The organism is Micromonospora sp. NPDC047620 (assembly GCF_043205005.1).
Classification (GTDB): Bacteria; Actinomycetota; Actinomycetes; order Mycobacteriales; family Micromonosporaceae; genus Micromonospora.
Genome location: NZ_JBIDDG010000035.1, coordinates 1 through 55,018, shown reverse-complemented (window position 1 = coordinate 55,018; position 55,018 = coordinate 1). Strand labels below are relative to the sequence as shown.

Genomic DNA, 55,018 nt, shown 5'->3' with positions numbered 1-55,018 from the left:
AAGGTGGTTCGCAACGCCGCTATCGGGCGGCAACTCGGCCGGCTCCTCAACGACGTCGGGTTCGAAGTCGCCTCCATCGAGGCCACCGTCGCCATGTTCCACGACTACCAAGCCGCAGACGCCATCCTGCGGATGCCCGCCGTCGCCCAGCGCGCTTGGCAGTCCGGAGCCCTCGACGAGAACGCCGCCCGGACCTGGCTCACCAGCCTGACCAACGGCCCGTTCCTGGCCGCTTTCACGTTCTTCACCGCCATCGGCCGCGTTCCCGCCACGAACAGCTAGACGGAGGGATCCACCGTTCCAGCCAGCCTGGCTGGCGCTCTCTCCATCGCCGCTTCCGGAACTGAAGCACACCCACACGCTCATCACACGTCACCCGCCCTCGGGTTCGTGCTCGAAGTAGCTTCAGTAATCCCGAACCCGAGAGCTCTGCTCCGGTAGCGGTCCAGTGGCGAGGTGAAGCTCGCCGACACCCGCTGGCCGGCGGGCATCCCCGGCAGGACGGACAGGTGCAGGTCCCGGTAGGAGACGGTGCAGGCGATCCGCACGGTGACCGAGGCGTCCTGCCCGGCGGGGCTGCGGAACGCCGCGTCGAGCGTGGTGGGCCTGCCGCGTACCGCGCCGCTGAAGGTCACCTCCGGGCTGCCGGCGCAGTCCAGGCCCCGCCAGTCGAGCTGCCGGCGGGCCGCGTCCCGCGCCTCCGCGCGGGCGGTGCGGGCGTCCCGGGAGATCGACGCGGCGCGGGCGGCGTCGTGGGCGGTGGCGTCGATGGCCTCGGCCGCCACGGCGGTACGCCCCGTGACCCCGGCCAGCACGATCAGCGCGATGAAGGCCGGGGCGAGCACCGCCACCTCGATCGAGACCGAGCCCCGCTCGGCGGTACGGCTCACGGCGCGGTCCACCGTTCCACCGTCCCGTGCGCGGTCTGCCGCACCGGGAAGTCGACCCCGGGGACGACCGACAGGGAGCGACCGCGCACCGTGCAGGTCACCTCGGTCGTGGTGCTCTCGCAGCTCGGGGCGGGCTTGTCCCAGTCGACGAGCCAGCCGCCGGCGGCCCGCAGGAACCGGGTGGCCCGGGCCTCGCCGGCCCCGGGCGGCGCCTGGTGCAGCCGTTGCGCGTTGACCGCGCTCTGCGCGGCGTTCAGCGCGGTGGACCGGGCGACGAACCAGGCCGCGGTCTGGATCGAGGCGAAGAGCAGCAGCAGGATCGCCGGCATCGCCACCGCCAGCTCGACCGGGTTGGCCCCCCGGTCGGTCCCGCCGGCTGCCAGGCGCCGGGCGACGGCCAGGCCGGGGCGGCGGGCGACGGCTGGACCGGGGCGGCGGGCGACGGCCAGGCCGGGGTGGCGGGCGGCGGCCGGACCGGTGCGGGCGGCGGCCGGTGCGGGCGGCCGGGCGGCGGCCAGGGCAGGGCACCGGGCGACGGTGATCGCCCGGCGTCCCGCCGAGGAGTCTGCGCGGCTCACGGATCAGGGCTACTTCGGGTCCTGGTGCTTCGGGATGTTGTCCATCCAGTCGTTGGCCGCGCCGAGGGCGGCGGCGGTGACCGCCATCGCGACGGCGACCAGGCCGAAGATGATCACGGCGGTGGGTACGGGGCTGTCCCCCCGTTCGCCGTCGCGGCGCAGCTCGGCCAGCCGCGCCGCCAGCGCGACGTGCAGGTAGGTGATGACGGACATGACGGGCTCCTTCTCTCGGGGTCGGATCAGAGGCGGGCGATGAACGGGTAGACGGCGAAGCCGAGCAGGACGAAGACGAGCAGCGTCCCGGGGATGTCGAGGCGGCTGGTCACCCCCTCGGCCCGGGCCAGGTTGTCGGTGCGGATCTGGTCGCGCAGTGAGTCCGCGCGGCTGCGCAGGGTCTCGTGCACCTGCGCGCCCTCGCTGCCCGAGGAGCGCATGATCGCCCCGACGTCGCCCAGCTCCGGGATGCCGATGCGCTCGGCGAGGTCGCGCAACTCGTCCCAGGGCGAGTGCATCTGCATCTGGGCGATCCGCAGCGCCTCCGAGATGCGGTCGAAGACCCAGCCGTCGCAGACCGCGGCCGCCCGTTCCAGCGACTGCACCGGCCCGTGGGCGGCGGCGAGCTGCAACGCGACCAGGTCGAGGTAGGTGCAGACGGCCTGGCGGAACTCGTCGCGGGCCCTGTCCGCCCGGTCCAGCACCGCCCGGTGCGCGACCAGGGCGCAGAGCAGCGCCAGCCCGAGGCTGCCGAGCACGGGCACGACCACCGGCAGCCGTACGCCGACGGCGAGGAGGGTGCCCCCGAGCAGCGTCGGGGCGGCGAGCCCGATCAGCGCGGAGAGCAGCATCGACAGGGCGTACTGCTCGGGGGTCCGGTCGATCAGGGCGAGCTGCCGGTGCGGTGGCCTCAGCCAGCGGCTCAGCCCGGTCAGCCACTCCAGCCGCCGGTCGGCGGGGGCGGTGAGCTGCCCGCCGCCGGGCGGCTGGTGCAGCCGGCGCAGCGCGGGCCCGAGCGCCGGGGTGGCCGGCACCAGTTCGCGGACCACCAGGAAGGCGCCCAGCCCGACGGCCGCCCCGCCGCAGACGGCGAGCGCGAGCTGCCAGTTGAGGACCACCACGCTCACGGGGCTGGCCTTTCGTTCGCGACTGTGGGGCCCGCAAGCTCACTCCTCGCGCTCACGGGGCTGGCCTTTCGTTCGCCGCTGCGGGGCTCGCAAGCTCACTCCTCGCGCTCACGCGAGCACCTCCTGCGGGTCGGGGGCGGGCAGGAAGCGCGCCGGCCGGCGCGGCTGGCTCATCGACCGCACCCAGGCCAGCAGGCCGACGAAGGCCGCGCCGAGGGCCGCCATCACGAGCTGCCCGAAGGGCGTGCCGTACGGGCTGACGTACTCGGTGTTGAGCAGCCCGTACGCGACGGTGGCGAGGGTCATCCCGGTGAGGAAGCGGACCGCGAACCGGGGTTGGGTGCGCTTCGCCTCGATCTCCCGGCGGGTGGCCACCTCGGCCGCCGCCGCGTGCGCGATCGAGCCGAGCACGTCGCCGAGGCGCTCGCCCCGGTCGGTCACGTGCAGGATCAGCGCCGCCACCACATGGTCGCAGACCGGGTCCCCGATCTCGTCGGCGAAGGCGAGCAGCGCGGAGCGGGCCAGCCAGCCGGCCTGGAGGCGGGCGGCGAGCAGCCGTACCTCCTCCTGGATCTCCTCGGGCGCGGTGGTGACCGTGCCGATGATCGTCTGCTGGAGGCCCTGGCCGGTGGCCGAGACGTCCTTGAGCCGGCGGGTCCACTCGCCGACCGCCTCGATCCGGGCGATGGCCCGCTGCTCGGCCCTGCCGACCGAGAACAGCCACGGGGTGCCGGGGACCGCCACCACGACCAGCAGGCCGACCACCGGCAGGCCGGTGAACAGGAAGGCCAGCGCGCCGGCGACCAGCGCGCCGACCAGCAGGGCCTGGTGCGCCCGCTGCTCGCGCGGGCTGGTGCCGGAGCCCTTCCACAGGCGCTCCAGCCCCCGGCCCGCGCCGGGCCCGCCGGGCGGCCGGCGGGTGCCGACGAGCGCGACGACCGCCAGCAGCAGCCCGGCGACGCAGGCGGCCCCGGAGACCACCGCGACGAGTTCGACGTTGTCCAGCACCGCGGGTCACCGCCGCCCGAGCCGGGTCTGCCGGGGCCGCCGCCAGGCGCCCGTGCCGGCCTCGATCCACCGGCTGAGCAGCCGGGCGTCGTAGCCGACCCGGAGGAGCTGGGCGCGGATCCGCTCGGGCAGGTGCCGGGGCACCGCCCGCCCGTCCGGCCCGGGACCGAACACCTGCGTGGTGGTGATCCGGTTGCCGTCGCCCACGCCGATGACCTCCTCGACGTGCGAGACGAAGCGGTGCTTGCGCCCGCCGATCGCGGTCTCGTCCTCGACGGTGACGTAGACGATCAGGTCGAGCGCGTTGCCGGCCATCCGGCGGGCCTGGTCGACGGTCATCTCCCGGCCGTGCGCCAGCGCCAGCTCGATGATCCGTTCGCTCACCCCGGCGGGCGTACGCGCGTGGATGGTGCACATCGAGCCGCGGCTGGTCGTCATGGCCTGGAGCATCGGGACGATCTCCCGGGACCGGACCTCGCCGACGATGATCCGCAGCACGCCCATCCGCAGCGAGACGGGGATCAGGTCGGCGATGCTCACCTCACCGGCCGGTCGGCCGTCCGGCCCGCGCTCGCCGTGCCCCTCCCGGGCCTCGAAGCTCATCACCGCCCGGTGCTTGAGCCGGCGGCGGGCCGGCAGCAGCTCCCGGCTCTCCTCCAGCAGCACGTACGGCTCGTCGGCCGGGATCTCGTCCATCAGCGCCCGGATGACCGTGGTCTTCCCGGCCCCGGCGAGCCCGGCCACCATGATGTTCAGCCCGGCCCGCATGGAGGCGCGCAGGAAGTCACGCACCAACGGGTCGATCATCTCGTCCAGGTCGCCCCGGCCGCCGGCGAGGTCGTCCAGGCTGACGTCCAGCGTGTTGTGCTTGCGGATCACCGCGTACGGGCGGTGGCTGACCAGGAACACCGCGGCCAGCCGGCTGCCGTCGGGCAGTTGCAGGTCGAGGGTGGGCTTGGAGGTCGACAGCGACCGCTCGGTGGCCCCGGCGCGGCGGGCCGCCGCCTGGAGGATCTCCACCAGCTCGTCGTCGCTGTCGGCGATCGGCTCGGCCCAGTCGACGCCGCCGCCGTGCCGGGTGACGCGCACCTGGTCGCAGCCGAGGATGTGCACCTCCTCGATGGTGTCGTCGACCAGCAGCGTCTGGAGGCGGCCGAGCCCGGCCAGCTCGGCGGTCACCTGGTCGAGCAGGAGCCGCTCCTCGCCGGCCGCCATCGGGGTGCCCGCGCGGCGTACCGCGTCGGCGTACTCGGCCACCACCGCGACCGCGAGCCGGGCGCGCTCGGTGTCCTCCTCGTCGGCGGTGAACTCCCGGCCGCGCTGCCACCGGGTGAGCCGTTCGCTGAGTTCCCGGCGCAGCTCGCGGACCACGTGGAAGTCGACCCGGGCCCGGGGCGGCGGCTCCGGCGGCGGCCCGGCCAGCGGCACCGGAAGTGGCGCCGGCTGGTGCCGCCCGTTGGGCGGGGGCAGCGGCGGCGCGGTGGAGGTGACGCCGGGCGGTGCGGTGGCAGCGGCACCGGGCGGGGTGGCGGTGCCGGGCGGCTGTCGGCGCGGATCGGCGGAGACCGGCTCAAACCGCATCCGGCACCCCCTGCGACACGGGCCAGGCCAGCCGGGCGCGCCGCCGCTCCAGCAGCGCCCCGACCGGCACCTCGAGGGCCCCGGCCGCGCGCATCAGCGGCCGACCGGCCCGCACGGTGCCGCCCAGGCTGAGCACCTCGGCCGTACGCGGGTCGTCCGGCAACCGGGCGACCACCGGCAGCCGCAGCGCCTTGCTCACCTCGCCGCTGCCGTGGCCGTCGCCGACCAGCAGCAGCCGCAGGCTGCCCGGCGGCACCCGGTGCTCGGCGAAGTCCCGCTCGATCGCCCTGACCATCGCGCGGGTGCCGGACAGGTCGGGCAGCCGGGCGCGGCTGACCAGCAGCACCACCGAGGCCGCGCGCAGGATCGGCCACGGTGGACCGACGACGCGCAGCCGCCCGCAGTCGACGAGCACGTCGTACGGCGGGTCGCCGCGTTCCAGGCTGGCGAAGAAGTCGGCGAACCGCTGCCAGAGCGGGGTGACGCTGCCGGCCTGCGCGGGGTCGACGACGCCGGGCAGCAGCAGCCGTTCCCGCTTCGGCGCGTCCAGGTCGACGAGCTGCGACCAGAACGCGGTCTCCAGGTTGCCGTCGCGCAGCTCGCCGACCGCCAGCTCGCCGATGCCCCGGGGGCCGTCGAGCGCGCCGCCCAGGTAGCCGGCGAGGACGGACCCGCCGGCCGGGTCGCACTCGGCGAGCACCAGCCGCCGGTGCCAGGTCAGGGCACAGGCCAGGGCCGAGGTGGTGACGCCCGGGGAGCCCTTCGCCGACACCAGCGCGATGATCGCCATGCTCAGGCCGCCTCGGTCAGCACGACGGCGATCCGCTCCTGCGCGGAGAGCGCCACCACGGCCGGCACGTCCCGCACGGCGAGCGCCAGGTAGACCACCACCTCGTCGTCGTCGGCGGGCGTCGCGGTGTCGATGACCGTCGCCTCGAACCGGGTGGCGGCGCCCGCCGGGCGGTCGTCGTCGCCGTCGGGCGTGCTGACCAGCAGGACCTTGTCTCCGGGGTGCAGCTCGCGGGCGGGCACCTCGGCGGGCCCGAGGCCCAGCGCGAGCTGCTGCTGCCCGGGGCCGAGCAGCGGGTCGTCGGTGAGCTGGGCCATGGTCAGCAGCGTCCCGGGGGTCAGCGACACGGCGGCGCGCTTGCCGAGCACCTCGTCGAGCCGGCCGGCCGGCACCGGGGACAGGCCCTGGCCGCCGGCCACCTGGACCGGGACCAGGTCGTCGGCGCTGATCTGCCGGCCGACCTCGACCGGCCGGGCCACGGCGAGGTAGCTGCCGGTGGCGCGTACCGAGGTGACGGCGAACGCCGCCCCCAGACCGCCGAGGGCGATCAGCAGCACGGCCAGGCCGAGCAGCCCGGGCCGCATCCGGCGCTGTCGCACCACCTTCGGCGGGGCGACCGGCGCGTCCACCGGTCCGGTCCCGTTCCGGGTCGCCACCCTCACCGGACCACCTCCGTTCGGGACTGCGGGGCTCGCAAGAACGACGCGTTTCTCGCGCTCACTCGGACACCACCTGTAGTTCGTTGATCCGGACCGGGACGGTGCCCGTCGTCCGGGTGAGGGAGATGACGCCGCTCTCGCCGTCGCCGTACCAGGTCACGGTCCAGTGCGTGGTGGCGCGCACGCGGTAGTCGCCGGCCTTCGGGTAGCCGCTGTCGTAGCCGCAGTCGGGGGAGTCCTGGCCGGCGTGCTGGCCGTCGGCCCGGTACGGGGTGCCGGCGCCGTAGCAGGTGACCTCGCCGCCGTTGCCCATGTCCCAGACGATCCGGTCGAACGTCGCCGTGATCTTCACGGTGAGGCCCCGGTCGGTCTCCGACGCCTCCCGGGTCGGCCCGAAGTACTTGGGATCGTCGTTGCTGCCCCACATCCAGACCGGCAGCCCGACCAGGCCGGGACCGTTGCTGCGGCGGGGGGCGACCGCGATCCGGGGCGCCGCGATGGTGATCTTGGCTAGTGCCCGCCGGGCGAGTTCCTCCGGGTCGGGCGGCGCGCCGAAGCCGGGCGGCGGGGCGTCGAGCAGGACGTCGGTCTCGGTGCCGAGGTCACCGCCGTTGCAGGTGCGCGTGTACCACTGCTTGCCCTCGGGGGCCTCCTGCTGCGGCTCGGAGAGCTTGTAGTAGCAGCCGTCGCCGTTGTTGAACCAGCCGAGCACGTCGTCGTAGCACTTGACCGTGCGGCCGTTCCACTGGCACTTCCCGCCGCCGCCCCCGCCGCCACCCGGGTCGCCGCCCCCGCCGGTGTCCCCGCCACCGCCCGGGGTGCCGGGGTCGTCGTCCCAGACGCTGCAGTCGCTCTGCCCGGGCGGGCACTCCGCGCCGGGGTCCGCGCGCCCGGCCGCGGGTGCGGGCACGGCCGCCCCGAGCGCCAGCAGCAGTGCCAGGCCGGCACCGGCGAGCGCCCGGCGGGTCGCCCGGGCCCGGGTGCCGGCGGTACGCGTGCGGGTCGCCCCGGCCTCGCTCGGCGCGAGGGCCGAGGCGACCCTTCCTCCCCAGGTCAGCACGGCAGGTCCTCGTGGGCGGCGCCGGCGCTGATCAGCCAGCGGCCGTCCGGGTAGCGGGTGGCGGTCGCGGTGGCCAGGTGCCGGGTCCCCCCGGTGCCGGGGACGACCCGCTTGTCCCTGGCGTAGACCAGGCGGTAGCCGGTCGCGTCCAGGCAGTCCTGGATCTCCACGGTGGGCGGGCTCGAATCCAGGCTCACCGACGTCACGGTGGGGTCGGAGACCAACGTGCCGGTACGCATCGCGCCGTGCTCCTTCGCCTCGCGGATGGACAGCTGGACCCGGGTCAGCAGCGGGTCGGCGAGGAACCGCGACAGGTCCGGGTGGTGGGGGTCGCTGCGCCCGCTCGCCGTGCGGGACGCGGCGAGGTATCCGGCGTACGCGGCCAGGGCCGCCTTCCTGGCCGCCTGCTCGTCGGCGTCCCGGTGGGTCGGGGTCGGGGCGCCGCCGGCGGGAGCAGCCCGGGTGGTCGTCGCCGGGTCGGCGCCGCAGGCCGTGACTGTCGCGATCGCCGCGATGGCGAGCAGGCGGGCCGTCGACCGGCCGAGCTGCCGTCCGCGCACGTCGTGCCTCCTCGGTGGCCGTCCGGAGGCCGGTGCACTGGTCTCCGGGCATGCGGCGGCGCGGCCGAATGGGGCCATCCGGACCTGTCGGAAAGCGTCGTCGCATTCGCCGTTACGGATATCCACAAATGCAAGCCCTGGGTCGTCCTCGTCGTTTCGTCGCGGGGTTGCACCGCACCCAATGGGCGAGCATAGGCTGGCGTCCGCCGATGCAACAGAGGCAATTCAGATGAACACTGTGAGTGATGACAGGTGGTGGCGACGGGTGATTGCGGGCAGTGTGGTCGAATCGTGTCGCGGGGTTGCGCAGGGCGGTCAGGAAAGTCGACGCGCTGGGAGTCCGCCCAGCGGGCGAGTGGACGTCTTGGTCGCCGGGGACTGTCCCGGACGCGGCGTCTGGTCCGATCCGTCCCCCGCCCCGACATATCGACATTCCATTCACATGGGATTCCCGCTCATGTGGTCGCGCCATTTCCGCGTGCATTTCCGCGATTCCGGCGGGAGGGGCGCTGGCCGTCGCGCCCGTTACCGGGCGGCCGGGGCGTCACTACCCTCCGTGTCGTGCCCCGGCGTCCGGCGGGAGGACCGCTCATGGCGCTGACCGAACCGCCGGTGCTGGCGGAGCCCGCCGGGCCGCCGCCGGTCGCCTCCCGTGCCGCGCGGGCGCTGGCCGTCCTCGCCCTCGGCCCGGTGCTCCGCCTCGCCGCGATCCGGTACGCCGTACCGCCGGGGGTGGCCACCAGGACCGGATGCGACGCCTGCGGCGCTCCGATCGGGCTGGCCCGGCCGTGGCCGGCGCTGGGTCCGGCGGCCCGGTGCGGGCGGTGCCGGGGGCGAGTCGGCCCGCCGCCCGGCGCGGTCGAGCTCGCCGTGGCGGCGGCGCTCGGGGTGCTGCTGCTGGTCGGTCCGCCCGCCGCGGTGCTGGCCGCCACCGCCTGGTGGCTGGGCTGGGCGATCCCCCTCGTCTTCGTCGACACGGCCGTGCACCGGCTGCCGGACCGGCTCACCTGGCCCGCCGCGGCCGGCACCTGGCTGCTGCTCGGCGTGGCCGCGCTCGCCGGGGCGGGTCCGGCGCCCTGGCTGCGAGCCACCGTGGCCGGGGCGGGGCTGGCGCTGTTCTTCGCCACCACCACGCTGCTGCTCGGCCGGCGCGGGTTCGGCCTCGGCGACGCCAAACTGGCGCTCGGCGTCGGCGCCCTGCTGGGCTGGTACGGCTGGGCCCTCCCGGTGGCCGGGCTCGTGCTCGCCCTGCTGCTTTCCGGGCTGGTCGGTGTCGCGCTCCTGGCCACCCGCCGCGTCGGCTGGCGCAGCCACCTCCCCTTCGGCCCCTTCCTGGCCCTCGCCACCGCCACCACCCTCCTCCTCCCCTAACCCGCCCGCCCCCCCGCTCCCGCGATCTTGCATTTGCGGCCCGCGATGTGGGCTGATTTGTGCGCTTTGCCAGGGCGGGAAGTGCAAGATCGCGGGGAGGGAGCGGGGGCGGGGGGCTGGGGCGGTGCGGGGTTAGTGGCGGGCGGATGTGGGCCGGGTGGGGATGGGGCGCTCGGCATGGCGGGCGCGGCGTTGGAGCAGGCCGGCGGCGGGGCGGGCGAGCAGCGGCGTGAGCAGTGCGGTGACGAGGGCGCCGAGCAGGACGCCGACGACCACGTCGTGCGGGTAGTGCACGCCGACGAAGGTGCGGGAGAACGCGGCCAGCGCCGCCACCGGCAGCGCGACCAGCCCGACCCGGCGGGACAGCAGCAGCGTCGCCACCGCCAGCCCGCCCGCGATCGTGGAGTGGTTGCTGGGGAAGGACCAGTCGCCCGTCGGCGGGCAGTGCCCCGCGATGATGGCCAGCTCGGTCGCCACCGCCCGGCAGGGGCGCTCCTGGTCCACCACCACCTTCAACGCCTCGCTGCACCCGTACGCGAGCACCACCGCCACCGGCGTCACCAGGGCGTACGCCCGGCCGCGCGGGCCGCCCCCGAGGCGCGACACGGCCGCCACCAGCCACAGTGCCCCGAGCAGCAGGATCGCGGCCTCGGTGAAGTGCCCGGCGAACCACTGCACCGGTTGCGGGGTGTCGGCGGCGAAGTCGACGATGTCCCGGTACCACTCGACGCTGATCTCTGGCACATCCGTCGTGCCTGCATCAACCATGGCTCGCCTCACCAATCGTTCATACCGCGTTTACCTCGCGGACAACCCTGGAACACCTGGAAGTCGGACGCAGTGTGCGTTGGTCGGGCCGGGACCCTGACTTTCGTCTCAGCGATCTCTCAGCCCGGTCTGCCACGGTCGACCCGGTACGTCGGACTCCCTGGAGGCGCTGTGCACGACACCCCGACCGCCGATCGGCCGCCGACCGCGCCCGGGACCGGGACCGGGGACGACGAGGCCTGGCGGATCCGGCGTACGGAGGCGGACCTCGACCGGCTCGCCGAGACGGAGTCGATCTTCGCGCTGGGCCTGCCCGCCAACGAGCGGGTGCCGGAGCGCTCCGACCTCGTGCTCGCCATGCAGCGGTGCCCGGGGGAGTTCACGGCCGACGAGAAGGCGCGCAACGTCGCCTACTACGAGGCCCGGACCGTCCGGGACTCGTCGCTGTCGGCCTCCCCGCAGGCGGTGCTCGCCGCCGAGGTCGGGCACCTCGACCTGGCGTACGACCTGTTCGCCGAGTCGGTGCTCCAGGACCTGGCGGACCTGGGCGACAAGACCGGCGACGGGCTGCACCTGGCGTCGCTGGCCGGGGCGTGGCTGGCGCTGGTGCAGGGCTTCGGCGGGCTGCGCGACGACCGGGACGTGCTCTCCTTCGACCCCCGGCTGCCGGCGCGGATCGACCGGCTCGGCTTCTGCCTGCGCTGGCACGGCCACCGGCTGCGGGTCACCCTGAACCGGGACGAGGCCCGCTACGAGCTGCCCGACGCCGACCCGGAGACCGGCATCGAGGTGTGGCACCACGGCGAGCGGCTCCGGGTCACCGGCGCGGGGGCCGTGGCCCGGCCGATGCCCCCCGTCCCCGACCCCGGCCCCGAGCCGCCCTCCCCGCCCGGCCGCCGCCCCACCCGCCGCTCCGCCGGCGAGCGCTGACGTGTAAGGAAGGGCACCTTCCTAGCGTTTTTTGTAGAGGAAGGGTCCCTTCCTTGCACATGGGTAGGGTGGCACGGTGCCCAACCTCCAGCGGCTCGCCGCCCACCACGCCGCCGCGCTGGTGCGCTTCGAACGCGTGAACCGGGAGTGGTTCGCCCGGTCGGTGCCGGACCGGGGCGACGCGTACTTCGCCGACTTCGACGCGCGGCACGCGGGGCTGCTCGCCGAGCAGGAGACCGGGGCGTGCCACTTCCACGTCCTGGTCGACGCCGACGGGGCGGTGCTGGGCCGGTTCAACCTGGTCGACGTCGCCGACGGCGAGGCCGAGCTGGGCTACCGGGTCGCCGAGCGGGCCGCCGGGCGTGGGGTGGCGACCGACGGCGTCCGCCGCGTCGCCACGTTGGCCCGCGAGGCGTACGGGCTGCGTCGGCTGACCGCCGAGACGACCCTGGACAACGCCGGCTCGCTCGCGGTGCTGCGCCGTACCGGCTTCACGCCGGTCGGCGAGGTGTCACTCGACGGTCGCCCCGGCCTGCGGTTCGTCCGCGAGTTGACGGCCGACGACTGACGCGCCGGTCATCCGCTCCCGGACGGCCTCCAGCGCCTCGAAGGCGTACGCCCAGTTGTGGCACTTGAAGCTGCGCAGCCCCTCGATCGGGGTGCGGCAGTCGGCGCAGCGCACCCCGACGATCGCGTCCGGGACCTCGGTGTTGACGTACTTGCGGTCGCCGAGGATGACCGTCGCGATCATCATCCGGTCGTGCACGCCGGAGAGCGCGGAGGAGACGATGTCGTACCAGTTCACCCGTCGGCCGCACTTCGGGCAGTCCGGCTCGTCGCCGCTCACCCACAGCGGGGCGCCGATGCTGCGCAGCGGCATGCCGAGCAGCTTCTCGATGCGTCGCACGTCCGACTCGGGCGTCGTCCACCGGTGTCGGCCGGGCAGCGAGGCGGGCGAGTCGTAGACGGCACGGAACAGGACCGGGTCGAGTTCCACGGTTTCGCGCTGACGGGTCATCGGCGTGCCTCCTCACGGTGGGTGCCCCCACCGTCGCCGCAGGTGGGGGCAGGCTCAACCGGATCAACGACACGGCGGGGCCGGCGGATCGCCGTCGTGGCCGACGACATCCGCCGGCCGGTTCAGCCCTGCGGTGGCGGCGGCAGTTCGGCGTGCCGCACCTGGTAGCCGCCGTCGGTCACCGGGGCGAAGGGCGCGGGCGCCATGCAGGTGCCCACGCTGCCCTCCCGCCACTGCCCGTCCGGCCCCTGGTCGGCGTTGACCACCGTCCAGGAGAAGCCGACGCGGTCGCGGCCCGGCCCGTCGTACACGCTGAAGCCCAGCCGCCGTCCGACGAGGTCGGCCGCCAGCGCGTCGGCCTCGGTGACCACGGCGGTGAGGGTCGCGGTCCGCGCGGCCGTGACCAGGCAGTCGACCCGGGCCGCGAAGCGGACGGTGGTGCCGTCCGGCGCGACCCGGTGGGCGACCCGGACGGTCCCGGTCGCGTCGGTCGGCAGGCCGTGCGGCGCCCCGGGCATGGGTCGGGTGTACGGGGTGGCGCGCGCGTCGAAGCTGAAGCTGCGCACGTCATGGTCCGGCGCGAACGTCAGCCGGATCTCGCCGCTGCCGGTCACACGTGCGGTCCCGGCAGGCTCCCGGTCTGCCGTCGCCGAGGCGGTGGCGCCGGACGTGCCGGCCAGGGCCACGCCGACCACGATGGCCGCCGCGCCCAGTCCACGCAGTGTCGTCCTCATCGGTCCTCCTGAAAGCGGTGGCGACTCCTCGTCGCCCTCGCGTTCCAGGCTCCCGGCCCGCCGCCGGCGACACCTCCCGCGACGGCGTGAGTCGTCTCCTCCCCACGGGGGACGCCCCGCCGCCGGCCGTGCCGCTGACGCCGTGCCCCGTGGGTGGTGGACGTCATCGCCACGGTGACGCGGCGACGACCGACGCGTCGACCGGGAGAACGGGCGGACGACCGACGGGGCGAGGCGGGGCAGCCCTGCGGTCAGCCGGTGATCTTCGCCAGCGCGCGCAGCCCGGCGACCACGTCGGCGCCGGTGACGGGGTTGGCGGGGTCGGAGAGCAGCTGCATGATCACGCCGGACATCAGCGCGAGCTGGACCATGCCGAGGGTGCGTACGGAACGTTCCGGCACCTCGGCCTCGGGGACGCTCTCCAGGATCGCGGCCATGCCGCTGCGCCCCTGCCGCATGCCCTCGGTGAGCTGCGGCAGCAGGTCGGGCTGCCGCTGGGCCCGCAGGAACAGGTCGATGGAGACGAGCCACATCTTCGGGTGGGCGCGGGCCTGCGCGAGAAGCTCGTCCCACATCCGCTCGTACGCCTCGGCGGGGCTCGTGCCGGGCTCGTCGGCGGGGACGAGCGCGCGCCCGGCCACGTCACCCCACTCGTCGAGGATCGAGAACAGGGCCTGGAACAGCAGGTTCTCCCGCGAGCCGAAGTGGTAGCCGATCGCGGCCATGCTCACGCCCGCCGTGGTGGCGATGTCGCGCACGGTGGTGCGGTCGAAGCCCTTTTCCAGCAGGCACGTCCTGGCCGCGGCGAGGAGCGCTTCCCGGTTTCCCATGGTCGGCAGGGTAGCAACCTCTGGAGCGAATGTCTCAGGCAAACGCCTTAGGCGAACGCCTTGCGCGATCGCCCAAAACTGGCCTACGGTTCTCGGCACGACCACTCCGGTCCCGTCCACCCGACAGGAGAGCCACCATGGACAGCCCTGCCCGATTCCGGAAGCGCGCCCTCGCGGGCCTTGCCGCCGCCGCGCTGGCCGCCGTCGCGATCGGCGCCGCCCCGCCGGCCGCCGCCAAGTCCGGCGACCCCGCCGTCGTCACCACCGACAAGGGCGCCGTCCGAGGCGTCCTCCACGGTGGCCTCCGCTCGTTCCAGGGCATCCCGTACGCCGCGCCGCCCGGCCGCTGGACCTCACCCGAGCCCGCCGCTCCCTGGCCCGGTGTGCGCGACGCCACCCGCCCGGGCCCGCCCTGCGCCCAGCCCGTCGGCCTACCCGTCGGCGTGCCCGGCGAGGCGGAGGACTGCCTGCGCCTGAACGTCACCACGCCCGGCCGCGAGGGCGACGGCCTGCCGGTGATCGTGTGGATCCACGGCGGCAGCATGATGTTCGGCACCGGCGACATGTACGGGCCGAACCGCCTCGCCGCCGACGCCGTCGTGGTGTCGATGAACTACCGCCTCGGCGTCATGGCGTTCCTCACGCACCCCGCGCTCGACGCCGGCTCGGCGTACGGCTCGGGCAGCTTCGCCCTCGAAGACCAGCAGGCCGCGCTGCGCTGGGTGCGGGCCAACATCGACCGGTTCGGCGGCGACGCCGGCAACGTCACGATCATGGGCCAGTCCGGCGGCGGGTACGCCGTCTGCGACCACCTCGCCTCACCGATGTCGGCGGGCCTGTTCGACCGGGCGATCATCCAGAGCGCGCCCTGCGCCACCGGCGGCTCCCGCACCCGCGCCGAGGCGGAGGCCGACAGCGCCGCCGTGATCAGGACCGTCGGCTGCGCCGACGCCGCCGACGTGGCCGCGTGCCTGCGTTCGGAGGAGACCACCGTGGCCGAGCTGCTGGCGGCGTACGGGCCGTGGGGCGAGCCGCGCCCGGTGGCCGGGACGCCGCTGCTGCCGCTGAGCCCGGCGGAGGCGCTCCGCACCGGCCGCTTCCACCGCGTCCCCGTGCTCGTCGGTGTGAACCACGACGAGGAGAACGGCATGTACGCCGGGATGGAGGTCAACCCGGGCGGGAAGCCCATCCCCGCGGAGGCGTACGAGTCGACGGTCCGGGAGCAGTACGGCGCCGACGCCGACGCGATCCTGGCCCGCTATCCCCTGTCCGACCACGACAACTCCGCCGGGCTGGCCCTGTCGACCATCGGGACCGACCGGAACTGGGCGAAGCCGACCTACGACACCGCGAAGCTGCTGTCGAGGTGGACGAAGACGCACATGTTCGAGTTCGCCGAGGAGAAGACGCCGTGGTTCGTGGGCTACGACGAGCCGAGCTTCCCGTGGCGAGCCCAGCACATGGCCGAGCTGGCGTACCAGTTCGACATGGCGCTCTTCCCGGCGCTTACCCCTGAGCAGGACCGGCTCGCCGACCGGCTGATCGGCGCGTGGACGCGGTTCGCCGAGGACGGCAACCCGAACGGCGGGCGGGACGGCGGCTGGCAGCGGTTCACCGACCGTCGCCCGCACGTGCAGTCGCTGACCTCGGGGCGCTGGAAGCCGACCGAGTTCACCCGCGACCACCAGTACGCTTTCTGGTCCAGCCTGAGCTGACAGGTACACCTCACCGAGCGGCCCCGGCGTGCACGCGCCGGGGCCGTCCCGTGTCTCCCGGCGGTCCCCGCCGCTAGCGGTCGTTCAGCATGAGTAGCACCGTCCGGTGCTCGACGTCGAGGAACGCCACCCGCCCGCGCGTGGCGGGCGGCGCCTGGTCGTACGACCGGCTGTGCAGCCAGCGGGGAGCGGCCGGGACGTGCGACCGCAGGTCGGGCCACACGTCGGCGGGCGTGTTCCCGGGATCGACCTGGGCGGGATCGCCGGCCGCGAAGGGCGCGAAGTCGTACTGCTCCGCCAGCCTCCGCGCGTCCTGCGGATGCAGCCTGACGACGGCCTGGTACGCCCAGTCGGTCGGACCCGGGGCCCGGGAACACGGATCGCCCAACGCGCGAGCCTGCCAGTGGATCTCGGGATAGTCGCCGAGACCCGGCAGCTCCTCCGGCGGCTCCCAGCGGTCCACCCGGACCTCGGCCTCCGCCTCGTGCACCGACTCCTGGCACCCCTGCGCCTCGCGCGGCGCCGCGCCGCCGCAGCCGGCCGTCAGCCCGATCGCCGTGACGGTGATGGCGGCTCGTGCGAGCGTCCCTGTCCTCATGGCGAGGACAGTAGAGGGTCGGCGCTCACCCCTCGCCGGGCCGACGTGGCTCGGGACTCACGTCAGGATTGCCGTGGCTGTCAGTCTTCGTAGAGCGGGTGGTCCGTGGTGTTCGGCTCCGTGTCGTCCACACCGATCGCCCGCAGGTCGGCCGTGTTGAACGTCAGGTCCGCGCGGTCGCCGAGCATCACCGCGACGAGTGCGTCGAGCATCTCCAGGTGGTTCTCGCGCGACTCGGCGGTGAGGGCGTCGATGCGCTGGCTGGCCGCCATGACGCGCTCGCCCTCCGCCCCCGCCTCCTCGACCTTCCGGATCAGGAGGCCGGCCTCCAGGAACCCGGACCACGGAGTGCGCAGCGCGAAGAACGAGTCGGCCGTCGAGGAGAACAACATGAACAGCACCCGGTGGGTGAGCGTGTCGACGCCGTCCCGATGCAGCCGCAGGCCGAAGAGTTGCTGGAGCCCGTCGAGCATCGCCACGTAGTGCGCCTTCAGCGTCGCGTTGTACGCCGACGAAGCGGGGTGGTAGCCACCGAACCCCCGCTCCTGCGCGCCGAGGTAGACGCGGACGAGGTCGCGTCGGTCGTACATGCGGCACTCCTGGGGACGAATCGACAACGCCCGTTTCAGGCGTCGACGGCGTCGCCGGCCCGGCCGGTCAGAGCTTTCCAGGCGGTGTCGACGAGTTCGTGGACGTCAGTGTCCGTCAGGGTGCCGTCGACCAGCCAGCGGTATACGAGCGGGCCGGCGAGGAGATCGCGCGCGATGGCCGGCGAGGTGTCGGACGGGAGGTCGCCACGGGCGATGCCGCGCTCGACGACGTCGGTGATGGTGCCGAGGCGGGGACGCAGGTACCGCTCCCGCAGCGGCGCGGCGAGGTCGTCGCGCCCGATGCTGTCGGCGAGTACGCCGAGGATGACCGGCGCCAGGCCGGCGAGTCGGTCGACGAGGCCGCGTGCCAGCTGGTGCAGGTCGGCGCGGGTGTCGCCGGTGTCCGGGGCGGGCGCGACGGGCACCGCCTCGGCCAGGGCGTCGACGACCAGGCTGGCCTTGTCGGGCCAGCGACGGTAGACCGTCGGCCGGGTCACGCCGGCGCGGCTGGCCACCTTCTCGATGGAGAGGGCGCGGTAGCCGCCGTCGCGGAGCAGGTCCAGGGTGGCGCGCAGGATCGCCGCGTCGGTTTCCGGCCGCCGCGGTCGGCCTCGGTCGTTCGCCACGTCACATCCTCTATAATTTACGGTACGTATCGTAAATTATAGGTTCCATGACTTCGCAGAGGGACCGAGCCCTCCCCGCAGCGGCCACCTGGGGGCTGCTGGCGGCCTGGGCGATCCACGACGCCGAGGAACTCGCCACCATGGGCGGCTGGCTCGACCGCGCCCGCCCACGGCTGCGGGCCCGCTTCCCGCAGGTGCCCGAGCGGGTGTGGGACCACCTCCGGGTCAGCCCGGCGCAGGCACGCATCGCCATCGGCGCGATGGGCGTCGTGATGGCCGCCGCGGCGGCCCGGGGCGCTCGCACCGGCGGGCGCAGCGGCTTCTACCAGTCCGCCCTGGTCGGCTTCGGCCTGCACGCGGGCGGGCACGTCGCCCAGGCCGTGGTCACCCGCGGATACACCCCCGGCGTGGTGACCGCGCCGCTGGTCGTCGCCCCGTTCTCGCTGTGGGCCTGGCGGCGCCTGCGTGCGGCCGGCGTACCCCAGGCCGGTGGCGGTGCCGCAGCGGGCGCGACCCTGCTGCTGCCGCTCGTCGCCGGCGCCTGTCACGCCGTGGCCCGCGTCCTGGCACCGGAGCGGCCACGATCTGACGGCCTGAGGCGACGTCATCCGCCAACCGTAGCCGCTGGCTCAGCGAAGCCCGCGTACTTCTGACACGGGATGGGGCCGGCCCCCGGACGGAGACCGGCCCCATCGAAGCCACGGTGCGGGTTACCGGACCACGACGACGTGGCTGGCCCGCGCGTACAGGAACGTCTGGTCGCCGCCCCACTGCACGGTGTACGTGTACTCGCCGGCCGCGCCTGGCGTGTCGGTGAAACGGAAGCTCCCGTCCTCGGCCGGGGTCACCGGGGGGAGGTAGACCGTGGTGATGTCCTCGCCGTTGACGATTCGCCACACGCTCAGCGTGGTGCCCGGGGTGAGTGGCCGCCCGGGGGTCTCCAGCACGCCGCTGAACCGGAGCTGCCGGCCGGTGCTGGCCGTGCTCGGCCCGGTGAGGCTCAGCGTGGACGGCTGCCGGGCCACCTCGACGGTGGCCGCCGCCTGACTCCAGCGGAAGGCCGAGTTGCCGTCCCAGAGCACCTCGTAGTGGAGGGTTCCGCCGACCGGCGGCGTGTCGGTGATGCTGAAGGTGCCGTCCGCGGCGGTCGTCAGCGGGGCGAGCGTCGCACTGGTTCCGTCCGGGTGCCGGCGTGTCACCACCAGCGGCTGCGCGCCGGGCGCCGACCCGTCGGACAGGGTGAGCCGGCCGGTCACGGTGAGCGGGACGAGTGCGGTCCCGGTGGCCGGGGCGGTCGCGGTCACCGAGGACGGCGCCAGGGTGGCACCCCGCAGCCGCCACAGGGTGTAGCGCCCGGTGGACATCTCCAGCAGCACGGTGAAGGCGTCGGTGCCGGAGAAGGTGAGTGCGCCCTCCACCACCTGGCCGGCCGGGTTGTCGGCGGTGTGCTGCTTCGTGGTCGTCGCCGCGTCGTACACCGCGATGCGGGGGCCGGCGAGCTCGATGCGGTCACGGGAGGCGCGTGCCCCGATGACGTGGGCGCCGTCCGGGCTGAGGGCGACGGCGTGCGGGAAGCCGACGAAGGTCGGTTCCTCGCCGTACGCGCCGACGCGGGTGACGCTGGCGGTGTCCCAGATGTCGTACCGGTACGGCGAGTCGAACGCGGTGATCGCCTTCGAGCCGTCCGCCGTGATGGTGATGTCCCGCAGGCGGCCGAGGCTGTGGGTGTGGCCGTCGATCACCCCGCGGAGGGTGGCTGGGGTGGTGCTGACGTCGTACACGTACAGGTCGGCCGGACTGATCCCGTTCTCGCCGGCCACCACGGTGGACCCGGCGGCGGCGACCATCGGCGGGCCGTACAGGCCGCTGGCGATGCGGACCGGCTCGGGCGTCGTCGCGGACAGGTCGAGACCCACGACACCGCCGCTCCAACTGTTGGTCGGACCGTGCCCGACCCAGAGACGGTCGCCTGCCAGCGACAGGTACGTCGGGTAGGGGAAGGCGGCCAGGTCGAACCGCCGGGTGACGGCGAGGGCCGCGGTGTCGATCTCGGCGATCTCGTTCGAGCCGTTGAGCGCCGCGTAGAGGCGGCTGCCGTCCGGCGTGACGGCCAGGCCGTTCGGCTCGACGAGCCCGGTGATGGCGCCGACCGGGGTGCCGCTGTCGTCGGCGACGACGATCCGGTCACTGGCGGAGATGAAGAGCCGGCCGTTCCCGGCGGCGATGTCCTTGACGAACTTCACCCCCTGCAGAGCCGTGCTGGTGTCCGCGGCCTGGGCGGGTGCGACGGCGGCGACGAGCCCGGCCGCCGCGACCAGTGTCGACGCCAGGGCCGAGCGGGCCACTGTGCGGAACCGCATGCGCGGTCTCCCTTCGGTTGATACCCCGTGATGCCCGGCGGGCCGGCGGCCTGTGATCGGAGGCCGGCGCCGGGGCGGGCGGCAAGATCGCCGCTCCATTGGTATAGGGCGATGTCGTCGCCGGAGGCGTTACGCGGGGCACGCTTCGAATCCGGGAAGCCCTCGGCCTGCGCGGGGGCACGATGATGCTCAGCGAGGCCGCCGACAAACGGCCCCGGCACTCGCACAAGCCAAGATCAGCGCTAACGATCTGGCAGGAACTGCGCTGCCCACATCGCCTTCGCCCGTACCTTCGGATCCGCCCTGAGCTGGGTGAGGATGTGCCGGGCTCGCACAGGGGCACCCTCGACGAGGTCCAGGATTTCGGCGGACAACCCGTCCTGGTCGTCCCCCAGGTCCCGAGCTGCCGTGTGAAGCAGGACCGGCAACGACTCCACTCCGGCGATGCGGGCCAACGCGGTAGCGATGGCGTCGCGAGCGAAAAAGTTGCCCTCGCCGAGGTAACGGTCGAGGTGGGCTTCCAGGGCAGGCAGCAGCGCCGCGTCGCGGCTGGCCACGAGGTCGTCGACGATGTCGTAGACCTCGGTGCCGTCGTCGTCCTCTTCCGGCTCATCGATGCGCTGGACGAGTCCATCCACGCTTGCCATGCAGGAAGCCTATGGCCCCTGGCGAACGCGTCCAGCCGAGGAACCGGTAGTGCAGGCCGGCGGGAACGCACCCGGCCAGCCGTTTCCGGCCAAGACCTTGGGGTCATTCGATGCCTCGCGCCCACCTACGATCTGACCCATGCGTCGCGTCGCGCCGGTACTGGCCTTGTTGCTCCTGGTCGCTCTGTCCGCTTGCACCTCCGAGCCGAAGGACGCCGGGCACACGACGTTGACCGTCCTGTTGGACCGCGATGTGACGGCTGCGCAGAAAAGTTTGGTGGAGCAGCGGCTACGCGCGATGCCGAGCGTGGAGGGCGTCGCCTTCGAGACCCGCGAGCAGGCCTACGAAAAACTGCGGAAGGACTCGCCGGACCTGGTGGCGGACCTGGATCCGGAGAACCTGCCGGAGTCCCTTCACGCGACTGTCACGGACGCATCGGTCGCCGAGGCAGTCGATCTGGTGATGGGTACGGTCGACGGCGTCGAGTGGGTTGGGCTCAAGATCGCCGATGCTGATCCCCTGCCGTCGCGGATCGGGGCGATCGTCCGGCTGGAACCGACGGCTACGGAAAAGCAGCGAGCCGCCGTAGAGGAAGCCGTCCGGGCGCTACCCCGCGCGGAGTCGATCGAGTTCGAGGAGCGCGACGCCGCCTACGAGCGCCTGCGTAAGCAGTGCCAGGGCAAGGGCGATCTGGCCGCGCAACTCGACTCGCAGGTGGCGCGCGCTTCGCTGCGGCTCCAGCTTCCCTTGAACGGGAAGGGTGGGACCGGGCTACCCGAGATCGAACGCCTTGACGGCGTCGAGGCGATGCGCCTGGTGCCGGTGGCGATGCTCTGAGTGGCGCCGCCCGAGCGGCCAACGGGGGGAGCGGCGCCGCCCGGACCGCGACGCATTCCGGCGGGTCAGTGAGTCGAGTTCGCCGTCGCCCCTACGTCGTCCTTCTTTTCAGCTCGCAGCGACCGTCGGTGCAGGAGCGCTGCAGGCGCCCCCTCGAAAGCGTCTGTACGAGGCCGACAGCCCAGCACATTGGACATCCGCGGAGTGCGAGCAGGCCAACGGGGAACAGCAGCAGGCTCACCGGGCCAACGACTGGCAGGAGTGCGATCGAGCCGATCAGCCCGCCGAACCCGACCAGGCCACGGGCGAGGTGCCGCGCCAGCGATTGGCTGGCAAACGAGGGACCGTCAACCATCGATCATTCCTCCCTGCAGGGCGCGGTGCACCGAGGCACGGGCGCGGTGCAGCCGGGACTTCATCGCGGCCGTGCTGAGGCCGAGCGCGTCGGCGACGGCCCGGCCCGGGAAGCCCTGGATGTCCCGCATGATCAGCACATGACGCTGGTCGGCGGGCAACGCGGCGATCGCCTCGGCGACGCGGCCGGCTTCGAGGCGTTGCAGCACCTCGTCCTCGGCCGACGCCGTGGCGATGTCGGCCAGTGGCGCAGGGCGTTGGCCGACGAGCCGCAGCTGGCGCAGGCATTCGTTGCGTACGATCCGAAACATCCACGATGCCAGCGCCCCAGAGGCACGCAGCGTGCCAATCTTGCGGTAGAGGATGATCAACGCCTCCTGCGCCGCATCCTCGGCATCTTCGGGCGTGGCGCACAGCGTGTGCGCGAACCGCCGCACGCCCGGGTACGAGCCGCAGACCAGTGCGGTGATCGACGCGATGTCCCCGCGCTGGGCGGCGAGAACCAACTGCTCGCTCGGCCATGCCGTCTCAGCCACGGGAACGTCCCCTCCGCCGCCGCAGGAATACGGCGCACATGCAGACCACGAGGGCTCCGACGGCGATGGCAACCCACCATACGAGCTCCATGTCATCCTCCAGTTCTCCGCCGGCGTGTCTCGCCGGCACAGGTAAGAGGCGATGAGCCCGTCAGAGGATTCGGGTCCTGGCCGACCAGTTGCAACGGCCGAAGGCTGCTCGTCCGCATTCGACGAGAAGGCAGCCACCTGTACGAAGATCGTCCGGAATTCAGCGGAGCCGATCTTCTGCGGACGCGGGCTACCCCAGGGCCTGCCGGGCGGCCTCGCCCATGGGGTCGTCGCGGGTGGGCAGCTGCTGGATGGTCGGCAGCACCTCCTCCTGGAAGACGCCGTGCATCCGGCGCAGTTCCCGCGCCGGATGCTCGGCGTCGTCGACCCGCACGTCCCAGAGCGGGAAACAGTCTTGTTCTTTCCCGGGCGGCTGGTGAAGATCGAGGAAAGGGAGCTTGGACCTGCGCCTGTTCACCGACGTCCGGAGCGGAGCCTCGGCAGCCCACGGTCTACGCCACCTCCATCGAGTTGCCGAGCGCTTGAGGACCAGGAGCAGGCGGACGACACCGAACCGCCTGGTTGCACTGCCCACGGACGTCGGTCGAGGTCGTGTGACCGGCTTGCCGTTGGCGTGCGGTGTGGCGAGGACAGCAGGGCCCAGGTAGGGCCATGACAGGTGGCTTGCCGGCGGTGCAGAGTCGAGGTAGCTGGTTAGGCTCGGACCATGCCCCTTACCGCGGACGATGCCGACCGGTTCGAGGCATTCAGGCCGCGCCTGGAAGCCATCGCCTACCGCCTCCTCGGATCTGCGGGGGAGGCCGAGGACGCCGTGCAGGAGGCGTTCCTGCGCTGGCATGCCGCCGACGTCGACCGCATCGAGGTCCCCGAGGCGTGGCTGACGAAGGTCCTCACCAACCTGTGCCTCAACCAGCTCACCTCCGCACGGGCGCGCCGCGAGACCTATGTGGGTCAATGGCTCCCCGAGCCGCTGCTCGCCGGGGACCCCATGCTCGGCCCGGCCGACACCGCCGAGCAGCGCGAGTCGGTCTCGTACGCGGTCCTCACCCTTCTGGAGCGCCTCCTACCGAAGGAGCGGGCGGTGTACGTGCTGCGGGAGGCCTTCGACTACCCGCACCGAGAGATCGCGGAGATCCTCGACATCACCGAGGCTGCCAGTCAGCAGATCTTCCACCGCGCCAAGAAGCACCTCGCGGACGGCAAGGCCCGCACCGAGATCGACGAGGCAGCCGCCCGGCGGATCGTCGAGGAGTTCCTGGCGGCCGCCACCAGCGGCCAGACCGAGCCGCTCGTGCGCCTGCTCACCGCGGACGCCATCGCGATCGGCGACGGCGGCGGGAAGGTTCCGGCCCGGGCCAAGGCGTTCGAGGGCACCGTGGCGGTCGCGAAGTTCCTGCGGGGCCTGTTCAAACCCGGCGAGGCCAAGCGCGCCCTGGCCGGCGGTGCACCCGAGGTCTACGCCTGGACCGCCAACGGTGACCCCGCCGTCGTGGCGGTCGTGGACGGCAGGGTCATCGGCGTCATGTGCCTGGAGGTCACGGCCGAGGGCATCGCCGCGTTCCGCAGCCAGGTCAACCCCGACAAGCTCGAACGCGCGACCGCGCACTGGACGGCCAGCAACCACGGGAAGCCCCTGTTCAACGCCTTCTAGCCGTCGTGTGAGGTGCTTCACATGGCGCTCCTGTCAGGAAACGGCGGGCCGTCCGGTTCAAGTGGCGAACCCGCGGAAGACAGGAGCAGGGAAATGCAGCACCGCATCATCGTCCTCGGAGCCGGGTACACCGGAGCCGTCGCCGCCGGCCGGCTCGCCAAGCGGCTCCGCCGCGAGAACGTCGCCGTCACCCTTGTCAACGCCGAGCCCGACTTCGTCGAACGCGTCCGGATGCACCAGTTGGCGGTGGGCCAGCACCTCAAGCCCCGGCCATTCAGCGAGATGTTCGCGGGCACCGGCGTCGAACTGAGGCTCGCGAGGGTCACCGGCGTCGACGTCGACCGCAAGACCGTCGCCGTCACCGACGCGAACGGCTCCGAGGAACTCGCCTATGACACGCTCGTCTACGCCCTCGGAAGCGGCTGGAGCGCCCAGGGAGTCCCCGGGGCTGCCGAGCACACCCATGAGATCGCCAGCCGTTCCGGAGCACTCCGACTGCGCGAGCGCCTGGCCCGCCTCGACGCCAGGCAGACCGTGGTCGTCGTCGGCGGCGGCCTCACCGGTTTGGAGGCCGCGACCGAGATCGCCGAGGCCCGCCCCGACCTCGACGTCGCCCTCGCCGTCCGCGGCGGTCTCGGCGACTGGCTCTCGCCAAAGGGCCGCGCGCACCTGCGGAAGGTCTTCGGCAAGCTCGGGATCACCGTGCACGAGCACGCCGCCGTCACCGGCGTCGAAGCCGACGGCGTCGCCACGGCCGACGGCAAGACCATCCCGGCCGCAGTCACCGTCTGGACCACCGGCTTCGTGGTGCATCCGATCGCGAAGGCGACCGCCCTGGAGGTCACCGGCACCGGCCAGATCGTGGTCGACGCAACCATGCGCTCGGTCTCGCACCCCGACGTGTACGCCGTCGGCGACGCGGCCCACGCGATGGGACCGGGCAACAAGCCGTTGCGGATGTCGTGCGCCTCGGGCATCCCCACGGCGTGGCAGGCCGCCGACGCGATCGCGGCACGCCTGACCGGCGGGAAGCTCCCGGACACGCCGCTGCGCTACTTCAACCAGTGCATCTCCCTGGGCCGCAAGGAGGGCTTGATCCAGTACGTCACCGCCGACGACCGTGCCGTGCAGGCGGTCCTGACCGGACGACTCGCCGCCGTCTACAAGGAGCTGGTCTGCAAGGGGGCCGCCTGGGGCGTCGCCAACCCGACGCTCGGGCTGCCGACCCGGCGCCGCATCACGCGGGAGCGGGCCGCGGCGGGCCCGGCCGTCAAGGCGCTGGGGTAGGGCTCGACGCGGGGCGGGCGGCCGCCGGAGCGTGTGCGCCAGCTTGGCTGTTTTGGCGGCGCCGCGTCCGCAGCAGGGACCGCGCGGCGCGCTAGTTGTTGGGCGAATACGCCCCGCGTCCTCGTATGTCGCCGTGGGTGCGCGCGAGCCGGCTTGCGAGGTAGTCGCTGAGCGACGTGGCTTCTGGCACCTCGGGGTCGCCGGTGCGGCCTGCGGGGGCGTAGCGAGTGTGCCGTAGTTCCGCCACGAACTCGGACACGGGCGCCCCGGCGTGTAGCCCGACGGTGATCGCGGTCGACAGGGCGTCGGTCAGGCCGGCCAGGGTGGAGCCGTGCTTGTCGACGTGCAGCGAGACGTGGGCGGACCGGTCAGCGGCGGCGGTAATGACGAGGCGACCGGGCGTGCCGTCCAGGACGAACTCGGCCGTGGTGCCTGCCATCCGGCGAGGTGCCGGTATCCAAGTTCGCCCAAGGTCCGCCATCGTCGGGTGCCCCTTCACGGTCACGCCTCACCCGGTGCCGGCGAGGACCTCGACACGGTAGGCAGCCGGGCGGGCCGGCGCCAGCGCGACACGGCATCCCTGGTGAAGCTGCCACCGGTACGGAAGCGCAAGCGGAAGGCGTGGACGAGCGACGAGGCGCGGCGGTTCCTGGAGTCGCCCCGCGCCGACGATGACCCGCTCTACGCCGCGTACGTCCTGGTCCTGGTGCTCGGTCTGCGCAAGGGCGAGATGTTGGGACTCACCTGGGCTGACATCGACCTCGACGCCGGAGAGCTGAGCGTCGACCGACAGCTCCAGCGGGTCGGTGCCGAACTGCTGCACCGGGAGACGATGACGGCCGCCTCGGACGCCACGCTGCCGCTGCCGGACATCTGCACAGTTGCCCTCGCCCGCCGCCGTGCCGCACAGTCGGTCGCCCGCGATGCCGACTGTCAGCTTGGGAATCGGGCTAAGTCGCGACCGCTGGGCGTAGTGCCGCCTGGTCATGGGAGTACGGGCGAGATGGCCAAGCGCTGCTGGGGGCCTTCGCTGGCTGGTGTTGACCCCTGTATCGGGCACGAGCCCAGGCGACGCCCGGGCTTGAACTTAACCCTGCCTTGTAAAGATCAGGAATGCATTGGGCCAGCATCGCTCATCGCCGGCAACCTGCATCGGCTTCTCCCGCGCTCACCTGCCATAAGCGCTGCCCTAACTCGCTACCCGAGACACGCTCTCAGTCCTCAATAAGCTCATCGAGTCTATCTGTTGATCTCGGAGTGCCCAGTTCTTGGGCGGCGGACACGAGACGCTCGTAGTAAGCCGAAGTAATCGAGAGGGAATCCTCATAAATCCATGAGCACATCGTATCGAAGGCCAACTTCTCTTCACCTACACTCATCAAGTGACGAACGTCGACAATGACCACTTCCGAAGTTAGAGGAGATTCCTCAAGCAGTTGTGACACGAGAGCCCGTATGTACTGATGTCGCTCCACAGGTAACGCTCCTCCACTTCGGAAAGCTGCGGGAACTCTATCGGTTAGCGGCCGCAATGCGCACCTTATAGGCGTCAGCAGCGTTCGCGGCTTCTAACATCCCGTCTGCCATCGACCCGCCCCACAGGGGAGCGGGCGGTGGTCTGCTCGGCTTGCTCAGGTCGATGGCAGGCGGGATGGCCTACCGCAACCACCCACGGGCGTGACCCGCCGAAGGTCTTCGGCCATCCTGTAGCCGGAGCGCCCCCGCCGGCGGCGCAGTAGCCGTAAGCCACGACCGCCGCCCTCCGGGCTTCCCGCTCTCCGCGCCAGCCACCGGCGTTCGGCGAGACGGCCGCGGAGCGACAGCGGCAGCGGCCGGCGCGCGCCAGGCGGCGGCGCATGCGGCCCGTTCATGGCCGCCTTGAAGACGTACAGAAAACTTGTCGGCGACGGTCATCACCTGGGTGTCCTCCGTCGGCTGATGTGCGACATGCGTCCGCCAACTGATCTGCGACAGGCGACGCGCCTCTCGCGGCATGAGAGCGAGGGGAGCGGTCGCCGCCTTCGACGCGTCACCGTCGGCCCTCACCGCCTGGCAGGCAGGCGGGTTAGCCGAGCGGGCACAATGCCGTGGTGGACTGGCCGTTGAAGGTGCGGGCCCCGATGGTTGACGGCGACATGGTGTTGCGTCCGTACAGCGCCGAGCGGGACGCATCCGACCTGTTCCGAGTGCTGGATGATCCGCCCGTTTGGCAGCACATCCCCGGCGGGGCTCCTGATTCCGCCGCTGCGCTGGCTACCCGGTTTGCCAGGCGCCTGGCTGACGGCCTACGTTCCACCTGGATCATCGAGGTCGCTGGTGCCGTAGCAGGTACCAGCTCCTTCGTCTTCGACCCCGCTGACGATGCCGGCGTGGAGATCGGGTCCACCTACCTTTCGCCGCCGCTGTGGGGTAGTGGCGCCAACCGGCGGGCGAAGCGGCTGATGGTGTCCGCCGCGTTCGACGGGGGCGCGGCGTGGGTGCAGTTCCGTACCGATGAACGCAACTTGCGCTCTGCCGCAGCCATCCTCAGTCTGGATGCAGTGGAGCTTCCAGCTCGGGAGGACCGGTGGATCCGAGCCGACGGGACGCGCCGGGTAAGCCGCTACTTCAGGCTTTCCTCACCGATTTGACGTCCAGCGCAAACCCCGGTCCCCATGCAGCGCCACTGTCGCGCATCAGGTGACGGAGAAGTGTCGCCCGTCAGTTGTCGGATCACACGCCGGCGGCCGGCCGCCACCCGTGCTCACCTGTTGGCGGGATGGTGGGGAGCATGAGCGTCCTTGCGCTGAGCGCATGGCCGCCATCGTCGATGTCGCTCGGGGAGATCGCACGTCGCAAGTCGGAAGCTCCGTTGCCCCGGCGATGGAGTCACGTTCAGGCGATAGCGGCAAAGGCCCGCGCCGTCAGCGACGCCGTTGCGGGGGAACGTGATGTGTTGGTCGCTTCCGCGTGGCTGCACGACGTGGGTTACAGCCCTGGCCTCGTCGACACGGGCTTGTGGGCGGGCTGGCGTGAGGCCGCCGGCTGGCCGAAGGAGGGAACGTTCCACTCCCTGCGGCACTTCTTCGCCACCACGCTCTGAGCAGCGGCTTCGAACCGCAGGACGTCCAGAAGGCGCTGCGGCACACCAACCAGCGAATCACCCTGGAGACCTACATCCACTGGCTGCCGAAGAAGGATCGCCCGCGCGGCGTCGTCGGGCAGCTCCTACGCCAAGCTGCCGCCAATCGGCCCGCCACCCCCGCAAGCCAAGATCACAGCTAGGCTGTGCCCTGGTTGTGCCCGATGATCTTTTCCCCGCGTTTACGCAGCTCAGAGACGGTAGATGGTGGGCCGCCAGGGACTCGAACCCTGAACCTATGGATTAAAAGTGCCCAGGAGCGGATAAACGCACGCTAAGTGTCGCGCGGTGTTGACGGTCCGGACTCCGCGCGCGTCGTCCGGCCGGGTTCGCGCTGGTCCGCGCCCAACCTGCGTGTCGTGATGTTGCGGTGGTCGTCCAACGAGGGCACGAATCCGGGGACGGCGTGGTGAATCCGACTGATGCGGGGCGTCGTCCGAGCACCCGTAGAGCACCCACGAGCCGGCGCGGTCCGGCATCGGTGATTCCATCTGGTGGGCCGCAAGCGCCTGGGTCAGCTACCTGTTCTGCCTGGTCGGCTCACCATTCCCGGTTGATGATCAGCGAGCTGCGGTACCGGCTTTGGCCTACCCGCCGTCCTGCGCCTGCTGTTGCCTGCTCAGCTCGCTGAGCAACTCTGCCGCCACCTGCTCCGGCTCGGCCAGGCAGCGCCAGGCAGGCACCCGATGGACAGGCGTGGAACCACCGATAATGTCGAGTTGGGCGAGGACCTTACGCAGCGCCCGGCCAGCGGGATCACCCGCTGGATCGTCGACGACGACAGTCAGCTCGACATCGTCACGTCGTACCACCAGATCGACAGCGCGCCCGGCCACGGCGACGTCGCGCCGCACGGTGAGGCCGGGGCTTCGAAGGGCACGGTGCAATCGGTCCACCGCCCCGGTCGCGGAGTCCAGCGGAGCGTCGGCGACCTCACGGATCGACGCCAGGGCGGTCAGCAGTCCGCGTTGACCCGACCACCATGACCGGTCGCCGATCACGACGAGCTGGGACCGCGCCCTGGTGATGGCGACGTTCCACAGGTTGGTCTCGTGTATCAGCCAACTGCGGGTACGGTCCGGAATGCCGTGTGCCCCCGCCGGTGAGACGACCATGATGTCCCGTTCGCTGCCCTGAAATTTGTGGATCGTGGCGCAGAGCAGGTTGTCGGTGAGGCCGGCGCTGCGAAGGGCTGCCGCCAGCCGACGTTGATGCACGGCCAGTGGCGTGACCACCCCGATCGAGGCATCGGGGTACGCGCTGCGCAAGGCCGTAACCTCGGCGACGACCGCGTCGATCTCGGCCTCATTGAACCCGGATCCGGTGACCCCGGGGCTGAACGCCCCAGGCACGTCGCGCCAGCGGACGGCAGGATCGGCCGCAGCGGCCAGTCGGGCCGGATCCGTCAGTACGGTGAGCCGGCCCTGGTAGACCTCCTGGTTGGGTACCTCGATGATGTTCGGGTGGCACCGGTAGTGCTCATCGAGGAGAAGTGCGGTGCCCGACGCGGCGGCGAAAGCGTCGTACGCGGAATGGGCGGTGTAGGTCAGCCGCCGGTTGGCGAGCCAACCGGTGCTCAGACCGGCGCGGGCCCGCTCGGTGACGTCGTCAGGTTCGGGCAGGTCCACGACGGGCGCGAGCTGACGCGGGTCCCCGATGAGCAGGGCGCGCTTCGCCCGATAGAGCATGGGCAGGATCGCGGGGATGGTGCACTGCGCCGCCTCGTCGATCACCACGAGGTCGTACATGGCGGGGCTTCTCTTCAGGCGTCGGGCGGAGAGGGCGGTCACCGCCCAGCCCGGCAGCACCCGCAGCAGTTCCGGGAAGTAGGCCCAGCTGTCCGACTGCGGCCTGGACATCTCATCGGCTCGATCCTGGAGCAGGCGTGTGCCCGCAGCTACCCGCCGAGCGATCTGGGCCCGCAACAGGTCGATGCTGAGAGCGGGTCGCTCGGTGCTGATCAGGTCGACCAGTCTCCGCCAGGAACCGTCGGCGTGGGGTAGCTTGGCGAGGCGCTGCTGGCGCTCTCGCCAGCGCAGCTCGATCACCGCCCGCTCGGCGAGCGCCTCGATGGCGTTCCGGCCGACGAGCTGGTACGACCGCAGCCGCCACCGGTACCACCAGCCGAACCACCTGCTGGCGAGCGCTCGATCGGTCAGCTGGACAAGATGCTCCAGCGCGGTGTTGTCGGTCGGCAGCGCGGCCCCACCGGCGTCTGAGCCAGCGTCACGCTCGACGGCGAGGTCCGCGAGGTCGCGTTCGAGCAGCCGCCGCTCGTCCAACTCGGCACGGAGGCCGGCAATCTCGTCAGCGAGCAGTCGCAACTCATGCGGTGGGGTCCGGTCGTCCGGCGTGGCGGGCCGGTCCGTCGGTGGATACGCGGCCAGGATGTCGGCGACGTGTGTGGGTTCCTGCGAACGGTGTTCCTTGTTGCCGGTACGCAGCAGCAGGCCCGGGCCGATCAGGTCAGTCACCCGGTCAAGCACCGAGTCGACGGCCTGGTTGCTCGTGGAGCCGATCAGCACGCTCTGACCGGCTGCGGTGGCGGTGGCGAGCAGGGCGGTGACGAGCTGACTCTTGCCGGTACCCGGCGGCCCCTGGGCCACCGTCAACGGCTGGGACATCGCCGCCTGGATGATCTCTTCCTGCGCCTCGTTCGTCGCGCTCATCGCCACCGTCACGACCGACGTCGCGGTCGCCTCGTCGGGTCGGCGCGCCAGAGCGCCCAGTGCCGTCTGGTCGATGAGCCGAGGGTTCTTGATCGTGCCGCGTAGGTCGTCGACGAGCTGCCGCTGCGGCGACTCGGCGGCGTCGACGGTGTACATGATCGCCGCGTTCTGCACCCCGTTCACCGGTCCCGGCCGGATGGTGCCTGCCAGCATCTTCGGGTCCAGTTCCGTCACCGGGTTCAGCCCGAACGTCTTCACCAGCACCTCGACGGTGGCGGTGAGGGAGGTGGGGTCACCCGGCGCGAATGCCTGTTCGATCCGTTGCAGCAGATCGTCGCTCTCCACGTCGGAGAGCTGAAACAGGTCGACGAGCGCGGCGCTGGGGCGGGGTGGGAAGGAGGCGTGCAGAACGTCGTCCACGCCGACGGTGACGTCACAGACCAGCAGTGGGGCGAGCCGCACTGGCTTCTGCCGGGCCGGTCGAACGGCGACGACCGGATAGCCGTACTGCAGTTCCTTGCCGCCATCACGGGCCCTGGCGGCGAGTTCGGCTGCCGAACCATTCAGCTTGACGGGCGTCTCCGAGGTGAAGACCGCCTCAGACCCTGGTGGCGCGGCGACATACGACCGGGTCTCGCGAGGATCGATGAGCGACTGCAGCACGGTCGACCGCTGCATACAGTTGATGTAGTAGGTCACGAGGCGGCGCCACTGGTCCGCGTCGAACGGCGCCTCGTCCGCAGGGCTCGACGTGACGGCCGCGACCTGTCTCGCTGCCGCGGCGGATCCTGGTGCCGTCGCCAGTCTGATCGGCTCGGTGACGCCCTCACTCGACTCGACCGGTGTTTGCTGGCGGCGCCGCGCCATCTCGGTCAGGGTGTATCGGGAGAGGTCGTTGTTGGTGATCCAACCGTCGTCGGACGGCCCTTCGGCCGCGCCGCGCAGACCCTCGAGGAGCACCTCGGTGAAGACCGACGGGCGATCCGGTCCCTGCGCCTTCGACGCCTTCATGTGCGTGCTTGACGTCAGGATGAAGGTTCCACGTTGACGCTTGAGGCGGCGCGGCTCTTCACGCACCCCACCGCGGAATCGGTTCCGTGCCGTGAACGCGCCGGAGAAGCAGCAGTCGAGGAGGACTACCTTCTGGCTGGCCTTCGTGTCGTTGAGCAAATGGCGCAGGGTGCCGTCGGTGTCCAGCGCGGATGCGTGCAAACTTCCACTGACCGTGTCCGTCGCGGCGAGGAACAGTGATTGCCCGTCGCCGTGTAGCACCCCGTGGCCGGAGTAGTAGAGCAGGGCCAGGTCGTCTCTGCGGCGCGCGCCGTAGAACTCCTCGACGGACTGGCGCAGGTGTTCCGCCGGCAGGTCGAGTTCAGCGCGTACGGTGTCGAACTCGCCGGCACCGTCCAGCAACGTCTTGAGCTGCGCTACGTCGTGATGTACCGACGGAAGGGGCGCGAGCTCACGGTCGACGTGGTAAGTGGCCGTGCCAAGCAGCAGGGCATGCCGTCCCATCAGGGGCGGGCCCGCTCGATCGCGGCCCGTACCGTGCTGATCAGTTCATCAATCTGGCCGTGAGTGGGCTGGTCGATCGTCAGCTCGATGTCGCCGACCCGCAGGTGTACCCGGCGCCCGTCGTGGCGTCGGAGGAAGGCCAGAACCACCTCGACCAACGCCTGCACGTAGCCGGGTTCCGTGCCCACCAGCACGGTCACCACACCGATCGCCAGCTCTGCGACGCCTTTGGCATTTGGCTCGACAACCGGGCGTTCGACGCGCTCCACCTCGCCGATCTCGCGGAGTTCGTCCGTTAGATCGTCGGTCAGTTCGCCGAGAACGAACTCGTCGTCGTCGGCAAGCGGTGTGAAATCGATCCGAACGCGGACGTGGGGCATCCGTCCTCCTGCATGAGCGGTGCTCACCAAACTACGGAAGAAGGTAGACATTGGGTCGCATCTGTCGGCTTGCCGATCGAACACTCCCGCTGTTCGGCCGTTGCTCATGCAAGCGCCGATCGCCGGGGCCCACGGTCCGGTGGCGGCTCTTCGGCGGAGGGCACGAACAACATGACCCATAGCCCTGTCGCGCTGCCTCACGACATCAGCCCGGATCGCCAGGCTGCGACCAAGCCCGCCACGTCCGAGTATCGGTCTGCGGGTGCCGCACGGCTCGCACGGGCCGCTACCTTGGCTTGGGCCGGCGATCCCCGCCAGCGGTGTGGGGAGTCCAGAAGGTGGTGGATGGTGCGGCCGAGGGTGTAGACGGTGGTGCGCTGGTCGGTGACGGCACCGCGGACGAACTCTTCCGGGGCCATGTATCGGCGGGAGCCCGGGAGGCGGTCGGCGTCGAGGACGAAGGGGCCCGGCCGGTACTCGTCCAGGTCGATCAGGCGCATCCGGCGGGCGGTGAAGTCGTACAGGAAGCAGCCGCCAGGTGGACGGCGATGTAGCCGGCTGCGGTAACGGCCAGGTGCGTGTCGAGGATGGTGTCGATGGCTGCCTCGACCTCGGGAACGGGAAGCTGCTGGAAACGGGCCAGCGGCTGCGGTCCGAACCCGTGTGTGGTGGCGTGGTTGAGCACGCTGCCGTCGAGCCACGGGTATACCAGGGTAGGCCCGTCAGGGCCGTCGAGGATCCGCTCGGGGCGGACGATCGCCGGGTGTCGAACCGCGGCGTGCAGTTTACTGGCCCGGATCAGCGAGAGGCGGGCCTGCGGTTGGTGGGCTTCTTGACGAACCAGCGGCGCCCGGCGGCCTCGACGCCGTAGGACAGGCAGCCGGAGTCTTGGGCGTTGAAGACCGTGAACGCGGACGCGAGTGGCAGGTCGAGCACACCGACGAACCTACGTCCCCGCACGGCTCGTGGGACCTCAATTCCCATCCATGCGGGCGGGCCGTGTCAGCCTATGACGCGCGCGCCTGGCCATCGCTCGGCGGGGCGGTGCCGGGCCAGTCGTTTGTCGGGAGATGCCGGGGCTGACCGGGTCGGGTTTCGTCGCCACACTCCCTCGAGGAGGTCGTCGAGGCCGTGTGGGGCGCAGATGCAAACGGGCGGTGGCTCTGTCGTCGTTGTCCCGGCTCAAGTCGAGCCGCTGTTGTTGTCCATGCTTTCATCTGTCGGGTGGGGGTGGGGTCGCGTTAGCTGCAGCCTGCGGCTGCGCAGCGGGTGCCGACGAAAGTGTGGCGCGGATCGGCATGAGGAACGGAACAGTGGTCAATGCCTGGGCGCCGAAGCGGAAGTACGCGAAGAGTCCGCTCACTCGAAGATCATGTCGCCGATGCCGTAGTTTTCCCACCACGACGGTCGGTGCTTACGTACTGTCCCGGCGACTCGTGTGAGCAGCAGCCAGTTGCCGTTCAGTACCAACGCGGCGTCTTCCATCTGGCTGGCGAGTACGCGGCCTACGGCCGACACCATGTTGGGGATCGCGGCCTCAGGCTGGTCGTTCTTGCGCATGTGGAAGACGACGTTGACGTACACGTCTGGCTCCCACTCCCATTGGGTTCCGTCATCGTTTTCGGCGTCGAAGTAGCCGTGGCTGCCCCCAGAGACGGTGACGGTGTATCCGAGCTCCTCGTCGAGACCGCCGCTGAGTAGCCGAGGGTAGCCGGGCAGGGCCGACTCTTCGACGCCTTCCGGGGCGACGACCGAGGCGACCTGCTCCAGCGGGATGTCACCCGCCAGTGTCAATCGGTATTCGATACCCACCTGCTGCCTGCCTTCTCAGTCTCGCGGGACGATCTGAATGATCGCACCGCTCCGGGTCACCGCCGCCAGTTCCTTGAGGTGCTCGATCGGCCAGTCGTCGAACTGCTTCTGCAGGGCGGCGAGGTCACCGCGCCAGTCCTGCAGGTTCAACACCACGCGTTGGGTCTGTTGGCTCGTCACCTTGCCCGAGACCTCCGTCCACACCCCGCGCACCGCCTTGGCGGGAGTGGGCGAGTAGCAGTCGAAGACGTGACCTTCGACCAGGTAATCCGGATCCTTGTCCGGCTTCCCCACGTCGCCGGTCTTCAGCCGTGCATCGGCGATCTCCGGTCTCGTCGGGTTCTGGTGCACCAGGTAGCCCTCGCGTGCCAGGGTGTCGGCGCACTCGTTTTCCAGCTCCAGCGATCGTCGCACCGTGTCGTCCTCGCGGGGTGGGATCTTGGTACGTGGCCCGGTCGGCGACCCGCCCTGAACACCGGTGGGGTGCCTGCTCCACGCCGTCGGGTTGCGGCCGTGGGAGGTGCTGTCACTTGAGGCGGGAGCCGTTGGGGTCGGGCTTCCGGTGGCGTACGGGGTAGGGCTGGCCGGTGTGGGACCGCCAGCCCCGATCAGTTTCCCGACCCCAGTTGCCGCGCTTCGACGACGGCCGTATCGACGGCCTGGCGGGCGGAACCAGCGCGCTGGACCACGGACACCAGGACCTGTTTGATGCTCTCCAGTGACTGCAGCAGTGGACCGGGCTGCCCGCCGTGGAGAACTATGCCGACGAGTTGCTGTGCCTCACCGACCTGGGTGATGACAGCAGCCGCCGCGTCACGGGCGCTGTCAACACCGGCGTGGACCGGCATCAGGACGGCGATGGTCTCTTGGGGAGTGGCTTCGCGGGGAACGGCGGCAGTCGTCTTCGTGGCCTCGCCTATCGATCTGGCAAGGCCGACCAATCCGCCCTGGACCGACGCGATCGCATCTCGCACCCGGGCCATGCCCGCTGCCACCGCGGCGAAGCCAGCGCCTGCGGCACGCAGCGCCACCTGTTGCGCCTGGTTGTCGGCAGCGGCGGCCAGCCCCTGGGCTCTATCCACACCGGTCATCAAGACCCGCAGCTCACCGGTGACCAGCTCGATGTGCGACACCGTGTCTCCTATCGATGACCATGGTGAGGGCTGTCCAAGCTACCCGACACCTCAATGCCACGCGTGAGGGATTGGCTACGCGTTGCGGGCGGCCAGCGGCGCGCGGGGTGGACCGACGTCACGGATTGTGCGGCCGGAGCCGAGCATCAGCGCGGTGGCCTGGCGCTGAAACTCCTCGGGGTACTTGCTCTGTCGAGCCGAAGCGCGGGTTCGTCCTCCTCGGCAGGACGCCAAATCGGGAGGTGTCCGGCCTCAGGGGGCACTCCAGCACCGGGTCAGGGCGGATGGAACTGCTTCCTGCTCCACTGGCACCTCCCAGGTTCGTGAAGATCCAGGGCGGATCTGACGAGTGGTCGCGCCCCGTTCTCCTCACCCTCGCCCTCAGAGCTGCTGTCGTGAATGCCGAGCATGCGGACGAAGTGGTTGTCCGCATACGGCCCGTTTGATGGCCGGCGGTCGTGCGACGCCGTTCCCGGCGTTCCTGGTTGCGCCGCGCTGAACACTGAGTGACCCTATGTGCGCGATGTCCACGCTGCTCAATGCCATCGGCTGCGAGGAGCCCGAAAGGCGGTGCCATGGGCCAGACCCCGCGGGCGCTCCAGCCATCCCTGTCCGAGCGCCACTTCTTCGGCGCCGAACTGCGTCGGCTGCGCGAACGCGCCGATCTCTCGCAGGCGCGGTTGGGCGCCATGATCCGTTTCAGTGCCGATCTCGTGCGTCGCGTGGAGACAGCCGATCGGTTCCCCTCCCGGGAGTTCGTCGAGGCCTGCGACAAGGCGCTGGCGACCGGCGGCTCCCTGATGCGCCTGCTACCGCTGCTTGGCAAGAACCGAACCAGCGAAGGCAAGCCGACCACCGCCTCACCAGCCGGCCTCGGCAGCTTGCTGTCCAATCGCCCGGCGGAATCGTCGGGGCTGGCCGAGATGGTCGCTCGGGTTCCGTTCCAACCCGGTGTCCTCGATCGCGCCGCCCTGGACTGGCTGAACACCTCAGCGGGACCCCGGCTGTCCATGGCCGGACGGCCCGGCTCGCCTGACCAGGTTGACGAAGAGGACCTTCACTCGGCGGAGACCGCTCTGGCGATGTTCCGGCAGTTGGACCACACCCACGGCGCCGGACGAGTCCACGCCCAGGTGCAGCGGTACGTCGAAGGCGAACTGAACCGGCTACTGGCAAACACCCCCACCTCCGAGGCTGTCGGTCGGCACCTCTACACCCTGGCGGCGGGATTCTTCGAGCTCTGTGGGTACCAGGCGGTCGACACCGGCGCCCATGGCCTCGCCCAGCGCCGCTACCTCCGCGCTCTACGTCTGACGGAAGCCGCCGACGACCGCCTGTACGGCAGCTACCTACTCGCCGTGAACATCGGCCACCTCGCGCTGCACTGCGGCCACCCCGAGCCGGCACATCGCATGGCGCTGACGGCGGTGAGAGGAAGCGAGACCCAGGCGACTCCCGCTGTGGCCGCCGCGCTGCACGCGGTGGTGGCGCGCACGCACGCCCGCCTTGGACGCGAGGGCGACTGCCTGACCCACGTCGGCGTCGCGGAGAAGGAACTGGCTCGCAGCAAGCCCGAGGACGAGCCGGCGTGGATCCGGTACTTCAACGCGGCGTACCTCGCCGACGAGATCGCCCACTGCTTCCACGACCTCGGCCGACCGCAGCAAACCCAGCAGCACCTGGGCGATGCCCTCACCGCGCTGAGCCCTACCCACGTCCGGCGACTCGCCATCGACACCGCGCTCCTGGCCTCATCGCTGGCCGCAGCCGGCCGCATCGACGAAGCCTGCGCGACCGCACGCCAGGCAGTTGACCACGCCGCACGAACGAGCTCACACCGTTGCCTACAGCGCATCGTCGAGGTACAGGCCGACCTCGAGCCCTACCGGTGCGAACCGGAGGTCCGCGAGTTCGATGAGTACATGCGTCACCGACTACCGCTGGCAGCCGTGTAACCCCCGTGACCGTTGGCCGTATCCGCCATCACCGAGCGGTAGTGAGCCAACTCCGCCTCCAGCGCCGCACCTGCCTGGCTGGACGCCGCCACATAGTGACCAACATCAGGAAGGAGCAACACCTCGGGCGCCATACCGAGAGATGTCAACTCGTCGGCGAGTTCGCGCACATCCTCGACCACGGCCACCTCGTCGGCGGTGCCATGAATGAGCAGCACCGGCCGCTGGACAGCGGCGGCACGGACCCGGCCGGCACCACCTCGCAGCCGCATCGCGTGCGCCCGCTGGAACCGCGGCACCGTCTCCGCCCACCGGTCAGGATCCACGACTGCCGACACGGCGGTGGCAGCGGCGAACGGGCCGTCCTGTGCCACCGCCTGCAACGCGGTGTATCCGCCAGCGCTGGCCCCACGGATGAACACCTTCCCCGGCACCGCCCGCCCCGTCGACAGCAGGTGAACCGCCACCGCCGCGCAGTCATCAACGTCGTCCAGACCCCACCGGCCGTACAGCGATTCCCGGAACCCCCGGCCGTAGCCGGTGCTGCCGAGGTAGTCGACATCAATCACGGCGAACCCGCGGCTGGTGAAGAACTGCGTCTGCCAGTCGAGGCGCAGCAGGCAGGAGGCGGTAGGCCCAGGATGCGCCCGAACGATCACTGGTGCCCGCCAGTCCGCCGCCGAGCCCGTCGGCGGATACACCAGGGCAAGCACCTCCCGATCGCTTGCCACTCGAACACGCAGCTCCGTCGGCGTCGATACTCGCGCCCCGTCGAGTTCGGCGTGCTCGGGCCTGGCAAGCACCTCGACCTGGGGATGGGCGCCAGCTAGATCCACGAGCGCGACCTGCGGGGCTGCGGTCGGTGACGATCCGATCAACGCCACCGTCCTCCCTCGGACGGCCAGGTACGGCTTGATCGACGTGTACGGGAGGTCGACCGGGCGGACAGTGCCATCGGGCTCGATGACGACAAGGCGGTGTCGCGGCCCCTCCTGCACTGCCACGACGATCCGGTCGTCGTCGAGGAAGCCGTACGACGCGTAACCCAGCTCCCATGGCTCCGCGGCGCACTCACCCGCGATCGGTGCCACCGCCTCCACCTTGAGGCCATCCCACCGGTAGAGGTTCCACCAGCCACTACGGTCGGACACGAAGTACAGCGCCCCGTCGGGTCCCCACCGCGGCTCCACCGCCGATTCATCCGGGCCGCCGGCCAGTTTCACCGGGTCCTCGATGACACCACGCGGCGAGTAGGAGGCCACCCACACCTCACACGCGTCCCAGGGCATGTCGTACTCGCTCCACGCGGTCCAGGCCAACGACTCCGGACCTGGCCGAGGCGCACCGAGAAACCCTCGGGACACGGCGAGAGTCCGCATCTGCGGAGCACCGGTGAGCGATACCGCGACGAGTTCGTCACCTTGTTCCGACTCCCGCACAGCCAGCAACTCGCCGTCACCGATCGTCAAGTCGCCGAAGGATCCCTGGCTGACCAAGTCGAGTTCCTCGCCGTGACGACGGCTCCGGTAGAGGCCGTCTCCGCCGACGCACCACAACGTTCCCTCGACGACGGCGAACGATCCGCCTCCATATGCGTGAACGCTGCTGCTGATGCCGAAGCCCGCGGGACTGATATCACGCTTGCCCTCGCCTGGCCGCCAACGTGTCAGCGTCGCAACCCCGCCGACATCGGGGCGAGTCTCCAGCCAGTACAGGCCGCCATCACCGGTACGCAGTTGGTCGTAGGTCACCGAGGCGCGGACGGCGTCGTCCACCGACACTTCAGCGATCCTGTCCGCCAGCCTCACGGGTCCTCCTCGAACAACTTCCACGCGCGACGGACGACGGCGGGCTCGTCAACCGGTCGCTGGGGCACCGGCAAGGCCAGCGGAAGCCTCGGTCCTCCGGGCCGGCGCGAGTGCTCAGACGTGGCCGACTCTACGCCCGAGCGCCTCGTCCCTGCCGCTGGATGTCCCTCGCAAACTGCCCGACGGCCCGTTCGTTCTCGCGGGGGCAACGTCGATGCGGACAACAGTTCTTGTCCGCATCTTCGGTATCGACCAAGCCATTCGGATCGAGCCACCATTCGGAGCGGTAAGGCCATTCAAGGGCGGACAGCAATGCATGTTCCGTCCCCCGATAACGACCTCAATGGAGGGGTCCGATGCAACTACAGGAGGAACTGGCGCGCTACGGCTATCGCCAGGAGTTGGCCCGGAGGCTGCGGTTCCGCGACCTGGTCGCGTACGGGCTGGTGTACATGGTGCCGATCGCACCGATGGCGATCTTCGGCAGCGTGTACGCCGGATCCGGCGGGATGGTGGCCCTGGCGTACGCGGTCGGTGTGGTGGCGTTGGTGTTCACGGCGTTCTCGTACGCGCAGATGGTGAAGGCGTTTCCCATGTCGGGCAGCGTCTACAACTACGCCGGCCGGGGGATCAGCCCGTCGGTCGGTTTCCTGGCCGGCTGGGTGATCCTGCTTGACTACGTTCTCGTACCCGGGCTGCTGTATCTGGTGGCGTCGGTGGCGATGCACTCGACCGTGCCGGCGGTGCCGGTGTGGCTGTGGCTGCTCGGGTTCGTCGCGGTCAACACAGTCGTCAATTCGGTCGGGATCCGGATGACCGCGGTGGTCACGCGAATCATGCTCGTCGGTGAGCTGATTGTTCTGACGATCTTCCTGGCCGTCGCCGGCTGGGCCCTCGCGACGGGAAAGGGCCGGTTCAGCTGGGACGCCTTTTACAACGCCGACACATTCACCTGGTCTCTGGTGGCGGGGGCGGTGTCGATCGCGGTGCTGTCCTTTCTCGGCTTCGACGGGATCAGCATGCTGGCCGAGGAGACCAAGGGCGGCGCGCGGCAGGTCGGCCGCGCCATGGCCGCCGTTCTGGTGCTGGCCGGGGTGCTGTTCATCGCGCAGACCTGGCTGGCCGCGATGCTCGTTCCCGACCCCGGCACTCTCCTCGCGGAGGGCGATCAGAACGGCACCGCGTTCTACGACGCCGCCGCCGTGGCCGGCGGCGGCTGGCTGTCGACCCTGTGCGCGGTGGCGACGGCGATCGCGTGGGGGTTGCCGAACTCGATGGTCGCCCAGGTCGCCACCTCCCGGCTGCTGTATGCGATGGCCCGGGACCGGCAGCTGCCGGCGTTTTTGGCGAAGGTGTCGATTCGCCGGAACGTGCCGATCAACGCGACCCTGCTCACCGGCGTCGTGTCTCTCGCCCTGGGCCTGTACATGGCCACCCGGGCGGACGGGATCACGCTGCTGTCGTCGCTGATCAACTTCGGGGCGATGGTCGCTTTCCTCGTCCTGCACGTCTCCGTCGTCGTGCACCACCTCATCCGCCGACGCAGCGGGAACTGGTGGGCGCACCTGGTGATGCCCGGCATCGGGTTCGTGATCCTCGCCTACGTGGTGGTCAACGCCAACATCGCCGCCCAGCGCCTCGGCCTGGCCTGGCTCGCCCTGGGCGTGGTCGTCCTTGCCGGCCTGTATCTGTCGGGGCGCCGGCCGGTGCTGTCCGGCCTGGCATCCGCCGCGCCGCAGCACCTGCGTGACGTGGAGAGGGTGTGACCGGCGTGGAGAAGATCACCTACCGGCCGGCGCGGGACGAGTTCGCCTACACCTTCGGCGGTCGGATGCCGGTCGCGCACCTGCGTTCCGGTGACGTGTTGGAGGTGTTCACGGAGGACTGCTTCGGTGGCCTGGTGCGGGGGCCGGGGGACCTGCCGTCGCAGGTGTGCCGCTTGCCCTACCTCAACCCCGTGTCGGGGCCGTTCTTCGTCGAGGACGCCGAGCCCGGCGACACCCTTGCCATCCACTTCGCCTCGATCATGCCGGCCCGGGATTGGGGCGTGTCATCGACGTTCCCACACTTCGGCGCCCTCACATCAACCTCCCACACCGCCACCCTCCAGCCACCCCTGGAAGAACGGGTGTGGATGTACGGCATCGACCGCCAGGCCGGAACGGTGCGGTTCAAGGCCACCGAAAGCGACCACACCGTCGACCTCCCGTTGGATCCGATGATCGGCACGATCGGTGTCGCGCCCGGCGGCATGGAGGCCCGCTCCACCATCGTTCCGGACATCCACGGCGGGAACCTCGACACCCCGCAACTCCGGGCCGGCACCACCTTGTACCTGGGGGTGAATGTGCACGGGGCGATGCTCGCCCTCGGCGACGGCCACGCCTGTCAGGGCGAGGGCGAGGCCTGCGGCGTCGGGGTCGAGATCGCCACCACCACAACCCTGATCATCGAGGTCATCAAGGGCGTGCCGACGGTCTGGCCGCGCCTGGAGGCCAACACGTCGATCATGTCGATCGGATGTGCCCGCCCGCTGGAGGACGCCTACCGCATCGCCCACCACGACCTGGTCGGCTGGGTCAGCACGCTGACCGGCCTGGGCACCCTCGACGCCTACCAGCTGGTATCACAGGCGGGCTGGGCGCCGATCGGCAACGTGTGCGACCCGAACTACACCGTCCTCGCCGCCGTCGACAAGGCGCTGCTACCTGCCCCTGCCGCCGCGTACGACGGGGTGCACGACCGGCTGCGCCAGCCCGCTGCCGGGCTGCGGTAGGAGCGACGGCAAATGAACATGCCTCGACTACCGCTGCGCGACGAGCTGTTCCTGCTCGGCCACAACGACGACACCGGCCAGCCGCATATCCACCGCCAAGCCCTCGCCCTCGGCCTCGCCGGCGCGGTGCTGATCGACCTGTTCCTGGCCGGACGAATCGTCCTCGGCCCGAACGACGACCGTCCCGCCGCGGACCGGTGGCTTCGCCTGCACCTTGACCGACCGGTCGGTGACCTCATCGCCGACACCGCGCTGGCCTCCATCCGCTACGCCCGCGCTGCCCCATCGGTGAAGGTGTGGCTGCGCGGGTTCGCCGACGACCTGTACGAGCGCACCCGCGCCGGCCTGGTCGCCGCAGGCATCCTGCGGCACACCGCCCGCCGCCGCCTCGGCGGCATCGTCCGCACCGACACCTACCTCGCGACCGATAACAAGTGGGCGGTCGTCGCCCGTGCCCGCCTGCGCTACCTCGCACATGGTCGGGAACAACCCGACAACCACACGGCCGCCCTTGCCGGCCTCGTCGCCGTCCTCGGCCTGGCCGCCCACCTCTACCTCGACGACGACACCACCACGCTGACCGCGCACCTGAAGACCATCGCCGGCCAGCACCACCGCCCGGTCCGCGACATCACCGCCACCGTCGACGCCGCGGTCGGTGACCTCGCCACCGCCACCTACCGCTAACCCATCGGAGCACAACCATGTCCTCGCGCAGTCGTGTTCGTGCTGCCCGCTGGTCGGACCGAGAGGCCGTCGCCGGGCTGATCGCCGACGCCCTGAACCCCACCCCGCTCGCCGCCTGGCTGATACCCGACCCGGCACGACGGCGCCAGGCCTTGGCCGCCGTCGCCGTGATCTGGGTGGAGCACGCGATGTTCTTCGGCGACATCCACCTCACCGACGACCTCACCGCCACCACCGTCGGCTTCCACCGCTACCGGCCCATCCCACCACCGGCCAACTACCACACCCGACTCCGCGAGGCCGCCGCGGCGCACACCGACCGGTTCGAGTTGCTGGACACACTCCTGGCCGACAGGCAGCCCACCGAGCCGCACTACCACCTGGCGTTGATCGCCGTGCACCCCGACGCCCGGCACGCCGGGTTGGCCAGGGCGATGCTGCGCTACCACCGTGACCGCCTCAACCGCGTCGACCTGCCGTCCTGGACCACCACCCTCACCGGCGGCGACCGTCTGCTTGCCCGCTACGGCTACACACCCCGACCCGCCGTCACCCTGCCCGACGGCCCGACCCTGCACCCGATGCGCCGCAACAACCACCGCGACAACCCCGCGATGCCCATCAACGCCACCCGCCCCGACGCCCACTGGCACGACCTCCACGCCTAACCGCCGGCCGGCCCCAGCCGCATTCCCAGCGCAGGCCGCCCACAGCCATCCCACGGACACCGACATCACCCATGGCCTTTACCCGCAGATACCCGCCAGACCTGATCGACACCGTGGTCCAGCGCGTCGCCGCCGCCCGCGCCGTCCGCGCCTACGGCGCCATCACCACCGTCGCCCGGCAACTGAACCTCGACCCCCGCCTCGTGCAGAAGTGGGTCACCAAAGCCACCACACCACCCGCCGCCACACCCGCCGAGAGCGGTGACCCGCGGGAGGTATACCTGCCGGCGGGGCTGCTGCACTGCCGGTTCTGCCACCAGGACATGAACCCGGCCGAGCCGCCGGACCCCGCGCCCGGCTACCAGTGCCCGGCCGGCTGCCGACCCCGACCCCTCGCCGCTGTCGCCCTCGCCGACACCGTCGGTCGGGCGATCCTGCACCACGCGCCACGTCTCACACCCCGGACCGGTGTACCGAGGCCCCCGCACCTGGTCGCCATCCACGCCGACCGGGTCCTCACCCGCATCACCGCCGGCGCCACCACCCGGGACCTCACCCTCACCTGGCGGCCCGAACCCCTGCTCGCAGCAGCCCAGCACGACGCCGAACGCGGACGCCGTCTCGCCGCCGCCCGCATGCTCGCCGCCACCGACCCCCTACGTGCCCGGCGTCTCCTGCGCGGCACGCTCGCCGGCGTCGACCCCGCCACCGCGCCCGCCCACCCGTTACACGCCGAGGCCGCCACCCTTCTGGCCGAACTACTTCTGCGCCTCGACCAGCCCACCGACGCCGTCCCCTGGGCCACCTACGCCCACCACAGCATGTGCCACCTCCACGGGCCAACCCAGCCGCGCGCCCTCGATGCCCTTCACCTCCTCGCCCTCGCCCACCGGCGGGCCGGACACTCCCAACGCGCCCACCACCTCTACCGGCAACTCGCCGAGCACCTCGCCGCCACCGAAGGCCCGCATGCCCACCGCACCCTCGCCGCCCACGCCAACACCGCCCTCGTCCTGCACGATCTCGGCCACTGCCACGCCGCCCGAGCCCTGCTCGCCGACACCGTCACCACCCACCGCCGCCACCACCCCGGCCACCCCGCCACCGCCCGCATGACCCACCACCTGACCCGCATCTGGCGCGACTGCGCCACCCAGGGCCACCACCACGAGCAGGACACCTGACCCCGGCCACGGCGTGCCCGCGAAGATCCAGATACGCGAGCGAGCGCGCACGCCAGGCCTACGCGCGTCGGGTAACCTGTGGACCTGCGGGCCGTTAGCTCAATGGCAGAGCTGAGGACTTTTAATCCTTAGGTTCTGGGTTCGAGTCCCAGGCGGCCCACCCATAGCGCATGACCTGGGAAAACGTAAACCGGATGGGCGGTACACGAACCGCCTTGGCGAGGCGCGCTGCGACCTGGGTAAACGTGTGTGTCCCGGTGGAGCTGTCGTGGGTCGTGCGGTGACGGCGGGCGGTTCGAGGGGCACGTTGATCGGGCGGATCGGCTACTGCTCGGGTGCACTGACGCCGGCGGGCGGCTCGTCGGTAAGCAGCTGGCACTTGACTGAGCCGGCACCGAGCCTCTTCCGCGGCAAGAGTGCGGGTCAAGGGATCGAAGCGGCGGTGTGGTCGCCAGCTTGGTCGAGCGTTTCGGGCCCCTACCAGGCGGTCCAGCCTGATCGCAACGTCGTCTCCGTCGAGGCGTAGCCGACGATCACGCGAGGAGCCCAGAGCCGTGGCGGCCTGGGGGCCGATTTCGAGGAACAGCTCGTGACGATGTTCACGCGCCCGGACCGGCCGCGATCGTTCCGGCACTGTTGATCACCTCGTCCACCCGGCCGTCGTAGCGCAACCGGATCAGCATGATGTGGACTCCGGCGCCGAGTGGCCCGTTCTGAAATCCCTCGGTATTCAGTGTTGCTAGCTACCGGTACCTAGTGTTACCGTCTACCGGTAGTCAGTGTTGCTTGGTAGTGAGGGGATGGTGGCATGGGCAACCAGATGACAGAGATGCTGAAGGGGACTCTCGAAGGCATCGTCCTGGCGATCCTGGCCCGCAGATCCGCATACGGCTACGAGATCACCGCGTGGCTGCGCGACCGCGGATTCTCGGACATCGCGGAAGGCACCATCTACGCGCTGCTCGTCCGCGTCGAGCAGCGCGGGTTCGTGGACGTGGAGAAGGTTCCCTCCGAAAAAGGGCCCCCGCGGAAGGTGTATTCGCTCAACGCGAAGGGGCGAGACCAACTCGCCGAGTTCTGGAGGACGTGGAGCGTCCTCGCGGAACGCATCGAGCAACTCCACCACAACGACAACCATGACGACAAAGGAGCATGAGGGTGGCCGCGAAGTGGATCGAGACGCTCGTCGGGTCGTTTGAGCAGAAGAAGCAGTACAAGCACCACATGGCCCGGATCGAGGCCCTGCCGGAGCCCTATCGCAGCGCGGCCAAGGCTCTTCAGCGGTACTTCATGTACCACGGAGGGATCCTCGACGGCGACACGCTCATCACGATGCTCGGCGACTTCGTCGACCTCTGGGAGCGTGCGGTCGCCGACGGAACGCCGGTCCGCGCGATCGTCGGCGACGATCCGGTCGAGTTCGCCGAGACGTTCCTGCGGGCGTACTCCGGCAAGCAGTGGATAGACAAGGAACGCGAGCGCCTCCGGAAGGCGATCGACGCCGCCGCCGGCGACGACGGCGAGGAGAAGAGCGCATGACCACCAAGACGCGCGAACCCGCGATCAGGGTGCAGGCCATCACGAAGTCCTACAAGGACCTGCACGTGCTGCGGGGCGTCGACTTCGACGTGGCAGCCGGGAGCATCTTCGCTCTGCTCGGCTCGAACGGCGCCGGAAAGACCACGCTGGTGCGGATCCTGTCGACGTTGCTGAAGGCGAACACCGGCACCGCGACCGTCCACGGCTTCGACGTCTCCTCGGCCCCGGGCGACGTACGCAAGTCGATCAGCCTGACCGGCCAGTTCGCCGCAGTCGACGAAGTGCTCACCGGCCGGGAGAATCTGGTCCTGGTCGCGAAGCTCCGCCACCTGAAGAACCCGGGTGCGATCGCCGACGACATGCTCGCCCGCTTCTCGCTCACTGATGCCGGGAACCGTCGGGCGGCGACGTACTCGGGCGGCATGCGCCGGCGGCTGGACATCGCGATGAGCCTTGTCGGCAACCCGCCGGTCGTGTTCCTCGACGAGCCGACCACCGGCCTCGACCCGCAGGCCCGCATCGAGGTCTGGCAGACGGTGAAGCAGCTCGCCAAGGACGGCACAACCATCCTGCTGACCACCCAGTACCTCGACGAGGCCGAGCAACTCGCCGACCGGATCGCGATCCTGCACAAGGGCACGATCATCCAGAACGGCACTCTCGCCGAGCTGAAGCAGCTTCTCCCGTCCGCCAAGGTCGAGTACGTCGAGAAGCAGCCGACCCTCGAGGACGTCTTCCTCGCCCTCGTTGGCGACACCAGTGACACCGCCGACAAGGCAGCCATGTCCGCAGGAGAGGAATCCCGATGACCGCCCACGTCCTCAGCGACACCGGAACCCTCACCGGCCGCTCCCTGCGTCACATCCTCCGCAGCCCGGACACCATCATCACCACAGCGGTCACCCCGGTCGCGCTGATGCTGCTTTTCGTGTACGTGCTAGGCGGAGCCATCAACACCGGATCCGACGAGTCGTACATCAACTACATGCTCCCGGGCATCCTGCTCATCACGATCGCATCCGGCATCGCCTACACGGCGTACCGCCTGTTCCTCGACATGCAGGGCGGCATCTTCGAGCGCTTCCAGTCGATGCCGATCCCACGACCCTCCGTGCTCTGGGCGCATGTCCTGACCTCACTCGTCGCCAACCTGGCCTCGATCGTGATCGTCACAGGCGTCGCGCTGATCATGGGGTTCCGCACCGGCGCATCCGTAGCCGACTGGCTCGCCGTCGCCGGCATCCTGATCCTGTTCACCCTCGCCCTCACCTGGATCGCCGTGATAGCGGGCCTCTCCGCCAAGACCGTCGACGGCGCGAGCGCCTTCAGCTACCCGCTGATCTTCCTGCCCTTCATCAGCTCGGCGTTCGTCCCCACCGACTCGATGCCTGGCCCGGTCGCGTGGTTCGCCGAGAACCAGCCGGTGACGTCCATCGTGAACACTCTCCGCGCGCTGTTCGCGCAGCAACCCGTCGGCAACGAAATCTGGATCGCCCTCGCCTGGTGCGCCGGCCTGCTCGTAGCCGCCTACGCCGCCGCGACAGCGATCTACCGCAAGAAGATCAGCTAGCCGATCGCAAGAAGACAGCGCCGCATCCGCATGGATGCGGCGCTGTCTTCTGCGCAGGTCTGCCACCCTGCGCGCGGCACAGGCTGAGCGGAATCCTCCCGCTTTGAACCACGAGGCGGATATCCGGGTGGTGGTCGAGCAACCGGTGCCTCAGCACCGATGCTGTTCATGGATCGGATCCGTCGGGCGGCGCTGCGGCTGCGGCCGCGTAGACCGGCCTTGTGCCGATCCGCGATGGCCCGGGTCGCCGCACCGCCTGTGCCGCTCGAGCGTGGGACCCATGCATGGCTACGGCGTCGTCAGCGGCGTCGCCGCGCTGTCCGAAAGGGCTGGTACGAGACCAGCATCCTCGAAGCGGACCGGAAGTTCGGCGAGCACCTGCGAGAGCTGAAGGGACAGCGCTGATGGCACGTAGTTGGCGGGACGTTCGCTCCCGCGCCGCGAATCTGGACGAGAGCAAGATCGAGCAGCACAAGGAGCGGATGCGTAGCGAGGTGCGCGCCACCCGGCTGCGGGAGATGCGCGAGAGCCGTCGCCTCACCCAGCAGCAGGTGGCCGACCGCATGCACGTCTCACAGCCGCGGGTCGCCGCGATCGAAAACGGCGAGCTGCCGAAGGCCGAGGTCGGCACAATCGTGCGGTACGTCGAAGCGCTCGGCGGCAAGGTGGAGATCGTCGCGGACTTTGGGGACGAACGGCTCGCGCTGAGCTGAACGCGGCAGGACGACCACGAAGGGCACCCCGTCGGTGCCCCTTTCGTCATGTGGTGGCACGGTGAAAGCCCCAGGAAGGCAGGCGGATCGGCGTGGCGGCTGGTTCTGCTGCTGATCGCCTTCCTGCCCAGGATCGTCCAGGTTCAGTTGGCAGGTCCGCTCAACGAGCTTGACGCCACTATTCACCCGGTGAATAGTGGGTGTTGTGTCGGCGTCGTTTGTGCTGCTCGGCCTGCTGGCTGCCGGTGCCAGGCACGGCTATGACCTCAAACATGCCTACGACCGGAGTCTGCCGCGGGCGAAGCCGCTGGCGTTCGGGCAGGTGTACGCGACGCTGGGGCGCCTTGAGCGTGACGGTCTCGTCGTGCAGGCCGCTGTTGACCGCGACGGTGGTCCGGACCGCACCCTGTACGAGTTGACCGACAAGGGGCAGGCCGCGCTTGACGCGTGGCTCGACGCCGTCGAACCGCCGGCACCACACACGAGCAACGCCCTGCTGGCGAAGGTGGTCGTGGCGTTGCTGACGGCCTCGCACGATCGGGCGGATGCATATCTTGCCGCTCAGCGCTCCGCGCACGTCGAGCGGCTGCGCGAGCTGACGAGAGCCAAGCTCGACCCGGAGGCCAACCCCGGCGACGTCATCGCCGCCGACTATCTCATCGCCCACCTCGACGCGGATCTGCGGTGGCTGCGCACGACCATCACCCGCGTCGCCGAACTGCGCCGGGAGGTGCAGCCATGACGATCATCCAGGCGCGTGGCCTCGTCCGGTCGTACGGGCCGACGCCGGCTCTGCGTGGCATCACCCTCGACGTCGAGGAGGGCGAGATCCTGGCGGTCACCGGGCCGAGCGGTTGCGGCAAGTCGACGCTGCTGCACTGCCTCGCCGGGATCCTGCGACCGGACGCCGGCGAGGTCCACTACGCCGGCCGGCGCATCGACACCGATTCGGAGAAGGTCAGGTCCCGGTTGCGTCGCACCGACTTTGGCGTGCTGTTCCAGTTCGGCCAGTTGGTCATGGAGCTGACCGCGGCGGAGAACGTCGCGCTGCCGCTGCTGCTCGCCGGCACGGGGCGGCGGGAGGCGCGGGCGGCGGCCCTGGCCTGGCTCGACCGGGTCGGGGTCGCCGACGTCGCCGACCAGCAACCCGGCGAGATGTCCGGCGGTCAGCAGCAGCGCTGTGCTCTCGCCAGGGCGCTGGTCACCGAGCCTCGCGTGCTGTTTGCCGATGAGCCGACCGGCGCGCTCGACACGCTCACCGGCGAGCAGGTCCTTGGCCAGCTCGTCCGGGTCGCGCACGAGCACCACACCACCGTCGTGCTGGTTACCCACGAGCCGCGCGTCGCCGGGTACGCCGACCGTGAAGTCACCCTCCGCGACGGGGTCCTCGACCAGACCGGCCCCGCCATCGCCGCCCAGCACGGACGGCACGGCCGGTGAGGACGGCCACGCTCGTCCGCCTCGCCCTGGCCGGTAGCCGCGCCGACACCGTCCGAGTGGTGCTGACCGCGATCAGCGCGCTGCTGGCCACCCTCGCCCTGCTCGCCGCGCTGACCGTGCTGGCTATCCCCACTCCGGCCAGCGAGCACAACAGCGGCTCGGCGACCTGGTCCCAGCACTACACCAACGCGCTGCTGCGCGAACCGGGGCTACGTCCCGGCCTCGCGTTCGCGCTCGTGCTGCTCATGATCCCGGTGCTGGCTCTCGCCGGACAGTGCGCCCGCCTCGGCGCGCCGGCCCGCGACCGACGGCTCGCCGCGATCCGGCTGGCTGGAGCCACCCCTGGGCAGACTGTCGCCGTCGCCGTCGCCGAGACCGGTCTCGCCGCGCTGGTCGGCACCGTACTCGGGTTCGGGCTGTATCTCGTGGGGCGGGACCTGCTGCACCAGCCCACCCAGGACGGGCTCCTGCCGCTACCCACCGACGTCCTGCCGGCCTGGCCGGCGCTGCTCGCCGCCGGCTTGGGCCTGCCCCTGCTCGCCGCGCTCGCCTCCGCCGTGGTGCTGCGCAAGGTCACGATCAGCCCGTTCGGCGTCGTCCGTCGGGCCCGCCGGCAGCGTGCGCCCTGGCCGTGGCCCGGCATCCTTATCGCCGTTGGCATGGCCACCTTCTTCGGGCTCTCCACCCTGACAAGGGCATCCGGTGAGGCCGACTGGAGGGTTCCGTCCTGGATCATCCTGGTGCAACTGTTCGGTGGCGCGTTCCTCACCGCGCTGGGGGTCGTCCTCGGCGCCGGCTGGATCACCTACACCACCGGCCGGCTCCTGCGCCGTCTCGCCCGCCGCCCGGCCCCGCTGCTCGCCGCAAGCCGACTCATGGCCGACCCGTGGAGCAGCAGCCGCAACCTCGCCGCCCTGCTCACCTGCGTGCTGTTCGCCGCCGGCGCCGCGGGGTTCCGATCGGCGATCCTCACCGACATCGCCGTCAACGAGGAAGCCAACCGGCTCCAAGCCCAAGCGGAAGGCCGCCCGTTCGAGGCTTGGCCGCGCGACGCGTTCTACACACAAACAATGGACCTGATCAACCTCGCCATCGGCATCGCCATGCTCATCGCCGCCGCCGGCCTTCTCGTCGCGATCGTCGAGAGCATCGTCACCAGCCGCCGCGCCTACGCGTCGCTGGTCGCGACCGGAGTGCCCCGGACCGTCCTCGGCCGGGCCATCCTGTGGCAAAGCCTCGCCCCCGCCCTGCCGGCGATCTTCCTCGCACTGGTCGTCGGCGTGGCCCTGCCCCGCGGCGTGTGGCCGGGATCGAGGAACGGCGGGTACGAAATCCAGGTATGCACCGCCGCTCAGGAAATCTGTGCCGATCCCACCGCCCGGCTGCCACACCTCACAACAGTGCAGATCCCCGCAGTGGTGCGGCAGGTTCCCGTCCCCTACGACGACCTCGCGACTGCCGGGGCAGCCGCCACCGTCGCGATCCTCGCGACGGTGGCTGTCGGACTACTCTTCCTCCGTCGCAGCACCGATCTCGAGGAACTCCGCACCACCTGAGCCCCCCGACGAAGTCCCGTCAAGCCGCTGAGCCTGCATTGTGTGGCGGCTCGGGGCATGCGGTAATCAACGCCGTTGTCACGACGCTGGACGCTGGCGGGTGGTGGAGGCGCCCGTGCGCCGACCTGCACTAGCAGCGGCGCCACTCGCTCGGCTAGCCACTACCTCCCCGCGTTGATCAAGGGATCGGCAGCAGATCCGCTAGCCAATCTGCTGCCGACCCCATGACCGATCCTGTCAGCGGCCTAACTAGTCAAACCGTCCTCGCCGGGTTCCGGGCCGAGGCAATTTCCGTCAGCTGGCCTATGCAGAGCGACCAGCCGTGAGCCGTGGCGGCGTAGTGCGGGATCCGATCAGGCTGGGGGCGAGTCCATCACTGGTCAGGGCAGTTGGCCCGGCCGGTCGACGATGGCGACCCGGAGTAGCGCGGCGGCCGAATACAGCGACTCCCTGCCGTTGCGCACCACAGACATCCGGGTGCCGAGGTAGACGTGGGTATCCCGGTCGAAGATGAAGTCGTTGTTACCGCCGATCACACCGGGCATTCGAATCGCCACCCCATGCCGGCCGGCGGCGTCCACCACGTCGCCCGATATGACGACCGCTCCGGGCTCCCGCGCCAGCAATTCGAACAGCGCCGCCAGCGCTCGGGGCGGCACATAGCCTCTGAGCATCGACCGCGCGGTGGTGTACGCCATGCTTTCGTCCCCGTACACGGCCTCCTCATCGGCTCCTTCGGGGAGATGCAGGTCGACCGGGTGTTCCCGGAGGTAACGAAGCAGCTCGTCCGGGTCGGTGGGCAGATCGCCGTGGTACGCGGGCGACGGGAGTTCATCGAGCTCCTTGCCGGGATTTGCGGGATCGTTCGGGCGGAACACCTGCAGTTCGCTCCAGCCGTTCGGTTCAGTCTCCGGCCGGTAACGTGCCTGCCGGTGCGTGACTCCCCCGGCCGACTGCCACATCTGCGTCCGTACGGTGGTGTAGGGGCCGCTGTCCGGCCTTTCCCGCGTCGTCGCCAGGACTTCCGTGAAGACGTACTGGTCCGGTCGGGCGGTGAGCTCGGGCTGCTGCCGGGCGGCATCGGCCGCCAGCCGGAGGATCTCCGAGGCGCTGGCCGCGGGCGGCGGCTGGTTGCCCACCCTTATCGTCTGGACCGCCAGGCCACCGACGGTCAGTGCGACCGCCAGCCCGAATGCTCCGGCGAGGCGCCAACCGCGCAAAAACCGGGTACGGTGTCCGACCGGACGGGCCGCCGGAGCGGGCATCGACCGCTGGACGACGTGGGCCTTCAGATCCGTGAGGAGCTGCTCCTCGAAACCGTGCGATGACTTCTCGATCTTGGTCATGGCGTCGTCTCCGTTTGATCAGGCGAGGGTGGCGGCCGGGCGGGCGAGCACGGCGCGGACGATGCGACGGGCACGGTGCAGGCGAACCCGCGCGGCGACCGGGGACATCCCGAGCGCGGTCGCTGCCTCCGCGACGGTGAGGCCGTCGACGGCGACGAGTTCGACCAGCGCCCGGGTGTCCTCGGGCAGCCCGTCCAGCGCCCGATGGGTACGGCGGGCCGCCGACTCGGCATCGATCCGCTCCTCGATGCGGGCGATGTCGTCGGCGTCCAGGTCCCGTCGTCCGGCCAGCCGGCCGGTCACGCGCAGCCGTCGGGCCGCCCGACGTCGCTCGTCGGCGATGACGTTGCGGGCCACCCCGAACAGCCAGCCGATCTGGCTACCCCGGTCTGGCCGGTAGCCGGCCGCCGATTCGATCACCGCCAGGAACACGTCGGCGGTCAGGTCGGCGGCGAGGTGTGGGTCGTCGACCCGCCGCGCCACGAACCGGCCCACTGCCTCCACGTGCCGCCTGTAGAAGACCTCGAAGGCCACCGGGTCGATTCCGATGTCGGAGATGTCAACCTCCGCTGGGCTGGGGTCATGCACAGGCTGTCCTCTCTGGTAGCCGTTACACCCTCTCTTCGTACGGGGGACCACGGGTGTTACCGAACCAAGCCGGAACGACGAGCGATGGCCGGCGGATAGAGGCAGGCCGCACGAGCCGTCGTTATGAAGGTGAGTTGACCGATCAGCGCAGGCGTGGCTTGCGCCGCTGTTGCCCGTGCGGGTCAACGCAGCACCGATGCGATCGCCGATAGGCGCTCAAACCAATCCCGAGGAAGTTGCCGACCATCCAGCAGTCGGGCGACGACCATACAGCAAGATCGAGCGTTACTTTCTAGCCGCGATCAGCGCGCTGAGGTGTCGCAGATCAGTTGGCAGACGAATGTCGCGCATCAGTCGACGGAGGACAAGATTCCGACTCCGTTCACTGCCGAATTGACCTCTTAAGGATCAACGCGGCCCGCAAGCGGGCCGCGCCGGCCGCGCTCGGCCTGCTGGCGGCGCAAGCGCCGGCATCGGCCGGCGCGCCGGCCGATTGCAGACTGCCCCAAGTAACCCGGAACCGATGCCTCCGGCGGGGATCTTCGACAGAGATGGGCTTGAAGCGCAGGAGCAGCGCCTTGCCCCACACCAGCCACCAGCAGTCATGATCTTTCAGGACGAGAGCACATATGATCGGTGGCCCGCGTCAAGGAGGTCAGATGGAGACATGGCGCTTCGTGGCCGCTGTCACGATGATTTTGACCATGGGCCTCATCGGTGTCGCCCTAGCGACCAACTTTCGAGGCGTGACTGAGTGGCACATGCGCCGGTCCATGGCGACGGCGAGTGTGCTACGGCGAGTTCCGCCGTGGCGCTGGCTTCCGGATGCCGAGTACGACAAGCGTCTGGCGCGTTTCGTTCTGCTGGAGCGGGCAATTGGCGTGATCTTCGCTGCGGCCAGCGTCATGTTCTTGATCGTTCTCGTTAACGGGGTCCTGTCCAGCGAGCCGATGCCGTCGAGCAAATGAGGAAGGCGACGGTCAACAGCGGTCACCTCCTGGACGTGCCGGAGGGTAGGGCGGCGCAGGTCAAGCCGGTCATCGCCGAGCGACTTTCGTCCGTGTCCACAATTCCTACACCGCGCGCCCGTACAGCCAGCCGTACAGCCAAGACCACCCGCTGAAGACGACGCCACCCGACAACGGCAGACGAGCTGACCAGGGAAGCAGCTACCTGACCAGCCATCCGCGATCTTCTTCTAACCCCCAGGCCGTAGCTCAGTCGAGCAGTCCCGGAACCCGCTCCCGAAGCTTGGCCATCACTCGCGACAGCCCGGTGTCCAGGTCGTCGCCGTCCCGGTACTTGTCAAGGTCGGTGGGACCAGTGGGTGTTACGCCGCTTGGGGTAGTGGCTGATCGGTTGCTGGTTCGGGTGGGTTGATCCAGACGGTGTCGGGCAGTTGCAGCG

General features: G+C 70.8%; 61 protein-coding genes and 1 tRNA gene (1 of these 62 cut by a window edge). 27 read left to right on the top strand and 35 right to left on the bottom strand.

Annotated features, from left to right (window positions below; all coding sequences use genetic code 11):
- A protein-coding gene (locus ACGF5C_RS29795) for a methyltransferase domain-containing protein (RefSeq protein ID WP_393306952.1) crosses the window boundary here: on the top strand, positions 1–282 show its 3' end. The gene continues 510 nt to the left of window position 1, outside the view; only the last 282 of its 792 coding nucleotides appear in the window; its start codon lies beyond the left edge, outside the window; the stop codon is at positions 280–282.
- A gap of 83 nt (positions 283–365) precedes the next feature.
- On the opposite strand, the gene ACGF5C_RS29790 is transcribed toward ACGF5C_RS29795, so the two are convergent.
- The 10 genes from ACGF5C_RS29790 to ACGF5C_RS29745 all read right to left on the bottom strand — a co-directional run bounded on the left by ACGF5C_RS29790 (position 366) and on the right by ACGF5C_RS29745 (position 8,247).
- Complete coding sequence (locus ACGF5C_RS29790; protein ID WP_393306950.1) at positions 366–902, bottom strand: TadE/TadG family type IV pilus assembly protein; 537 nt, start codon at positions 900–902, stop codon at positions 366–368.
- The gene (locus tag ACGF5C_RS29785; protein ID WP_393306968.1) at positions 887–1,339 is read right to left on the bottom strand and encodes a TadE family protein; all 453 of its coding nucleotides are present in this window, start codon (positions 1,337–1,339) and stop codon (positions 887–889) included. Before ACGF5C_RS29785 ends, ACGF5C_RS29790 begins: the two co-directional genes overlap by 16 nt.
- Positions 1,340–1,477: 138 nt before the next feature.
- Entirely contained in the window at positions 1,478–1,681 is a 204-nt protein-coding gene (locus ACGF5C_RS29780) for a hypothetical protein (protein ID WP_350702076.1), read from the bottom strand.
- Positions 1,682–1,707: 26 nt separating this feature from the next.
- Positions 1,708–2,580 carry a type II secretion system F family protein gene (locus ACGF5C_RS29775; protein ID WP_393306966.1) on the bottom strand — a complete coding sequence of 291 codons (873 nt, stop codon included), beginning with the start codon at positions 2,578–2,580 and terminating at the stop codon, positions 1,708–1,710.
- A gap of 117 nt (positions 2,581–2,697) precedes the next feature.
- Complete coding sequence (locus ACGF5C_RS29770) at positions 2,698–3,597, bottom strand: type II secretion system F family protein (protein WP_393306948.1); 900 nt, start codon at positions 3,595–3,597, stop codon at positions 2,698–2,700.
- 6 nt (positions 3,598–3,603) lie between these two features.
- Positions 3,604–5,178, bottom strand: a complete 1,575-nt coding sequence (locus ACGF5C_RS29765; RefSeq protein WP_393306946.1) for a CpaF family protein — start codon at positions 5,176–5,178, stop codon at positions 3,604–3,606.
- Complete coding sequence (locus ACGF5C_RS29760) at positions 5,168–5,968, bottom strand: ParA family protein (protein WP_393306944.1); 801 nt, start codon at positions 5,966–5,968, stop codon at positions 5,168–5,170. The genes ACGF5C_RS29765 and ACGF5C_RS29760 overlap by 11 nt, the downstream gene beginning before the upstream one ends.
- 2 nt (positions 5,969–5,970) lie before the next feature.
- Positions 5,971–6,630 (bottom strand): SAF domain-containing protein, encoded by a 660-nt coding sequence (locus tag ACGF5C_RS29755; RefSeq protein ID WP_393306942.1) that lies wholly within the window; start codon positions 6,628–6,630, stop codon positions 5,971–5,973.
- A 55-nt stretch (positions 6,631–6,685) separates the two neighbouring features.
- On the bottom strand, positions 6,686–7,687 hold the full coding sequence (locus tag ACGF5C_RS29750; protein ID WP_393306940.1) for a hypothetical protein: 1,002 nt from the start codon (positions 7,685–7,687) through the stop codon (positions 6,686–6,688).
- The gene (locus ACGF5C_RS29745) at positions 7,681–8,247 is read right to left on the bottom strand and encodes a hypothetical protein (protein WP_393306938.1); all 567 of its coding nucleotides are present in this window, start codon (positions 8,245–8,247) and stop codon (positions 7,681–7,683) included. Before ACGF5C_RS29745 ends, ACGF5C_RS29750 begins: the two co-directional genes overlap by 7 nt.
- A 591-nt stretch (positions 8,248–8,838) precedes the next feature.
- Here ACGF5C_RS29745 and ACGF5C_RS29740 point away from each other — a divergent pair.
- Entirely contained in the window at positions 8,839–9,618 is a 780-nt protein-coding gene (locus tag ACGF5C_RS29740) for a prepilin peptidase (RefSeq protein WP_393306936.1), read from the top strand.
- A 132-nt stretch (positions 9,619–9,750) separates the two neighbouring features.
- Here ACGF5C_RS29740 and ACGF5C_RS29735 read toward each other — a convergent pair whose 3' ends face one another.
- On the bottom strand, positions 9,751–10,362 hold the full coding sequence (locus tag ACGF5C_RS29735; RefSeq protein WP_393306934.1) for a phosphatase PAP2 family protein: 612 nt from the start codon (positions 10,360–10,362) through the stop codon (positions 9,751–9,753).
- Positions 10,363–10,557: 195 nt separating this feature from the next.
- Between ACGF5C_RS29735 and ACGF5C_RS29730 the strand changes: the two genes are divergently transcribed.
- Positions 10,558–11,316, top strand: a complete 759-nt coding sequence (locus tag ACGF5C_RS29730) for a glycosyl hydrolase family 65 protein (RefSeq protein ID WP_393306932.1) — start codon at positions 10,558–10,560, stop codon at positions 11,314–11,316.
- Between the two features lie 76 nt (positions 11,317–11,392).
- On the top strand, positions 11,393–11,884 hold the full coding sequence (locus tag ACGF5C_RS29725; protein WP_393306930.1) for a GNAT family N-acetyltransferase: 492 nt from the start codon (positions 11,393–11,395) through the stop codon (positions 11,882–11,884).
- Here the strand turns inward: ACGF5C_RS29725 and ACGF5C_RS29720 are convergent.
- The 3 genes from ACGF5C_RS29720 to ACGF5C_RS29710 form a co-directional block, all read right to left on the bottom strand.
- Positions 11,828–12,334: a hypothetical protein gene (locus ACGF5C_RS29720; RefSeq protein WP_393306928.1), complete on the bottom strand. Its 507-nt coding sequence runs from the start codon at positions 12,332–12,334 to the stop codon at positions 11,828–11,830. The genes ACGF5C_RS29725 and ACGF5C_RS29720 overlap by 57 nt on opposite strands.
- 122 nt (positions 12,335–12,456) lie before the next feature.
- Complete coding sequence (locus ACGF5C_RS29715; protein WP_393306926.1) at positions 12,457–13,068, bottom strand: hypothetical protein; 612 nt, start codon at positions 13,066–13,068, stop codon at positions 12,457–12,459.
- A 251-nt stretch (positions 13,069–13,319) separates the two neighbouring features.
- Positions 13,320–13,898, bottom strand: a complete 579-nt coding sequence (locus tag ACGF5C_RS29710; protein WP_393306924.1) for a TetR/AcrR family transcriptional regulator — start codon at positions 13,896–13,898, stop codon at positions 13,320–13,322.
- 137 nt (positions 13,899–14,035) lie between these two features.
- Between ACGF5C_RS29710 and ACGF5C_RS29705 the strand changes: the two genes are divergently transcribed.
- Complete coding sequence (locus tag ACGF5C_RS29705) at positions 14,036–15,613, top strand: carboxylesterase/lipase family protein (protein WP_393306922.1); 1,578 nt, start codon at positions 14,036–14,038, stop codon at positions 15,611–15,613.
- 73 nt (positions 15,614–15,686) lie between these two features.
- On the opposite strand, the gene ACGF5C_RS29700 is transcribed toward ACGF5C_RS29705, so the two are convergent.
- The 3 genes from ACGF5C_RS29700 to ACGF5C_RS29690 all read right to left on the bottom strand — a co-directional run bounded on the left by ACGF5C_RS29700 (position 15,687) and on the right by ACGF5C_RS29690 (position 17,427).
- Positions 15,687–16,211 (bottom strand): hypothetical protein, encoded by a 525-nt coding sequence (locus ACGF5C_RS29700; RefSeq protein WP_393306920.1) that lies wholly within the window; start codon positions 16,209–16,211, stop codon positions 15,687–15,689.
- Positions 16,212–16,291: 80 nt separating this feature from the next.
- Positions 16,292–16,801 carry a hypothetical protein gene (locus ACGF5C_RS29695; protein WP_393306918.1) on the bottom strand — a complete coding sequence of 170 codons (510 nt, stop codon included), beginning with the start codon at positions 16,799–16,801 and terminating at the stop codon, positions 16,292–16,294.
- Positions 16,802–16,836: 35 nt separating this feature from the next.
- Positions 16,837–17,427, bottom strand: a complete 591-nt coding sequence (locus tag ACGF5C_RS29690; protein ID WP_393306916.1) for a TetR/AcrR family transcriptional regulator — start codon at positions 17,425–17,427, stop codon at positions 16,837–16,839.
- Positions 17,428–17,474: 47 nt separating this feature from the next.
- Between ACGF5C_RS29690 and ACGF5C_RS29685 the strand changes: the two genes are divergently transcribed.
- Entirely contained in the window at positions 17,475–18,080 is a 606-nt protein-coding gene (locus tag ACGF5C_RS29685) for an HXXEE domain-containing protein (RefSeq protein ID WP_393306914.1), read from the top strand.
- Between the two features lie 57 nt (positions 18,081–18,137).
- On the opposite strand, the gene ACGF5C_RS29680 is transcribed toward ACGF5C_RS29685, so the two are convergent.
- Together ACGF5C_RS29680 and ACGF5C_RS29675 are read right to left on the bottom strand one after the other, a co-directional pair.
- On the bottom strand, positions 18,138–19,787 hold the full coding sequence (locus ACGF5C_RS29680; RefSeq protein ID WP_393306912.1) for a hypothetical protein: 1,650 nt from the start codon (positions 19,785–19,787) through the stop codon (positions 18,138–18,140).
- Positions 19,788–20,029: 242 nt separating this feature from the next.
- Complete coding sequence (locus tag ACGF5C_RS29675) at positions 20,030–20,434, bottom strand: hypothetical protein (RefSeq protein ID WP_393306910.1); 405 nt, start codon at positions 20,432–20,434, stop codon at positions 20,030–20,032.
- Positions 20,435–20,573: 139 nt separating this feature from the next.
- On the opposite strand from ACGF5C_RS29675, the gene ACGF5C_RS29670 reads away from it, so the two are divergent.
- The gene (locus ACGF5C_RS29670; protein WP_393306908.1) at positions 20,574–21,272 is read left to right on the top strand and encodes a permease-like cell division protein FtsX; all 699 of its coding nucleotides are present in this window, start codon (positions 20,574–20,576) and stop codon (positions 21,270–21,272) included.
- Between the two features lie 347 nt (positions 21,273–21,619).
- Here the strand turns inward: ACGF5C_RS29670 and ACGF5C_RS29665 are convergent, their stop codons facing one another.
- Both ACGF5C_RS29665 and ACGF5C_RS29660 read right to left on the bottom strand, forming a co-directional pair.
- Positions 21,620–22,162 carry an RNA polymerase sigma factor gene (locus ACGF5C_RS29665; protein WP_393306906.1) on the bottom strand — a complete coding sequence of 181 codons (543 nt, stop codon included), beginning with the start codon at positions 22,160–22,162 and terminating at the stop codon, positions 21,620–21,622.
- A 280-nt stretch (positions 22,163–22,442) separates the two neighbouring features.
- Positions 22,443–22,586 (bottom strand): hypothetical protein, encoded by a 144-nt coding sequence (locus ACGF5C_RS29660; RefSeq protein ID WP_393306904.1) that lies wholly within the window; start codon positions 22,584–22,586, stop codon positions 22,443–22,445.
- A gap of 333 nt (positions 22,587–22,919) precedes the next feature.
- Between ACGF5C_RS29660 and sigJ the strand changes: the two genes are divergently transcribed.
- A complete protein-coding gene (sigJ, locus tag ACGF5C_RS29655; RefSeq protein ID WP_393306902.1) occupies positions 22,920–23,864 on the top strand; it encodes an RNA polymerase sigma factor SigJ in 945 nt (314 codons plus the stop codon).
- A gap of 93 nt (positions 23,865–23,957) precedes the next feature.
- Positions 23,958–25,151: an NAD(P)/FAD-dependent oxidoreductase gene (locus tag ACGF5C_RS29650; protein ID WP_393306964.1), complete on the top strand. Its 1,194-nt coding sequence runs from the start codon at positions 23,958–23,960 to the stop codon at positions 25,149–25,151.
- Between the two features lie 91 nt (positions 25,152–25,242).
- Here the strand turns inward: ACGF5C_RS29650 and ACGF5C_RS29645 are convergent, their stop codons facing one another.
- The 3 genes from ACGF5C_RS29645 to ACGF5C_RS29635 all read right to left on the bottom strand — a co-directional run bounded on the left by ACGF5C_RS29645 (position 25,243) and on the right by ACGF5C_RS29635 (position 26,626).
- Positions 25,243–25,590 (bottom strand): hypothetical protein, encoded by a 348-nt coding sequence (locus tag ACGF5C_RS29645; protein WP_393306900.1) that lies wholly within the window; start codon positions 25,588–25,590, stop codon positions 25,243–25,245.
- Positions 25,591–25,659: 69 nt separating this feature from the next.
- The gene (locus ACGF5C_RS29640) at positions 25,660–25,974 is read right to left on the bottom strand and encodes a hypothetical protein (RefSeq protein ID WP_393306898.1); all 315 of its coding nucleotides are present in this window, start codon (positions 25,972–25,974) and stop codon (positions 25,660–25,662) included.
- A gap of 391 nt (positions 25,975–26,365) precedes the next feature.
- Positions 26,366–26,626, bottom strand: a complete 261-nt coding sequence (locus ACGF5C_RS29635) for a MafI family immunity protein (protein ID WP_393306897.1) — start codon at positions 26,624–26,626, stop codon at positions 26,366–26,368.
- Positions 26,627–27,271: 645 nt separating this feature from the next.
- On the opposite strand from ACGF5C_RS29635, the gene ACGF5C_RS29630 reads away from it, so the two are divergent.
- Both ACGF5C_RS29630 and ACGF5C_RS29625 read left to right on the top strand, forming a co-directional pair.
- On the top strand, positions 27,272–27,781 hold the full coding sequence (locus ACGF5C_RS29630; RefSeq protein WP_393306895.1) for a GNAT family N-acetyltransferase: 510 nt from the start codon (positions 27,272–27,274) through the stop codon (positions 27,779–27,781).
- Between the two features lie 140 nt (positions 27,782–27,921).
- Positions 27,922–28,233 carry a hypothetical protein gene (locus tag ACGF5C_RS29625; RefSeq protein ID WP_393306893.1) on the top strand — a complete coding sequence of 104 codons (312 nt, stop codon included), beginning with the start codon at positions 27,922–27,924 and terminating at the stop codon, positions 28,231–28,233.
- Between the two features lie 626 nt (positions 28,234–28,859).
- Here ACGF5C_RS29625 and ACGF5C_RS29620 read toward each other — a convergent pair.
- The 8 genes from ACGF5C_RS29620 to ACGF5C_RS29585 form a co-directional block, all read right to left on the bottom strand.
- Positions 28,860–32,456 carry an AAA domain-containing protein gene (locus ACGF5C_RS29620; RefSeq protein ID WP_393306891.1) on the bottom strand — a complete coding sequence of 1,199 codons (3,597 nt, stop codon included), beginning with the start codon at positions 32,454–32,456 and terminating at the stop codon, positions 28,860–28,862.
- Complete coding sequence (locus tag ACGF5C_RS29615; RefSeq protein WP_393306889.1) at positions 32,456–32,836, bottom strand: hypothetical protein; 381 nt, start codon at positions 32,834–32,836, stop codon at positions 32,456–32,458. Before ACGF5C_RS29615 ends, ACGF5C_RS29620 begins: the two co-directional genes overlap by 1 nt.
- 197 nt (positions 32,837–33,033) lie before the next feature.
- Complete coding sequence (locus tag ACGF5C_RS29610) at positions 33,034–33,336, bottom strand: hypothetical protein (protein WP_393306887.1); 303 nt, start codon at positions 33,334–33,336, stop codon at positions 33,034–33,036.
- The gene (locus ACGF5C_RS29605) at positions 33,327–33,521 is read right to left on the bottom strand and encodes a hypothetical protein (RefSeq protein WP_393306885.1); all 195 of its coding nucleotides are present in this window, start codon (positions 33,519–33,521) and stop codon (positions 33,327–33,329) included. Before ACGF5C_RS29605 ends, ACGF5C_RS29610 begins: the two co-directional genes overlap by 10 nt.
- Before the next feature lie 113 nt (positions 33,522–33,634).
- A complete protein-coding gene (locus ACGF5C_RS29600; protein ID WP_393306883.1) occupies positions 33,635–33,772 on the bottom strand; it encodes a hypothetical protein in 138 nt (45 codons plus the stop codon).
- Positions 33,773–34,195: 423 nt separating this feature from the next.
- Positions 34,196–34,648 carry a SitI3 family protein gene (locus ACGF5C_RS29595; RefSeq protein ID WP_393306881.1) on the bottom strand — a complete coding sequence of 151 codons (453 nt, stop codon included), beginning with the start codon at positions 34,646–34,648 and terminating at the stop codon, positions 34,196–34,198.
- Positions 34,649–34,663: 15 nt separating this feature from the next.
- The gene (locus tag ACGF5C_RS29590) at positions 34,664–35,062 is read right to left on the bottom strand and encodes a hypothetical protein (protein WP_393306879.1); all 399 of its coding nucleotides are present in this window, start codon (positions 35,060–35,062) and stop codon (positions 34,664–34,666) included.
- A gap of 194 nt (positions 35,063–35,256) precedes the next feature.
- Positions 35,257–35,781 (bottom strand): DUF6244 family protein, encoded by a 525-nt coding sequence (locus ACGF5C_RS29585; protein WP_393306877.1) that lies wholly within the window; start codon positions 35,779–35,781, stop codon positions 35,257–35,259.
- A gap of 575 nt (positions 35,782–36,356) precedes the next feature.
- Between ACGF5C_RS29585 and ACGF5C_RS29580 the strand changes: the two genes are divergently transcribed.
- The gene (locus ACGF5C_RS29580; protein WP_393306875.1) at positions 36,357–37,736 is read left to right on the top strand and encodes a helix-turn-helix domain-containing protein; all 1,380 of its coding nucleotides are present in this window, start codon (positions 36,357–36,359) and stop codon (positions 37,734–37,736) included.
- Here ACGF5C_RS29580 and ACGF5C_RS29575 read toward each other — a convergent pair.
- Positions 37,709–38,896, bottom strand: coding sequence for a prolyl oligopeptidase family serine peptidase (locus tag ACGF5C_RS29575; protein WP_393306962.1), 1,188 nt, complete (start codon positions 38,894–38,896; stop codon positions 37,709–37,711). The genes ACGF5C_RS29580 and ACGF5C_RS29575 overlap by 28 nt on opposite strands.
- Positions 38,897–39,900: 1,004 nt before the next feature.
- On the opposite strand from ACGF5C_RS29575, the gene ACGF5C_RS29570 reads away from it, so the two are divergent.
- The 14 genes from ACGF5C_RS29570 (at position 39,901) to ACGF5C_RS29505 (ending at position 51,677) form a co-directional block, all read left to right on the top strand.
- Positions 39,901–41,310, top strand: coding sequence for an APC family permease (locus ACGF5C_RS29570; protein WP_393306873.1), 1,410 nt, complete (start codon positions 39,901–39,903; stop codon positions 41,308–41,310).
- Between the two features lie 65 nt (positions 41,311–41,375).
- Complete coding sequence (locus ACGF5C_RS29565; protein WP_393306960.1) at positions 41,376–42,320, top strand: acetamidase/formamidase family protein; 945 nt, start codon at positions 41,376–41,378, stop codon at positions 42,318–42,320.
- A gap of 12 nt (positions 42,321–42,332) precedes the next feature.
- The gene (locus ACGF5C_RS29560) at positions 42,333–43,007 is read left to right on the top strand and encodes a GPP34 family phosphoprotein (RefSeq protein WP_393306871.1); all 675 of its coding nucleotides are present in this window, start codon (positions 42,333–42,335) and stop codon (positions 43,005–43,007) included.
- Between the two features lie 17 nt (positions 43,008–43,024).
- Entirely contained in the window at positions 43,025–43,675 is a 651-nt protein-coding gene (locus ACGF5C_RS29555) for an N-acetyltransferase (protein ID WP_393306870.1), read from the top strand.
- Positions 43,676–43,746: 71 nt separating this feature from the next.
- Positions 43,747–44,859: a hypothetical protein gene (locus ACGF5C_RS29550; protein ID WP_393306868.1), complete on the top strand. Its 1,113-nt coding sequence runs from the start codon at positions 43,747–43,749 to the stop codon at positions 44,857–44,859.
- Positions 44,860–44,947: 88 nt separating this feature from the next.
- Positions 44,948–45,019 (top strand) — tRNA-Lys (locus tag ACGF5C_RS29545).
- A 648-nt stretch (positions 45,020–45,667) separates the two neighbouring features.
- Positions 45,668–46,015, top strand: coding sequence for a PadR family transcriptional regulator (locus ACGF5C_RS29540; protein WP_393306866.1), 348 nt, complete (start codon positions 45,668–45,670; stop codon positions 46,013–46,015).
- Complete coding sequence (locus tag ACGF5C_RS29535; protein ID WP_393306864.1) at positions 46,012–46,398, top strand: DUF1048 domain-containing protein; 387 nt, start codon at positions 46,012–46,014, stop codon at positions 46,396–46,398. Before ACGF5C_RS29540 ends, ACGF5C_RS29535 begins: the two co-directional genes overlap by 4 nt.
- Positions 46,395–47,207, top strand: a complete 813-nt coding sequence (locus ACGF5C_RS29530) for an ABC transporter ATP-binding protein (protein WP_393306862.1) — start codon at positions 46,395–46,397, stop codon at positions 47,205–47,207. The genes ACGF5C_RS29535 and ACGF5C_RS29530 overlap by 4 nt, the downstream gene beginning before the upstream one ends.
- Positions 47,204–47,968 carry an ABC transporter permease gene (locus ACGF5C_RS29525; RefSeq protein ID WP_393306860.1) on the top strand — a complete coding sequence of 255 codons (765 nt, stop codon included), beginning with the start codon at positions 47,204–47,206 and terminating at the stop codon, positions 47,966–47,968. The genes ACGF5C_RS29530 and ACGF5C_RS29525 overlap by 4 nt, the downstream gene beginning before the upstream one ends.
- A 404-nt stretch (positions 47,969–48,372) precedes the next feature.
- On the top strand, positions 48,373–48,681 hold the full coding sequence (locus ACGF5C_RS29520) for a helix-turn-helix domain-containing protein (protein WP_393306858.1): 309 nt from the start codon (positions 48,373–48,375) through the stop codon (positions 48,679–48,681).
- A 205-nt stretch (positions 48,682–48,886) separates the two neighbouring features.
- Positions 48,887–49,423: a PadR family transcriptional regulator gene (locus ACGF5C_RS29515; RefSeq protein ID WP_393306856.1), complete on the top strand. Its 537-nt coding sequence runs from the start codon at positions 48,887–48,889 to the stop codon at positions 49,421–49,423.
- Entirely contained in the window at positions 49,420–50,121 is a 702-nt protein-coding gene (locus tag ACGF5C_RS29510) for an ABC transporter ATP-binding protein (RefSeq protein WP_393306854.1), read from the top strand. Before ACGF5C_RS29515 ends, ACGF5C_RS29510 begins: the two co-directional genes overlap by 4 nt.
- Complete coding sequence (locus ACGF5C_RS29505; protein WP_393306852.1) at positions 50,118–51,677, top strand: FtsX-like permease family protein; 1,560 nt, start codon at positions 50,118–50,120, stop codon at positions 51,675–51,677. Before ACGF5C_RS29510 ends, ACGF5C_RS29505 begins: the two co-directional genes overlap by 4 nt.
- Before the next feature lie 380 nt (positions 51,678–52,057).
- Here the strand turns inward: ACGF5C_RS29505 and ACGF5C_RS29500 are convergent, their stop codons facing one another.
- Together ACGF5C_RS29500 and ACGF5C_RS29495 are read right to left on the bottom strand one after the other, a co-directional pair.
- The gene (locus tag ACGF5C_RS29500) at positions 52,058–53,023 is read right to left on the bottom strand and encodes a CU044_5270 family protein (protein ID WP_393306850.1); all 966 of its coding nucleotides are present in this window, start codon (positions 53,021–53,023) and stop codon (positions 52,058–52,060) included.
- Between the two features lie 18 nt (positions 53,024–53,041).
- Positions 53,042–53,611: an RNA polymerase sigma factor gene (locus ACGF5C_RS29495; protein WP_393306848.1), complete on the bottom strand. Its 570-nt coding sequence runs from the start codon at positions 53,609–53,611 to the stop codon at positions 53,042–53,044.
- 659 nt (positions 53,612–54,270) lie between these two features.
- Between ACGF5C_RS29495 and ACGF5C_RS29490 the strand changes: the two genes are divergently transcribed.
- Positions 54,271–54,579, top strand: a complete 309-nt coding sequence (locus ACGF5C_RS29490; RefSeq protein ID WP_393306846.1) for a hypothetical protein — start codon at positions 54,271–54,273, stop codon at positions 54,577–54,579.
- Positions 54,580–55,018: the final 439 nt, after the last annotated feature.

Coding starts and splice junctions, on each gene's coding strand:
- sigJ (WP_393306902.1), top strand. CDS start 22,920: ATGCCCCTTACCGCGGACGATGCCGACCGGTTCGAGGCATTCAGGCCG.
- ACGF5C_RS29780 (WP_350702076.1), bottom strand. CDS start 1,681: ATGTCCGTCATCACCTACCTGCACGTCGCGCTGGCGGCGCGGCTGGCC.
- ACGF5C_RS29565 (WP_393306960.1), top strand. CDS start 41,376: ATGCCGGTCGCGCACCTGCGTTCCGGTGACGTGTTGGAGGTGTTCACG.
- ACGF5C_RS29490 (WP_393306846.1), top strand. CDS start 54,271: ATGGAGACATGGCGCTTCGTGGCCGCTGTCACGATGATTTTGACCATG.
- ACGF5C_RS29650 (WP_393306964.1), top strand. CDS start 23,958: ATGCAGCACCGCATCATCGTCCTCGGAGCCGGGTACACCGGAGCCGTC.
- ACGF5C_RS29620 (WP_393306891.1), bottom strand. CDS start 32,456: ATGGGACGGCATGCCCTGCTGCTTGGCACGGCCACTTACCACGTCGAC.
- ACGF5C_RS29615 (WP_393306889.1), bottom strand. CDS start 32,836: ATGCCCCACGTCCGCGTTCGGATCGATTTCACACCGCTTGCCGACGAC.
- ACGF5C_RS29500 (WP_393306850.1), bottom strand. CDS start 53,023: ATGACCAAGATCGAGAAGTCATCGCACGGTTTCGAGGAGCAGCTCCTC.
- ACGF5C_RS29525 (WP_393306860.1), top strand. CDS start 47,204: ATGACCGCCCACGTCCTCAGCGACACCGGAACCCTCACCGGCCGCTCC.
- ACGF5C_RS29625 (WP_393306893.1), top strand. CDS start 27,922: ATGAGCGTCCTTGCGCTGAGCGCATGGCCGCCATCGTCGATGTCGCTC.
- ACGF5C_RS29740 (WP_393306936.1), top strand. CDS start 8,839: ATGGCGCTGACCGAACCGCCGGTGCTGGCGGAGCCCGCCGGGCCGCCG.
- ACGF5C_RS29570 (WP_393306873.1), top strand. CDS start 39,901: ATGCAACTACAGGAGGAACTGGCGCGCTACGGCTATCGCCAGGAGTTG.
- ACGF5C_RS29555 (WP_393306870.1), top strand. CDS start 43,025: ATGTCCTCGCGCAGTCGTGTTCGTGCTGCCCGCTGGTCGGACCGAGAG.
- ACGF5C_RS29535 (WP_393306864.1), top strand. CDS start 46,012: ATGAGGGTGGCCGCGAAGTGGATCGAGACGCTCGTCGGGTCGTTTGAG.
- ACGF5C_RS29680 (WP_393306912.1), bottom strand. CDS start 19,787: ATGCGGTTCCGCACAGTGGCCCGCTCGGCCCTGGCGTCGACACTGGTC.
- ACGF5C_RS29630 (WP_393306895.1), top strand. CDS start 27,272: ATGGTTGACGGCGACATGGTGTTGCGTCCGTACAGCGCCGAGCGGGAC.
- ACGF5C_RS29715 (WP_393306926.1), bottom strand. CDS start 13,068: ATGAGGACGACACTGCGTGGACTGGGCGCGGCGGCCATCGTGGTCGGC.
- ACGF5C_RS29720 (WP_393306928.1), bottom strand. CDS start 12,334: ATGACCCGTCAGCGCGAAACCGTGGAACTCGACCCGGTCCTGTTCCGT.
- ACGF5C_RS29645 (WP_393306900.1), bottom strand. CDS start 25,590: ATGGCAGGCACCACGGCCGAGTTCGTCCTGGACGGCACGCCCGGTCGC.
- ACGF5C_RS29550 (WP_393306868.1), top strand. CDS start 43,747: ATGGCCTTTACCCGCAGATACCCGCCAGACCTGATCGACACCGTGGTC.
- ACGF5C_RS29710 (WP_393306924.1), bottom strand. CDS start 13,898: ATGGGAAACCGGGAAGCGCTCCTCGCCGCGGCCAGGACGTGCCTGCTG.
- ACGF5C_RS29540 (WP_393306866.1), top strand. CDS start 45,668: ATGGGCAACCAGATGACAGAGATGCTGAAGGGGACTCTCGAAGGCATC.
- ACGF5C_RS29510 (WP_393306854.1), top strand. CDS start 49,420: ATGACGATCATCCAGGCGCGTGGCCTCGTCCGGTCGTACGGGCCGACG.
- ACGF5C_RS29685 (WP_393306914.1), top strand. CDS start 17,475: ATGACTTCGCAGAGGGACCGAGCCCTCCCCGCAGCGGCCACCTGGGGG.
- ACGF5C_RS29765 (WP_393306946.1), bottom strand. CDS start 5,178: ATGCGGTTTGAGCCGGTCTCCGCCGATCCGCGCCGACAGCCGCCCGGC.
- ACGF5C_RS29580 (WP_393306875.1), top strand. CDS start 36,357: ATGGGCCAGACCCCGCGGGCGCTCCAGCCATCCCTGTCCGAGCGCCAC.
- ACGF5C_RS29675 (WP_393306910.1), bottom strand. CDS start 20,434: ATGGCAAGCGTGGATGGACTCGTCCAGCGCATCGATGAGCCGGAAGAG.
- ACGF5C_RS29705 (WP_393306922.1), top strand. CDS start 14,036: ATGGACAGCCCTGCCCGATTCCGGAAGCGCGCCCTCGCGGGCCTTGCC.
- ACGF5C_RS29560 (WP_393306871.1), top strand. CDS start 42,333: ATGAACATGCCTCGACTACCGCTGCGCGACGAGCTGTTCCTGCTCGGC.
- ACGF5C_RS29520 (WP_393306858.1), top strand. CDS start 48,373: ATGGCACGTAGTTGGCGGGACGTTCGCTCCCGCGCCGCGAATCTGGAC.
- ACGF5C_RS29670 (WP_393306908.1), top strand. CDS start 20,574: ATGCGTCGCGTCGCGCCGGTACTGGCCTTGTTGCTCCTGGTCGCTCTG.
- ACGF5C_RS29760 (WP_393306944.1), bottom strand. CDS start 5,968: ATGGCGATCATCGCGCTGGTGTCGGCGAAGGGCTCCCCGGGCGTCACC.
- ACGF5C_RS29695 (WP_393306918.1), bottom strand. CDS start 16,801: ATGTACGACCGACGCGACCTCGTCCGCGTCTACCTCGGCGCGCAGGAG.
- ACGF5C_RS29530 (WP_393306862.1), top strand. CDS start 46,395: ATGACCACCAAGACGCGCGAACCCGCGATCAGGGTGCAGGCCATCACG.
- ACGF5C_RS29610 (WP_393306887.1), bottom strand. CDS start 33,336: ATGCGCCTGATCGACCTGGACGAGTACCGGCCGGGCCCCTTCGTCCTC.
- ACGF5C_RS29700 (WP_393306920.1), bottom strand. CDS start 16,211: ATGAGGACAGGGACGCTCGCACGAGCCGCCATCACCGTCACGGCGATC.